This window comes from Gemmatimonadales bacterium, from assembly GCA_035502185.1.
In the GTDB taxonomy this organism is placed as follows: Bacteria; Gemmatimonadota; Gemmatimonadetes; order Gemmatimonadales; family JACORV01; genus Fen-1245.
In genome coordinates, this window is the sequence record DATJUT010000103.1 from 57,672 (window position 1) to 105,971 (window position 48,300).

The following is a 48,300-nucleotide window of genomic DNA, read 5'->3' on the forward strand; positions in this document are numbered from 1 at the left end:
CGCAGGCGGTTCCTGCAGGTGGCGGGTGCGGCCGGCATCGGGGTGGCCGCCGGCTGCTCGCCCGTGTCCGGCGAGCGCATGCTTCCCTACGTCAACGAGTCGGACGAGTTGATCCCCGGGATCCCGGAGTACTACGCCTCCACCTGCCGGGAGTGCCCGGCGGGCTGCGGCATCGTGGTGAAGACGCGCGAGGCCCGGGCCATCAAGGTGGAGGGCAACCCGCTCCACCCGATCGGCCACGGGCACCTGTGCGCCCGCGGCCAGGCGGCGCTCCAGGGGCTGTACGACCCCGACCGCGTGCGGCAGCCCTTGCGCCGCAGCGCGCGGGGTTTCGAGCCGGTGCCGTGGGACGAGGCGATCCAGGCGATCGGGATGGCGCTGGGCGTGGCGGCCACGTCGGGGCCCGAGCGCGTGGCGCTGGTGACCGGCGCCGACAGCGGCACGCTGGACGCGTTCTACGACGAGTGGCTCGCGGCGTTCCGCTCGCGGCGGCGGCTGCGCTACGAGCCGTTCGCCTACGAGCCGCTGAAGGAGGCCAGCCAGCTCACCTTCGGGGTGGCGGCGGTGCCGGAGTTCGACTTCGCGGCGGCGCGGTACGTGCTCTCCTTCGGCGCCGACTTCCTCGAGACCTGGCTCTCGCCGGTCGAGTACGCGCGCCAGTTCGCCGCGGCGCACCGCTGGCAGGACGGCGCGATGGCGAAGTTCGTCGCCGTGGAGCCGCGGCGCGGCCTCACCGGCTTCAACGCCGACGCGTGGATCGCGCCGAAGCCGGGCAGCGAGGGCCTGCTGGCGCTCGGCATCGCCGCGGCCGTGGTGCGGCACGGCAAGTCGGAGCTGTCCGGAGCCGAGGCCGACCGCGTCCGCGGCTTCCTGGCGCGGTTCACGACCCGGAGCGTGTCCAATGCCACGGGCGTGGCCGAGGACGTGATCGAGCGCGTGGCGCGCGAGTTCGCCGCGGCGCGGCCGAGCCTGGCGGTGGCGGGTGGCGTGGCCGGCCAGCACCGCGCCGCGACCCAGACCGCCGCCGCCGTGAACCTCCTCAACTACGTGGCGGGCAACGTCGGTCGCACCGTGCGCTACCACGCGACCTCCCCGTGGGACCGGGTCTCGCGCTACCGCGACGCGGTCGCCTGGGTGGCCGCGATGCGCGCGGGCTCCATCGACGTGGCGATCGTGCAGGGGCCCAACCCGGCCTTCTCGCTGCCCAGGAGCGTTGGGTTCGCCGACGCCTTCAGGAAGGTCGGCCTCAAGGTCGCGCTGGCGAGCCATCTGGACGAGACGGCGGAGCTGTGCGACTACGTGCTCCCGGACCTCACGCCGCTCGAGCAGTGGGGCGTCGTGGAGCCCGCCGCCGGGGTGCGGAGCTTCGTGCAGCCCGCGATGACGCCGGTCTTCGACGGCACCCGCCAGGCCGCCGACGTGCTGCTGGCGATCGCGGCCAGGGCGGGCAAGGCGGTCGGGCGCGGCGCCACGAGCGCGCGCGAGCTGGTGGCCGCCGGGGTGGCGCCGGGCGCGCTGGACCGCGCGCTGCAGCACGGCGGCGAGTTCGCGACCGCGCCGGCCCGGGCGGTGCGGCTGGTGCCCGACTTCGCGCGGCTGTCCTACCAGGCGCCCGCGTTCGACGGCGACGCGGCCGCGGGGCTGGTGCTGGTGGTCTACCCGTCGGCGTCGCTGTTCGACGGGCGCGGCGCCAACAAGGGCTGGCTCCAGGAGCTGCCCGACGCCGCGACCAAGATCGCCTGGCAGACCTGGGTCGAGGTGAACCCGGCCACGGCGGCACGCCTGGGCGTGGCGAACGGCGACGTGGTGACCGTGACCTCGCCGCACGGCAGCGTCGAGGCTCTGGTCTACCTGTATCCCGGCGTGCGCCCCGACGTGGTCGCGATGCCCGTCGGCCAGGGGCACCGCGCCTACGGGCGCACCGCCCGCGGCCGCGGGGCGAACCCGCTCGAGCTGCTGGGGGCCGACGCGACCGACGCCTCGGGGGCGCTCGCCTTCTGCTCCACGCGCGTGACGCTCGCCAAGACCGGGCGGTGGCAGAAGCTCGCCACCACCGAGGGCAGCCCGCGGCAGCTGGGGCGCGGCATCGCGCGCGCGGTGAGCGTGGCGGGCGCCCTCGCCGGCCGCGTCGAGCCGGGACCCGAAGCCACGCTCAGCGACGCGGAGCGCGCGGCCGTCGCCGCCGCGGCCGCATCGCAGCGCGCCCGCGCCGAGATCGGCATCTACGCCAAGCCCAACCCGAAGTGGGAGATGGTCATCGACCTCTCCCGCTGCACCGGGTGCCAGGCCTGCGTCACCGCCTGCTATGCCGAGAACAACATCCCCGTGGTGGGCGAGGAGCAGACCCTCCGCCACCGCGGGATGGCGTGGATGCGGCTGGAGCGCTACTTCGAGGGCGACACCTCGAGCACCGACTTCCAGGTGCGCCAGATCCCGATGCTGTGCCAGCAGTGCGAGCTGGCGCCGTGCGAGCCGGTGTGCCCGGTCTACGCCTCGTACCACACGCCCGACGGCCTCAACGGCCAGGTCTACAACCGCTGCGTCGGCACGCGCTACTGCGCCAACAACTGCCCGTACAAGGTGCGCTACTTCAACTGGTGGGACTACGGGCGCGAGCAGGATCCGTATTTCGCGTTCGCCGAGCCTTTGAACTGGCAGCTCAACCCCGACGTGACGGTGCGGACCAAGGGCGTGATGGAGAAGTGCACCTTCTGCGTCCAGCGCATCCGGTTCGCGCAGAACGACGCCAAGGTCAGGAAGCGCGACCTCGCGGACGGCGACATCACGCCCGCCTGCGCGCAGACCTGCCCGGCGGACGCGATCCTGTTCGGCGACGCGCACGACCCGGCGAGCCGCGTCAGCCGGCGCAAGACGGACGCACGGGGCTACCACGCGCTCGACATGCTGAACGCCAAGCCGGGCATCACGTACCTCGAGCGCGTGATCGCGACCGAGGGGGCCTAGCGCCGTGGGCACCGTGGCCGAGACGCTGTCGGGGGCCGCCGTCGCGGCCGAGCCGTCCTACGCCGACGTCACGCGGGACATCGTGGCGACGCTGCGCCCGCCGGGTCGCAAGTACTACGTCGGCCTGGGGTTGGTGCTCCTCGGCCTGGCGTTCGGCGCCGTCTCGTGGGGCTGGCAGCTCCGCTACGGCCTGGGCGTCACCGGCTACCAGCCGCCGATCTTCTGGGGCACGTACATCGCGTGCTTCGTATTCTGGGTGGGCATCGCGCACTCGGGCACGCTGATCAGCGCGATCCTGCTGCTGTTCCGCTCGACGTGGCGCACCGCCGTCTACCGCTGCGCCGAGATGATGACGGTGTTCGCGGTGATGACGGCGGGGCTGTTCCCGGTCCTCCACCTCGGCCGCGCCTGGTACGCCTACTGGGTCTTCCCGTACCCGAACTTCCGCGGCGTGTGGTCGAACTTCCGCTCGCCGCTGGTGTGGGACGTCTTCGCGATCTCGACCTACCTCACGGTGTCGGCCACGTTCCTGACGATGGGGCTGATCCCCGATTTCGCCGCCGTGCGCGACCAGGCGGCGGGCTGGCGCCAGCGGCTGTACGGGCTGGTGTCGTTCGGGTGGAAGGGGTCGGACCGCGAGTGGCGCCACTGGGGCAAGATGTACCTGTACCTCGCCGGCTTCGCGACGCCGCTGGTGCTGTCGGTTCACAGCGTCGTGTCGTGGGACTTCGCGATGGCCATCGTGCCGGGCTGGCACGCGACGATCTTCGCGCCGTACTTCGTGGCGGGCGCGATCTTCTCGGGCTGCGCCCTGGTGATCACGATCCTCGTGCCGCTGCGGAAGGCGTACCACCTGGAGCGCTACATCCAGGTCCGGCACTTCGACAACCTGGCCAAGGTCTGCCTCTTGACCGGCCTGATCGTGGCGTACGCCTACGGGGTGGAGTTCTTCATCGCCTGGTACAGCGGCAACCCGTTCGAGCGGGCGTCGTTCTACAACCGCGCCTTCGGGGACTACTGGTGGGCGACCTGGATCATGCTGACCTGCAACGTGTTCGTCCCGCAGCTGCTGTGGTTCAGGAAGATCCGGACCAGCCTCTCGGCGCTGTTCGCGATCTCGATCTTCATCAACATCGGGATGTGGTTCGAGCGCTGGGTCATCATCGTGACCGGGCTGTCGCACGAGTACGAGCCGTGGCAGTGGACGTACTACTTCTTCCGCTGGCCCGAGATCGGCATCCTGGTCGGCAGCTTCTGCTGGTTCTCGATGTGGTTCCTGCTGGCCATCAAGTTCCTGCCGGTGGTGGCCGTCTCCGAGCTGAAGGAGGCGGCGGCGCCGCCCCTGCGGGCGGGGGGCGCGCGATGAGCGCCGGGCCCGGGATCGTGGGGGTGTTCGGCCACCTGGACGCGACGGTCGCCGCGATCGAGCAGCTGAAGGCGCGCGGCTACGCCAACTACCGCGTGTACTCGCCCGTGCCCCGGCCCGAGCTGGCCGACGCGCTGAAGCAGAAGGTCAGCGCGGTGCGGGTGTTCACCCTGTTCGGCGCGCTGTTCGGCACCTGTTTCGGCTTCTTCTACGCCATCGCCACCTCGCTCGACTGGCCGCTGATCACCGGCGGCAAGCCCATCATCTCCTGGCCGCCGTTCATCGTGATCGGCTTCGAGACCACGATCCTCCTGGGCTCGCTCATCACGGTGGGCGGGATGTTCCTGCTGGCGGGCCTGCCCAAGCTGGGCCGCGCGCCGGGTTACGACCCGCGCTTCAGCGACGACAAGTTCGGCGTCGTGGCGTTCGGTGGGCCCGCCCAGCTGGCGGAGGCGCGCGAGCTGTTCGCGGCCGCGGGCGCCGAGGAGGTGAAGGATGTCTGAGCCGCGGGTCCAGGGTCGCGCGGCCGCGGCGGCGGCGCTGGCGCTGGCGCTCGGCGCGGCGGGCTGCACCACGCTCGACAACGCCATCGCCAAGGTGCCGTGGTTCACGACCATGCAGCAGCAGGTGGTGGTGCGGCCGTTCGAGGCGGGCGCGCTCGACAGCGGGGCGCAGCGGATGCCGCCGCCGGGCGCCGTGCCGGTCACGGGCGAGGAGGACTCGCTCGACATCCTGACCGATCTCAAGGGGCTCAGGAACCCCGTGCCGCCGACCGCGGCGTCGCTCCAGCGGGGGCAGCTCCTCTACGACAGCTATTGCATCGTGTGCCACGGGCCGGCGGGACATTCCGACGGCACGGTGGTGCCGAAGTTCGTGCCGCCGCCCGACATCACGCATCCGACGACGCAGCAGCGGAGCGACGGCTACATCTACGCGATGATCAAGCAGGGCCGCGGCATCATGCCCAAGTACGGCGACAAGATCCGCGACGCGACCGACCGGTGGAACGTGGTCAACTACGTGCGCAAGCTGCAAGGACTGCTGCCGTGACCAGAGCGCAGGGTTCGAGCGTCGCCGGAGCGCCGGGGCGGCGGGGGACGGCGGCGGCATGACCGACCACTCGCTGCGGGACGCGGTGCTCGCGAAGCTGGGGCGGCCCCTGCCCGGATGGCTCGTGCCGTTCCTGGTCGCGCTGGCGGTGGTCGGCGGGGGCAGCTTCCTGGTTCTGCTCCCGGGTCACGGCTCGGATCGCGCCTGGCACGCCTTCTTCGTGAACTGGCTGTTCTGGACCGGCCTGTCCCAGGCCGGCGTCGTCTTCTCCGCCTCGCAGATCCTGTCCAACGCGCACTGGAGCCACCCGGTCCGGCGCATCGCCGAGGCGTCGGTGGCGTTCCTGCCGGTCGCGCTCCTCCTGTTCGTGGTGCTGTGGTTCGGGCGGGTCCACATCTTCCCGTGGGTGGCGGCGCCCGTGGAGGAGTGGCCGAAGAGCTTCTGGCTCAGGGACTGGTTCGTGTTCCTGCGCGACGGGGCCGCGCTGGTCGTCCTGTTCGCGGTGAGCTTCTGGTACATGTACCACTCGCTGCGCCCCGACGCGGCACTCCTGACGTCGCAGTCTCCCGGGCGCGGGGGCCGGCTGTACGGCTGGCTGGCGCGCGGCTGGACGCCGGGCGCGGCGGACGAGGGCGCGCAGATCGCCCGTTCGCACGAACGGCTGGGGCAGATCGGCGCGGCCGTGGTGATCATCTACATCCTGGTGATGACGCTGGTCGCGTTCGACCTGGTGATGAGCCTCGCGCCGCACTGGCTGTCGAACCTCCTCGGCGGCTACCTCGCGGTGGCGGCGTGGCTCATGGGCCTCATGGTCCTCGCGCTCACCACCATCTTCTGGCGGCGCCACCTCGGCCTGGAGGAGCTGATCCCCTCCCGGACGATGCACGACCTCGGCAAGCTGTGCTTCGCCTTCACGGTCTTCTGGATGTACTTCTTCTTCTCCCAGTTCATCGTGATCTGGTACGGGAACATGCCCGAGGAGACCAGCTTCATGATGATGCGGATCGCCGTCGAGCCGTGGCGGACGATCGGCATCCTCATGGTCTGCCTCGTGTTCGTGATCCCCTTCTGGGGATTGATGGGCGTCAAGCCGAAGCAGACCCCCGAGATCCTCGGCACGTTCGCCGTCATCTCGCTGGTGGGCCTGTGGCTGGACCGCTGGGTGTTCGTGGTCCCGTCCATCGTGCAGTCGGCGTCGCGCGCGCCGCTCGGCTGGACCGAGCTGGCGGTGACGGCGGGCTTCGCCGGCGTATGGGGGCTGAGTCACGCATGGTTCGCCACGAGGTTCCCGATCGTGTCGCCGCGGCTGCTGGAGAGGATGGCGGCGGAGGGCCAGGGCCACCATTGAGGCGGCAGACGACCGGGCATCGGTGGGCAGGGAAGTTGCGAGACGCACCGTTGCGAGTGGCTGCGAGCCGTGAGCGCCGAGGGGTCGGTCCGGCGCTTCTCGGCGTCTCGCAACACCCTCACCACTGACAGCTGCGTTGCTCTTGCTCTCCGCGCGCCAAGTCCTACCTTTGAGCCCCAAATGGCCAAATACGTGATCGTCGGCGGCGGCCTGGCGGCCGCCAGCGCCATCGAGGGGATCCGCGAGCTGGACCACGACGGCGAGATCACCGTCGTCAGCGCCGAGCGCGAGCTTCCCTATCATCGACCGCCGCTGTCCAAGGGCTACCTCGCGGGGCGGGAACAGCTCGAGACCGTCCGCATTCACGACGCGCTGTGGTACCGCGACAACCGGGTCCGCTACCGGCTGGGCGTGGAGGCCAAGTCGGTCCACATGAAGCGGCGGTCGGTGACCCTGACGAGCGGAGAGCGGCTGGAGTACGACCGGTTGCTGCTGGCGACCGGCTCGCACGCCCGGCGGCTCGGCCTGCCGGGGGCGGACACGCCGGGGGTGTCCCTGCTCAGGACCGTGAGCGACAGCACCGCGCTCAAGGCGGCCATCAAGCCGGGGGTCAGGGTCGTGGTCGTGGGCGGCAGCTTCATCGGCATGGAGGTCGCGGCCACGGCGCGCGGCCTCGGTGCCGAGGTGACCGTGCTCGAGATGGGACCGCTGGTGTACGGGCGGTTCGCCGATCCCGCGCTGTCCGACTTCTTCAAGCGGATGCTGGAGAGCCACGGGATCACGATCCGCACCGGCGTCCGGGTGGCCCGCGTGAAGAGCGCCGGCGGCAAGGTGAGCGGGGTCGCGACCGAGACCGACGAGCAGCACGCCGCCGACGTCGTGGTGGCAGGGGTGGGCGCGGAGCCCAACACCGGCTGGCTCGCGAACTCGGGGTTCGGCATCGACCGCGGCGGCCTGGTGGTGAACGTGCGGCTCGAGACCAACGCGGAGCAGGTGTGGGCGGCCGGCGACGTGGCCCGGTTCCCGGATCCCATCACGCGGCAGCCCCGCCGCCTGGAGCACTGGGACAACGCCCTGATGCAGGGCAAGCAGGCCGGGCGCAACATGGCCGGTGCCGGCGAGCCCTACACGCACCTGTCGGCCTTCTTCTCGGACCTGTTCGACGTGACCGTCAACGTGCTCGGCGACACGGACAAGCCGGACGCCGTCCGCCTCGAGGGGAGCACCGACCTCGCGGCGCCCAACTTCACGGCGCTCTACGTGCGCGACCACAAGCTGACCGGCGCGGTGATCGTGAACCTGATGACGGCCAACCGCACCGAGGAGTTCGATCAGCTGCAGAAGAGCATCGCGGCGGGGGAGTTCGTCGAGGGGGCGTGAGGCGCCGCGGCGGGCCGCGCGGGCGGTCCCACGTTTCCCGAGCGCCCGGCGGAGTTCCGCCGGGCGCTCGTCGTGCCGGCGGCTAGCGCACCCGTTCGGCGAGTGCGCGGAGCGTGTCGGCCGGGACGCGCCCGCTCAGCGACAGCCACAAGCCGCCACGATCGAGCCAGCGCGCCCGCCCCCAGCCGTCCGGAGCCACGGTGAGCACGGTGTCGCCCGGGCCCAGCTCGTCCGCCGCCCGCGCCGCACGCTCCCCGGCCGGGGCGCCCGCCACGGCCTCCACGCGCTGTTGGTCGAGCAGCAGCGCCCGGCCCGCCTCGGTGTACGTCACCCGCACCACCTCGCCGGCGCTGTCCGCTCCGGCCACCAGCCGCCCGGGGCCGATCTGCACCCGCTCGATCTCGAGGCCGTCCACCAGCCGGATGGTGCCCCCGAGGCTCGCGACCGCCTCTTCGAGCGTCGCAGTGCGGAAGGCGGTGCCGGGCGCGGCGCCGCGCCGCGCCTCCTCCTGGGCGTGCGCGCCGGTCGCCTCCGGCTCGCGCGGGACCACCGTCAGCACCGAGTCGGCGCCGCCCTCCGCCACCGGCCGGGCGCGGCGATCCTGCGGGGCGTTGCGCTCCGCGGCCGGGGCCGCGGCAGGGGCAGGGGCCGCGGCTGCGACGCCGCCCGCCGCACCGGGAGCGGACGCCGCGTCCAGTGCCTTGGTCGGCTGCGCAGGCGCCTGGAGAGCGAGGTTGGCCGCGGCTCGGCCGGGCGGCTGGAGCCGCTTGTGTCCGAGGCCGGTGGACGTCCGTCCGGCTACCGGCGGCTCACCCTCGCCCGGCGGCGCCTTGGCCGCCGGCGGCCCCTGCGACCCGCGCCTGCCGCCGCTCACTGCCGGCGGCTGCGCCGCAACGTCCCGTGCGCGCGCGGTGGTCGCGGCTCCTCCGGCATTCGAGTCGACCTGCCCCGCGGCCCGCTGCGCGGCGGCCGTCGGGACGATCGCCGTCGCCGGGCCCTGAGTCTCCCGGGCGTGGCGAACCTCGTTGGCGAGGTAGCCGACCCCGATGGCCAGCACGATGATCGCCGCCCAGGCGAGCGACGTGGGATCGAACCGCCGCTCCGGCTTCGGGCGCGGCGGGCGGCGCAGCAGCGGCTCCACCGCCACCGGACGGATCGCCGGGCTCTGCTGCGTCGCCTCGTCCACGTCGAGCGCGGCCTCCTTCGCGGTGCGGGACACCCGCCTCGAGGCCTGAGCGGGGGCCGCGGCCGCGGGCGGCTCCAGCGCCCCCAGGAGGTCCGCGGACTCGGCCAGGAACCGCTTCGCCTCCTCGAACCGCCTGGCGCACTCGGGACAGGCGGCGATATGCGCCTGTACGGTGGCGACGTCCACCGCGTCCAGCTCGCCGTCGAGCAGCGCGTTGAGCCTGCCGTCGTCAATGTGCGACATGTTGCACCCGTCCTTGACCGTGGAACGACTCGACCAGGCGCCGGCGCGCCCGCGCCAGGGTCGTTCCGACCGATCCCTTGGCCAGGCCGAGGGCCGCCGCGATCTCGTCGTAGCTGAACCCCTCGGCCTTGAGTAGCAGCGCGGAGCGGTCCTGCTCGCCCAGCGTTGCCAGAGCGGCCCGCACGGCGGACGCCCGCTCGTCGCTCTCGAGAGCCGCGTCGGCCGCCGGCGCCGTGGTGCCGCCGACTTCGCCCTTCAGCAGCTCGAGCCTCCGACCGCGGCGCGCGGCCCGCCGCCAGTCCTCCCGCGCCAGGTTCAAGGCCACGGCGAACAACCACGGCCGCGGGTTGGCGGGCGGCGTCTCCAGCGCGCGGACGAACACCTCCTGCGCCAGGTCCTCGGCGCTGTCACGATCGCCCGTCCGGCGGTACAGCAGCCGGACGAGCGAGTCGTGATAGCGGTCGTACAGCTCGGCCACGTCGGTCGTGTCGTACCTCCGGTTCCCTCGGCGCGGCTCAGACGCCCCTGAACTCCCGCACCAGCGCTTCCAGCTGGCCCGTCCGCCACGCGGTCAGGCCGGTGGCGGCGATCCTGACGCCGGTGTGGCGTCCCGCCACGAGGACCTGGTCGCCGACGGGGAGACAGCGGGCGATCTCGGGCAGTGCGCGCACCAGCGCGAAGTAGGCGTCGCTGAACGGCGCGACCTCGACGACCTTCAAGCTGTCCCGGTAGGCCGCGTCCGTCCAGACGCCGTCCGACTGCACGAACAGGCGCCCGCCCACGCGGCGCACGGCGCTGCGGCCCGGGGCGGCCGCCGCCAGCTCGAGGGCGCGCGCACCGGCCACGTGGTCCGCGGCGTCGAGCGTCGAGACGCCGCCCAGGGCGGCGCTGGCCTTGGCGTTGGCGAAGGCGTCGCGCCCGGTCTGCTGCGCGGCCCCCGCCGCACCGCCCCGCAGCACCGCGGAGGCGGGCATCGGCGCCGGCTGGTTCCAGGCGGTCGTCGGCTCCTGGACCAGGTACGACGTGTACTCGGTCAGGATGCCGTAGCGCAGCCCCAGGGCGCGCACTTCCTCGACCAGGCTGGGCGTGGCGCCCTCGATCCGGATCTGGCGCGTAAGGTCCCCGATCCGGCGCGACGCCCACAGCCGGGGAACGAAGTCGTTCCCGGCGGCCGTCGCCGGGAAGGACGCATCGGCGGTGAAGCGCTCGATCCGGCCGTTGCGCTCCCCGGTCACGACCACGGGGCCCGATCCGGTGCCCCGGTAGCGGCCGAACACCACGAGCTCCTCTCCGTAGAACAAGTCGGGGAGGCTGGCCGGGTACGTCTGCTCGAAGGCCACCGGGCTCCCCGCCAGGCGCAGGTTCACCAGCGCGGGGTGCTGGATCTTCGCCAGCACAGCACTCATCGCGGTCTCGATGTCGGCCCCGGGCGGCACGTACTCGGCGCTGCCCTTGCCCTCGACGGCGAGCCGGTCGAGCAGGTAGGTGTTGACGTCGGTCCCGACGCCCACGGTGAAGATGCGCGCGTGACCGATGCGGCCGCCGGCGAGCGAGGCGATGCGCTCGGGCGACTGCTCGCCCACGGTCGGAATGCCGTCGGTGACGAAGACCACGATGGCCAGCCGCTCGGCCGGGGTGTCGGCGCCGAGCACGGCGTCGAGCGCGCCGGCGATGTTGGTGCCGCCGTCGGCCGCGAGACCGTCGAGGAAGGCGCGGGCGGCCTGGAGGTTGTCCTCCGTGGCCGGGACGAAGCCGTCGCGGAAGTTCACGACCCGGGTGGAGAAGGCGACCAGGCGGAAGCGGTCGACGGGCCGCAGCGTGGTGATGGCCTGCCGGAGCGCCGCCTTGGCCTGATCGATCTTCTCGCCGGACATCGAGCCCGAGACGTCGAGCACCAGCGTGAGGTCGCGCGGGATGGCCGGCCCGTCTTCGGCCGTCGGCGGGGACACGAGCAGCATGAAGTACCCGTCCTCGCCCCCGGGCGCGTTGGTCACCACGCTGGTGCCCACCAGGCCGCGCCGCAGGGGGATGAAGATCTCGACGTCGCCCGCGGCGTCCGGATCGAGCGTGATCTCCATCCCGGTGCCGGTGCGCCGCGTCGTCACCCGGTGGGTGGGCGAGTACGGCGTGCCGTAGGCGTCGGCATCCGGCACGCTCACGGTGTAGCGGAACGCGTCCGTGGGGGTCGGCGCCGGCTGGTCCAGGTAGCCGCGGCCGGCCGTGGTCGGCCGGTCGCCGATGGAATAGCGGAGCCGCAGCGCGTCTCCGGCGCGCTCGAGCACCTGGGTGTAGCGCATCACCACCTTGCGGGTCTCGCCGGGGTGGAGCGGGAAGATGCGCGCACGGACGAGACCGTGGCCCTCCAGGGTCAGCAGGGCGGGGTCGCGCAGGCGCCGCACGATGTCCTCGTAAATGCCCCGGGCCTGGTCCGCGCCCATCACCTCGCCGCGCACCTGGTCCTCGCCCATCCACAGGGAGAAGTCGGTGAACACCGCCTCGCCGGGGAGGGGATAGAGGTAGCTGCCCTCCGCGAGGCCGCCGCCCGCGTTCCGGAACTGCTCTTCGACCTCGACCCGGGCCACGCGGCCCTCGATGGTGGTGCGGACCGCGGAGCTGACCCGGACCACCTGGGACGGCAGTCCGGGTGGGAGCGGGCGCTGGATTTCGATCCAGCCCTGGGCCTCGAGCGCGCCCGCGGTGAGCGCGACCAGACCTGCAGCGACGGCGAGACGTCTCAACATGGGTGCTCCCGGTTGGGGTTCTGACCGGGAGACGGGTGGGGGAGAAGAACTTGCACAGCGGGTGAAGCGTGAGAGCTGAGAGGTGAGGCGTGAGAGGTTCAGGTGAGAGGTGAGAGGCAAGGACGTGAGAGGTGAGAGGCAAAGACGTGAGAGGTGAAGGAGAGAGGTGAAAGACGAGAGAGGTGAGGGGATTCCCCTCACCTCTCACGGAACCTCTCACTTCTCACTTCACCTTCTCACCTCTCACCTCTCACCTCTCACGCTTCAGTAGGTGAGACTGATCGTCCCCACATCCTTGTTCTTCCGCGCCGGCGCCAGCTGGAACACGCCGGGGTCGTTCTTGACCACCAGCGACGTCAGCTGCGCGACGCCCACGCCCTCGGGCGACAGCAGGGCGAGCTGGTAGAAGCCGTCCCGCAGGCCGCCGAAGCTGAACCGCCCGTCGGCTCCGACATCGGCCGCCGTCACCATGGACGACAGCACGGAGCCCTCGGACCGCGGCGCCTGCATGGTCGGATCGCTGCCCGACCCGGGCTCGTCGGCGATCAGCAGGGCGATCCGCCAGCCGGCGCCGCTGGCCGCGATCCGGCCGCTCACCACGCCGTCGACGTACGCCGGCCGCGCCGGCATCGAGGCCATCTCCTGCGGCGTCGCGGGCGAGAGGGAGCGCTGCCGCCAGGCCGCCTCGGCCGCGGTGTCGCCGGCCAGCCGGGCGAGGTTGACGAACCGCTTGGGCGCCTCGGCGCCGTACGCGAACCGCGCGGTGTCGGCCAGCGACGCCAGCATCCGCCGCAGGAACGCGGGCCGCGGGGTGCTGACGCCCGACATCGCGTACAGATAGGTGAGCGCGCCGACGCGCTCCGGGTGCCGGGACAGGAAGATGCCGGCCCGCGCCGAGTCCGGCTCCCACAGCAGGGCCTGCAGCGCCGCGCGGCAGCTCGCCACGCGCACCGCCGTTCCGTTCACCACGTCCTGATGCGTGTCCAGCCAGGCGGTGAGCCGGCGGACGTTGCTCGCGGTCCGCGCCGGCAGGTCGCGGCCCTCGCCGCCCGGGTGCATGCAGTCGTCCGCGGTGGTCGTGGGCTGGATCAGGGGCCGGGCCACGAGGCGCCGCGCCGCCGCGAGATTCTGGCCGGTGAGCAGCACCGGCGTGCGCGACGGCGCCGTCCGGTCGAGCTGCAGCGTGCTGGTCACGTTGACGTTGACCTCGCGCGCCCGGGCCTGCGTCGTGCTCCAGGTGGTGGCCGCGACGACGATCAGGAACAGCGCCACGACCCCCGACACGATCGCGCTGCCGCGCCGGTTGCCGGGGCCCAGGGACTGCGGCGCGGTGACGATGAGCAGCGCGCCGGCCAGAGCCATCGCGGTCGCGGCGGTCAGCACGTCGGAGGCGACGGCCCAGCCGGCCGTGGCGCCCGGCGTCCCGTTCGCGGCGTCCACCGTCAGCAGCGTGTAGAACGTGTCGAGGGTGCTGGACAGGAACCCGCGCGCCTGGCTCGACAGCAGGGTCGCGAGGGCCACGGCCCCCCACACGGCGAGGCCGCCGAGGGCCCCGTGCGAGATCCGCAGCGGGATGCGCCGGCCGAAGTCCTTCGGGCCGATGAACGACCAGATGCCGCCGAACACGATCGCGGCGAGGGCGCCCAGGCCGACCAGCACCCGCCGCGCCTTGTCGGGATTGGTGGCGAGGGTGTCGAAGGAGAAGACCCCGTCCACGGCGATCACCAGGCGGTACATCAGGAAGGCCATGACGAACGCCACGACGACGGTCGTGATGCGCCGCGCGGGCGACACGTACTGCGGCCCCTGGCGCACCAGGATGTCCGGGTGCATCACCACGATCAGGGCGATGGCCATGATGACCGTGGCCGTGACCGCCAGGAACGTCTCGGCGTTGGCCAGGCTGGTGGGCCAACGGGCCGCGCCCGACCACATCGAGACCGCGAGGCCCCAGCCGCGCGGATAGGCGAACCCGAACACGTCGCCGGTCGAGGCCGAGAGGTCCGGCGGCGCCGCGGCCGCGGCGCGCGCCAGCGCGTACAGCGCCCCGAAAGCGGCGAACAGGAGAGCAACCAGCACCGCGCGCCTGGCCTCACGACCGGGCGTCGATGGGTTGAGAACGGGCAGATCGGCGAGCGTCATGGTGACTCCGGAGCCTTCCCAGACGGCGTGAACGGTGGAAACGACGCGCGGAAAGAATGGGGTTTGCCGGGCCGGGCGTCAACCGTATAGCTTGTGCCCGGACCCGCGGGAGCACGGATGAACAGGGTGACCGAAGCGGACCGGCAGCTCGCCGAAGTCCGGCGCCGGCTGACGACCGCCGGGATCGCGGTGCTGGCGGTGTTCGCCGTCGGCGTCGTGGGCTACACCATCATCGGGCACGGGCCGCACCGCCTTCTCGACAGCCTCTACATGACGGTGATCACGCTGACCACGGTCGGCTACGGCGAGATCATCCCGATGGAGGGCAACCCGGCCGGGCGCATCTTCACGATGGTGCTGATCCTGTTCGGGATGGGCATCCTGGTGTACTTCGCGTCGACCATCACCGCGTTCTTCGTCGAGGGCCAGCTCGAACACGTGTTCTGGAGGAAGCGTATGCGGCGGGCGATCGCGGAGCTCGGCAACCACGTGATCGTGTGCGGCGCCGGGGTCGTGGCGGGCCACTTCATCGACGAGATGCTCAGCTCCCGGCGTCCGGTCGTGGCCGTCGTCCCGCAGGCGACCACGCTGCCGCCCCTGTCCACCGACCAGGAGCTGCTCTACGTCGCGGGCGACGCCTCGGACGAGGAGGTGCTCGCGGAGGCCGGCATCGCCCGCGCCGCCGGCCTCGTGGCCGCGCTCGAATCCGACCGGGACAACGTGCTGGTCACGCTGACGGCCCGCCAGGCCAACCCGTCGCTGCGCATCGTCGCGATGCTGGTCGACGACCGCAACGAATCGAAGCTCCGCCGCGCCGGCGCCGATGCGGTCGTGTCGCCGTTCCGGATCGGCGGCATGCGGATGGCCTCCGAGATGATCCGGCCGATGGTCGTGACCTTCCTCGACAAGATGCTGCGCGACCGCGACCGCAATCTCCGCGTGGAGGAGCTGCGCGTCGGTCGCGGCTCTCCGGCGATCGGCAAGTCCCTGGGGGACCTCGACGTCAACGCGATGCCGGGCCTGCTGCTGCTCGCGCTGCTCGAGCCCGGCACCGCCGCCTGGGCCTTCAAGCCGGATCCGCGCTCCCGCATCGCCGAGGGGGCGACCCTGATCGTCATGGGCGACCCGAGCGGCGTCGGGGAGCTCAGGGCCCGCTACGGCGGCGAGGCCTACGGCGCCGCCGCGACCTGACGGCCGGCCGGACGCCGCGCCAGCCATGTCCTGAGCGGGTCGGCGAGCGCGAAGCAGGCCACCGCCACGGCCGCACCCGCCAGCGCGTCCACCGCGTAGTGGAACTGCCCGTACACGGTGCCGGCCGCGAGCCCGAGGGCCACCGGCGCCAGGACGGCCGCGAGCCACGGCGCGTGGCGCCGCGCCATCAGCACGGCGCACCAGGACGCCGCGACGTGGGAGGACGGGAACGCCGTCCCCCACGAGGAGCCGCTCTCCAGCACGCCGCGGACCAGCCGGTCGAGGAACAGGTTCTCCATCGGGCCCGTCGGCGCCGGCAGCGCGTAGTACGGGCCGGCCACCGGAAAGACGGCGAAGCACAGGTAGCAGACGTAGAACGCGAGGGTGATGCCGAACAGCGCCCGCGCGCACGCCTCGCGCCCCGAGCGCAGGAACAGCCACACCGGCACGCCGATGATGATGGCGTAGTGGGCGAGGTAACAGGCGTGCAGCACCGAGGAGAGCAGCGGACTGGCGGAGGCCTGGTGCCACGTGACGCTGACCTGCCCGCCGAAGATCGCCGCCTCCCAGCGCTGCACCAGCGGGTCCCGCGCCTGCGCCCCGAGGCTGAGGACGCCCAGCTGCCAGTAGTAGGCGGGGATCAGGAGGTAGGGGTACCACAGGGAGATGGCGGCGCCGACGCGGCCCGCCGCCGGCGCGCGCGCCACGAGCTCGACCAGGGCCAGGGCGAGCACGTCGGCCGCCAGCAGCCACGGCCAGGCGGCGACCCTGCCCGACGCCGCCACGGTGGCCGCGGCCATCGCCAGGACGAAGCCGCGGCTGAGAACCTCCACGGGCCCCGCGCCGCGCCGCTCGCCTAGGCCAGCAGCCGTTCGGTCCGGTACCATGCCGCCGTCTCCGCCAGGCCGCGGTCGAGGTCGTGCGGCGGGTGCCATCCCAGCGCGCGCTGGGCCTTCGCGACCGAGGTCCCCCACGCCGGCGCCAGGAACTCCGCCATCTTGTCCGCCGAGACGACCGTGCGCCGCCCGGCGGCCGCGGCGGCCCGCCCGATCGCCCACACGATCGGAACGGCCAGCGCGCCGGGCACGGGCAGGATGAACGGTGCCCTCCCGCCCCGGGCGGCCCGCCCCACCTCGCGCGCCAGCCGCCGGGCGGTGACGATCTCGGGGTGGGCGAGATGGTAGGTCTCGCCCGGAGCCGCCGGCTCCAGGCCGGCTCGCGCGATCCCCTCCGCCAGGTCCGACGCGTACACCAGCGACAGCTCCTGCCGGCCCAGGCCGAACACCGGCGCGAATCCACGGCGCGCGATCCGGAACAGCCGCAGCAGCTCCCGGTCCCGCGGACCGTACACGACCGGCGGCCGGACGATGGTCCAGCGCAGCGCCGGGGCGGCGCGCACCACCTGCTCCCCGGCCAGCTTGCTGCGGCCGTACGCCGTGACCGGGCGGCAGGGCGAGTCCTCGGTGAGCAGGGTGCCGCGGCCGGTCGGGCCCACGGCGGCGAGGCTCGAGACGTGCACCAGCCGCACCAGGCTGGGCGCGGCGGCCCGCACGGCCTCGAGCAGACGGGCGGTCCCTCCCTGGTTCACCTCGAGGAACTCCCGCTCCGAGGCGGCCGCGGTGAGTCCGGCGAGGTGGTAGACCACCTCCACCCCGCGGAGCGCCGCCTTCAGGCTGTCGAGATCCTCCAGGGCTCCGGGGGCGGGGCGTGCGCCGAGGGAGGTGATGAGCGCGGCCTGCTGCGGCCGGCGCGCGAGGCAGACGACGTCGTCACCGCGCCTCACCAGTGTGGCAGCCAGGTGGCCGCCCACGAAACCAGTGGCGCCGGTGACCAGGGCCTTCACACGGCCCGGTCGTACACCCGGTAGGTCTTGTAGACGGTGAAGCCCATCCGCTCGAGCCCGTTGCGCATCGCGGCGTTGGTCTCGAGGATCCAGCTCGACTCGCCCTGCGGCATCCCGCGCGCGTGAGCGGTGCGCCACAGCCACTCGTACATGAGCGCGTCGGCCCCCGTCCGCCGGTACTCCGGGAGCACGCCCAGCGTGATGACGCGGGCGCGGTTGATCTTCCGCTGGTTCCACAGGATGCGGAACAGCCCGAACGGAAACAGGCGGCCCGAGCGGTTGGTGCGCAGGGCCATGTTGAAGTCCGGAAGCGCGATGGCGAAGCCGATCAGCCGCTCGCCGATCGACGCGAACACCACCAGGTCGGGGACGACCACCGGCTTGAGCTGCTTGGCCAGGTGGTTCATCTCCGCGTCGGTCATGGGGATGAAGCCCCAGTTCTTCTCCCACGCCCGGTTGTACAGGTCCTTGACCAGGGCCACGTCGCTCCAGAACCGCTTCTTGTCGAGCGGGCGAAGCGAGATGTTGTAGCGCTTGGCGAGCTTGGGTCCGGCCGCCCGCAGGCGCTCGGGCACGGACTCGCGCCCGCCGAAGTACGCCAGCAGGTCCATCGCCTTCGTGAACCCCGCCCGCTCGAGCAGCGCCTGGTAGGAGCGCGGGTTGTGCGGCATCATCACCACCGGCGGCGTCGTGAAGCCGTCCACCAGCAGGCCGCAGTCGTCGTTGGTGGAGAGGTTCATCGGGCCGCGCATCACCGTCAGCCGCCGCTCCCGCAGCCACGCCGCCGCGGCCGCGAACAGCGCGTCCGCCACCGCCTGGTCGTCCACCGACTCGAACATGCCGAAGAAGCCGACCCCGGCCTCCTCGGGATGGACCCGGCCGTGGGCGTCGTTCTTGATGGCGGCGATCCGGCCGACGAGCCGTCCCCCCGGGCGCTCGGCCAGGAAGCAGGCCATCTCGGCGTGCTCGAAGAAGGGATTGCGGGTGCGGGACAGGAGAGTGGCGATGTCCCGGCGCAGCGGCGGGACCCACAGCGGGTCGTCGCGGTAGTGCCGGTAGGGAAAGTCGATGAACGCCCGGAGGTCGGCCGCCGAAGCGACCGACCTCACGGTCACTGCTTCAGCGGTCAGTGGATGACCCCGAGTTGCCTGCCGACGGCCGCAAACGCATCGAGCGCGAACTGGATCTGGTCGGCCGTGTGCGTCGCCATCACGCTGGCGCGCAACCGGCACTGCGACGCCGGCACCGCCGGCGGCACGACCGGGTTGGTGAACACGCCTACGTCGAACAGCTTGCGCCAGAACAGGAACGTGCGCTCCAGCTCGCCGACCAGCACCGGGATGATCGGCGTCTCGCTCTGGCCGAGGTTGTACCCCAGCGAGCGCAGGCCGTCGGACAGCAGCTTGCTGTTCGCCCACAGGGCCGCACGCCGCTCCGGCTCCGCCTGCAGGATGTCCAGCGCCGCGAGCACGCCCGCCGTATTGGACGGCGGCAGGGCCGCCGAGAAGATGAGCGGCCGCGCGTGGTGCTTCAGGTAGTGGATCACGTACTCCTGGCCGGCCACGAAGCCGCCGATGGACGCCAGGGACTTCGAGAAGGTCCCGACGATCAGGTCCACCTCGTCCACGATCCCGAAATGCTCGGCCGTGCCGGCGCCGGTCGCGCCCAGCACGCCCACCGAATGCGCGTCGTCCACCGCCAGCGCCGCCCCGTAGCGGTGCGCCAGCTGCGCGAGCTTCGGCAGGTCCGCGATGTCGCCTTCCATGGAATAGATGCCGTCCACGATGATCATCGCGCCCTTGGGCCGGTTGTCGCGGCCCAGCAAGCGCTCCAGCCCTTCCAGATCCCCGTGGTTGAACCGCACCACGTCGCCGAACGACAGCTTCGCGCCGTCCACGATCGAGGCGTGGTCCAGCTTGTCGAGGTACACGATCTCGCCGCGCCCGACCAGACCCGACACCAGGCCCAGGTTCGCCTGGTAGCCGGTCGAAAGGACCAGCGCCGCCTCCTTGCCCACGAACTGCGCCAGTCGCAGCTCGAGCGTCACGTGCAGATCGAGCGTGCCGTTGAGGAACCGGCTCCCCGTGCAGCCCGAGCCGTAACGCTCCAGCGCCTGACGGGCGGCCTCGAGGACCTTGGGGTGGTGGGTGAGGCCGAGGTAGTTGTTCGACCCCATCATCACCTTGCTCTTGCCCCCGATCTTCACCACCGTATCCTCGGACTCCGAGATCGGGGTGAAGTAGGGGTACAGCCCGGCTGCTTGGACTTCGCGCGCCTGCGTGAAGTTCTTGCACTTCTCGAAGAGCGCTATGTGTTGCGCGATTTGGGTTGTTGCCACCGACCCCCCTGTAAGACACGAAGCTGGCATTGTACCGTGGAGCCGGGCAGGAGGCAAGTTGCGGCGCGCCTTGACATTCGCTCTCATGTTGGTGACGGCGCTGGCGGGCCGCGGCGCGGCCCAACCATCGTCAGCCCTCCGTTTCAAGGTCTCGCCGTGGCCCGACGCGGCCGTGCTGGGAGCCGCCGTCGGCGCCGCGCTCGTCCCGGTCGTCTGGCCGTCGGCGCTCCCGTCCGCCACCTGCGCTCCGTGCAATCCCGCGCACCTGTGGGCCGTGGACCGGTCCGTCGTCGGTCCGGTCCGGAAACTGCCCGACGTCCTCAGCGCGACGACGCTCGGCGCCGAGGCGGCGCTCGGCATCGTGTTCCTGGCGTCGTCGCGGCGGGGGGAGGGAACGGCCGCCTTCGCGGAGGACGCCACCGTGATCGCCGAGGCCGCAGCGCTCACGTCGGCTGCCACCGAATGGACGAAGGTCCTCTTCCATCGCCCGCGGCCGTTCCTCTACCTGCCGACCTCGACCGGACCCGCGACGGCCGACGACGGCCGCTCGTTCCCGTCCAGCCACACCAGCCTGGCCTTCGCCGCCGCCGCCGCGTACGCCTCGGTTCTCCACCGCCGCGGCCTCGCGGGCCGGAACAAGCTGCAGATCGTCGCGCTGTTCACCGCTGCGACCGCGACCGGCATTCTCCGGGTCGTCGCGCACCGCCACTTCCCGACCGACGTCGTGGCCGGAGCCGCGCTCGGCTTCGCCATCGGCTGGGCCGTCCCGGCCGTCCACGCCGCCCTGCCGTAGCCTCAACCGGCGGAGTCGTAGGACCAACTGACGGGCAAATGGGGCAGTTTGTCCTCGGGATGCGGACGACGGGGCGTGCGCCGCCACCGGGCCGAGGCACGCGGCGTGCAGCGGCTGAGACTGGAATTCAGTCGGGAGGCCCGTGAGCACAGCCCTACGCCCCGAAGCGTGCGAGACGAACGCCGGCCTGGTGCGCCTGGTGCTCGTGGGGGCGCCGAACGTCGGCAAGAGCGCCTTGTTCGGGCGGCTGACGGGCATCTACGCCGTGGTGTCCAACTACCCCGGGACGTCGGTCGAGATCACGCGCGGCCGGTTCACGGCCGGCGGCCGCGACGTGGAGGTGCTCGACACGCCGGGGATGTACGGCTTCCTCGCCGTGTCGGAGGAGGAGCGGGTCGCGCGACGCGCGGTGCTCGCCGCGGGGAAGCGGACCATCGTGCACGTGGTGGAGGCGGCCCATCTCGAGCGCTCGCTCCCGCTCACGCTGCAGCTGCTGTCGCTCGGCGCGCCGGTCGTGGTCGCCTGCAACCTGCTGGACGAGGCGCGGCGCGAGGGTCGCGCTCCCGACCTCGCGCTGCTCTCGGCGCGGCTCGGCGTCTCGGTGGTGGGCACGGTCGCCACCACGGGCGAGGGGCTGCCCGAGCTGCTCGACGCCGCGCTCGCCGCGCCGCCGCCGGTGGACGGCTGGTCGCTGCCCGAGCCGTTCCGCGCGCCGGTCGTGCGCCTGGCGGGGGAGGAGGGCGTCGTCCGCCTCGCGGCCGAGCTCGCGCTCTCCGGCGACGAGTCGGCCGCAGCCGACTTCGGGGCGGAGCCGGCGCTGTGGCGCGCGGTGGTGGCCGAGCGCGACGAGCGATGGTCGGGGGCCGAGGGCTACGCGGTGGCCGTAGCCACGGCGCGCCGCCGCATGGCGCTCGCGCTGCTCGACGGCGTGGTGCCCGACGGCGACGGGGCGTCGGACGGTCGCAGCAGGCTGCTCGACCGGCTGGCGCTGTCGCCGTGGACCGGACTGCCGATCGTCGCGCTGGTCCTCTACGTCGGCTTCTACAAGTTCGTCGGGGGCTTCGGCGCCCAGACGGCGGTGGACTGGCTCGACCACGTGGTGTTCACGCGCTGGATCGCGCCGCTGGCCGCCGCGGTGACGGGGCTCGTCCCGTGGCAACCCCTGCGCGACCTGGTCAACGGCCCCTACGGGCTCATCAACCTCGGCGTGCGCTACGCCTTCGCCATCGTGCTCCCCATCGTGACGTCGTTCTTCCTCGTCTTCGCCCTGCTCGAGGACTCCGGGTACCTGCCGCGGCTGGCGCTGCTGCTGGACCGTGCCCTGAAGAAGGTCGGGCTCTCGGGCCGCGCAGTGATCCCGCTGGTGCTCGGCTTCGGCTGCGCCACGATGGCGACGCTGGTGACGCGCACCCTGGAGACCCGGCGCGAGCGCGTCATCGCGACGCTGCTGCTGGCGCTCGCCATCCCGTGCTCCGCCCAGCTGGGCGTGGTGCTCGGCATTCTGAGCGCGTGGCCCGGGGCCGTGGTGGTGTGGGGGATGGTGCTGGTGGCGGTGTTCCTCGCGGTCGGCCGGCTGGCGGCGCTGTTCCTGCCGGGCGAGCCGCCGAGCTTCTACCTCGAGCTGCCGCGCCTCCGGGCCCCGAAGGTGGGCAACGTGCTCCGCAAGACGGGCGCCCGGGTGCGCTGGTACTTCGCCGAGATCCTGCCGCTGTTCCTGCTGGCGAGCGTGCTGCTGTGGGCGGGCGACCTCACCGGCGCGCTGGCGCGGGCGACCGGAGCGCTGGTGCCGCTGGTGCGGCTCATCGGTCTTCCCGCCGAGGCCGCCCCCGCGTTCCTGTACGGGTTCTTCCGCCGCGACTTCGGCGCCGCCGGGCTGTACGACCTGGCGCACCGCGGTCTCCTCTCGCCGGCCGCGCTGACCACGGCGGCCGTCACCATCACCTTGTTCGTGCCGTGCATCGCGCAGTTCCTGGTGATGAAGAAGGAGCGCGGGCTCAAGGTGGCCGTCGGGGTGCTGGTGGTGGCGACGACGATCGCCTTCACCGTCGGCGGGCTGGTGGGCTGGCTGCTGCGCACGCTCGGAGGCTGGGCATGAAGTGCACGATGTGTGGCGCGGCGCCGACCGCGTGCGAGGGCTGCCCGATCGGCTCGAACTTCTTCGTCTCCCAGCGGCTCGCGTCCCTCGGCCCGGGCCAGCGGGCCACGGTTCGCCGCCTCGCCGCCGACAGTCCTGCGGACCTGAGGAAGCTCCTGGCCCTGGGGCTGCTGCCCGGGGTGGAGGTCGAGGTCGAGCGGCGCTGGCCCGCGATGGTCCTCAGGCTGGACTGCGCCACGGTGGCGCTGGACGCGGTGCTGGCCGGCGCCGTCCTGGTCGCCCTGGCGGCGTGACGCGGGCCGGGTCCGTCCGGAAGGCCTACCGATCGGAAGTGGCGGGCGGTTAGCTTGCACCGATCCCTGCGCACGGAGTGCGGACGGGTGAGCTTGCGCGCCGACGTTGCGGGCGTGGTCATGGCGGTCGCCGGCATCCTGGCGGCCGCGCCGGCCGCGAGGGCCCAGGTCGGCGGGGCCGACGTGATCCGGCGGGGCCTCGCGCACGGCGGCGCCCGGCCTCCCGCGGGGTTCTACCAGACGCTGGCGGCGCACCCGGGCGCCTTCGAGTTCACTCACGGGTGGCTCGAGAAGGCGCGCCGCGTGCGGCTGGCACGCCAGGCCCTCCGCGCCCGGGGCGCCTGGCGGCAGCTCAATGCGCCCGCGGCGGCCGCGCTGCGGGCCGCGTCGGCCACGGTCGTCGGCGGCGCGCTGCGCTACCCGACCTTCCTGCCGCTGTTCTCGAACACCAGCGCCGCCGATGCCGCGATCATGGACACCGCCGCGGTCGCGCGGCGCTTCTGGGGCACGCTGCCGGCTCCGGCCAATCCGTACTCGGTCACCACCTACTACCAGGAAGTGTCCGGGGGCCGACTGACGGTCACCGGCACCGTGATCGACACCATCCGCCTGTCCCAGACGGACGCGTTCTACGAGGGCGGGTTCGGCTGCCAGGGCCTGTGCGGCTCGTCCGGCGTGCCGGCGCTGATCCGCGAGCTCCTGCTGCACGCCGACTCGACCGTGGACTTCGCCGCGTTCGCCGATTCGACGAACGGCATCGTGCCGGCGATCGTGGTCCTCGATCCGCAGGTGGGCGGCGAGTGCCTCCTGATCTACCAGCCGGCCAGCCAGAGCATCTGGGCGCACCGGTTCTCGCTGTCGGGCTGGGGTGCAGGGCCGTACACGACCAACGATACGGTCAACGGGCACCCGGTCGTGATCGACGACTACATCATCCAGGGCGCCCAGGGCGGGCAGACCGGGTGCACGCCGGGTCAGCTCGCGCCCATCGGGACCGTCACGCACGAGACCGGCCACCTGTTCGGACTGCCGGACCTCTACGACGTGAGCGGCGAGACCGAGGGCATCGGCCGCTGGGACCTGATGTCGTCGGGGAACGAGCAGCAGCCGTTCCGGCCCGCGCACATGAGCGCGTGGACGCTGGCGACGCTGGGCTGGGTGGCGGAAGTCCCGCTCACCACCTCGCAGTCGGTCGCGGTGGGTCCCATCGAGACCGGCGACACGGCCTTCGCCGTTCCGCTCGCCGGCACCAACGAGTTCTTCCTGCTCGAGAACCGGCAGCCGATCGGCTCGGATTCGATGATGTACGGGCCCGGGCTGATGATCTATCATCTCGACACGCTGCTGATGAGCACGCGGCTCTTGAACAACTCGGTGAACGCCGCGCTCCCACACGCCCTGGCGGTCGAGGAGGCGGCGGGCGACACCGGGCTCGACTGCACCTATCCCGCCGCGTGCAACGACCGCGGCGATGCCGGGGACCCGTTCCCGGGCAGCAGCGGCAACGCCAGCTTCGGCCCGGGAACCCGGCCGTCCGCGCGCACCAACGCCGGCGCGGCCGCCGGCCTCAGGCTCGACTCGATCCGGCAGGTCGCGCCGTTCGGCGCGGTGAGCTTCCGGATCACGTTCGGCGGCGTCACCACCGTGGCGGCCTCGGACACGGCGGCGAGCGTGCAGGTGGATGGGGTGCGGACGCCGGTGTTCCGCGACCTGCTCGCCGACGGGTCCACGCACACGGTCGCGATCGACAGCACGCAGCTCTCGCCGTCGGGCCGGGTGAGCTACGCGTTCCGGTCGTGGTCGGATGGCAAGGCGGCGCAACACACGATCACCGGCTCGGTGGCGGGCGCGACCTACACGGCGCTGGTCGCCCGCCGCTACCTGATGTCCGTATCCATCATCGGCGCGGGCTCGGTGAGTGCCACGCGGACCATCGACCCGGTCTCCGGCAGCTTCCTGGCCGAAGGCGACAGCGTCACGCTGACGCCGGTGCCGGACACGGGCTCGTCGTTCGTCGGGTGGAGCGTGGACACCGTGACCGGCGCGAGCGTGTTGGCGCTCCGGGCCGTGCGGCCCTACGCGCTGGTGGCGACCTTCGCCGGCGTGGCGGACGTGCTCACCCAGCTGCTCACCGGCCGCAGTGCGCTCGCCGGCGGACAGCTGCTGGTGCTGGATGGCCTGGGGAACGACAACGGGCGGTTCGACGTCGGCGACTTCGTGGCCTGGCTCGACCGGAACCCCGGCGCGCTCGCTGCCCGGGCCGGCGTCCGGTCGGGGGCGCGGCCGTGACGCGCCTCCTCGTGCTCGCCGCCGCGGCGGCGTTCGCCGCGGGGTGCCGGAGCGACCAGGGGCCGGTGTCCGGCGAGTTGTCGGTGCGGCTCACCACGCCCCGCGCCACCGATCGGGGCATCCTGTTCGCGGTGGTCGGCCCGACGAGTGCGGTGACGGCGCCGGCCGGCTCCGGCTATCGCGTGTTCTCGCAGGCGGCGGGCGGCGACACGACGCGCGTCGTGGTCGTCGCGCCGGTCGGCGCCGGCCTGGCGGCCGGCGACCTGGCGCATCTCGCGGTGAGCGACACGCGCCAGTTCAGGAGCTACGCGGCCCGGGTGATCGCCCTGGCGGCTCCGAGCTACGCGCTCGCCGACACGACGGGCGTTTCGCTCTCGGTCGTGCGGCCCTAGCCTCGGTCGCGGCCGCCGGCGCGCGGCCGGCGGTACGCGTTTTGCTTGAGCGGGCCTTTCGGCCTTGGTACATTGCGGCGGCACGGCGGGGCGGTAGCTCAGTTGGGAGAGCGCGTGGTTTGCAACCACGAGGTCGAGGGTTCGATCCCCTTCCGCTCCATCCTGTTGCGTGCGCCGTCTTGCCGCCGTCGTTCCCCGATTCGTAGGGAGACATGGACCCTTCGACGATCCACGAATACCGGTTCGTCCTGGCCTTCCTGGCCCTGGGGCTGGTCTTCGGGATGATCGCCGTCGCGGTGCCGCACTTCATCGCGCCGCGCGGCCGCGGCGAGGACACCTTCAAGACCTACGAGAGCGGCATCGTCCCCGAGCGCGGGGCGTGGCGCCAGTTCTCGCTCGCCTACTACCTCTACGCCCTGTTGTACCTCGCCGTGGCGGTGGACGTGATCTACCTGCTGCCGGTGGCGCTCGTCTTCCGCACCGTGCACACCTGGCAGGTCCTGGTCGAGGTCGTGGTGTTCGTCGCGATCCTCGCGGTGGCCGTCGTGTACTCGTGGCGCACCGGAGTCTTCCGGTGGGATTGACGACCCCGGACGATCGCGAGCTGGAGCGGCTGGCCGTGGAGGCGTCGCCGTGGGTGCGGCTCGCGATGGTCGAGGACGTGCTCAACCTGGCCCGGGCCAACTCGCTGTGGCCGCTGACCTTCGGGCTGGCCTGCTGCGCGATCGAGATGATGGCCGCCGGGGCGGCGCGCTACGACCTCGACCGGTTCGGCGTGGGCCTGTTCCGGCCCTCGCCGCGGCAGGCCGACTTGATGATCCTGGCGGGCACCATCTCCCGGAAGATGGCCCCGGTCATCCGGACGCTGTGGGACCAGATGCCCGGGCCCAAGTGGGCGATCGCGATGGGCGGGTGCACGATTTCCGGGGGCCCGTTCAAGTACCCCGGCGAATACGCGATCTCCGAGGGCGCGGAGAAGTTCATGCCCATCGACGTGCACGTGCCGGGCTGCCCGCCGCGGCCCGAGGCGCTGATCGCGGGGATCCTCAAGCTCCAGGACAAGATCAAGCAGGGACGGCGGCTTGACCGCGCCGGCTGATCTGGCGCGGGCGGCCGAGGCGCTGGGCGCGACCGTGCCGGCGCCCGTCGAGCACCCGTTCGCCGGCGCCGTGGAGGTCCGGTGGATCGCACCCGGGCGCCTGCCCGACGCGTGTCGCCTGGTGCGCGACGCCGGCTACTTCTTCGAGTCGCTCAGCTGCGTGGACCGACTCGACCCCCACGGCTGCTTCGAGTTGATCTACACCTTCAACACCTTCGCCGCCGCCCCGTCCGGCCGCCTCGTCTGGCGGGTGTGGGCGCCCCGGGAGGCGCCGGTCCCGACGGTGAGCCACATCTTCGGCGCCGCCGCCTGGAACGAGCGGGAAGCGTGGGAGCTCTACGGCGTGGGGTTCGCGGGACATCCCAACCTCACCTGGCTGCTGCTGCCCGAGGGGACCGCGTGGCGCCCGCTGCTGAGGAGCTTCACGGCCCCGCCGCCCTCCGACTACGACGACAGCCGGCGCGCGGCGCCCGCGGCCGCCAGCGATGACCAGCCCGCACGCCACTGACGCGCTCGACACCTACACCCTGAACATGGGGCCGCAGCACCCGTCCACCCACGGCGTGCTGCGGATGAAGCTCACGCTGCGGGGCGAGGAGATCGTGGCGGCGGAGCCGATCATCGGCTATTCGCACCGGGCGCACGAGAAGATGGCGGAGAACCGCAGCTACGCGCAGTTCCTGCCCAATACGTCGCGACAGGACTACCTGTCCGGGATGATCTACAACTTCGCGTGGGTCGAGGCGGTCGAGCAGCTGGCCGGCATCGCGGTGCCGGAGCGCGCGCTGGTGGCGCGGGTGATCCTCGCGGAGTTCAACCGCATCGCGTCACACCTGTTGTGGATCGGCGCGTTCCTGCTGGACCTGGGCGCGGCGACGCCGTTCCTCTATGCGTGGGACGACCGGGAGGCGATTCTCTTCCTGCTCGAGTCGGTCACGGGGTCGCGGCTCACCTACTGCACCGGCCGGTTCGGCGGGCTGAGCCGGGACCTCGACGCCGGCTTCCCGGACCGCGCGCGCGAGGTGCTCGCGAAGCTCAAGGGTCGCTGGGACGAGTACGCCCGCCTGATCGAGGACAACGTCATCTTCGTCAATCGCACCAAGGGCGTCGGGGTGCTGTCCCGCGACCTGTGTCTCTCCTACGGCGTGACCGGCCCCACGCTGCGCGGCTCGGGCGTGCCGTACGACGTGCGCAAGGCCGAGCCCTACGGCGCCTACCCGCGGTTCGAGTTCGAGGTGCCGACCCGCGAGGAGGGCGACGTGTTCGCGCGCTACATGGTGCGGGTGCTCGAGATGCAGCAGAGCGTCCGCATCATCGAGCAGGCGCTGCAACAGCTGCCGGGCGGGCCGATCCTGAACCCCGACTCCATCGGGGTGAAGAAGCGGCTCAAGCCGCCGGTCGGGACGCAGTATTACGCGGTCGAGAGCGCCCGCGGGCACTACGGGATCCTGATCGTCTCGGAGGGGGGCGCGGAGCCCTATCGCGCCAAGTTCCGCACGCCCTCGTATCCCAACCTCGCGGTCCTGACCGAGGTGATGCCCGGCAACATGGTCGCGGACGCGGTGGCGATCCTGGGCAGCGTGGACCTGGTGATGCCGGAGGTGGACCGGTGAGGCGGCGGGAGCCGGCCGGCGCGGAGCCGCGGGCATGCTGAGCGCGCTGCACGACCTGCTCGCCCGCCTGCTCGGCGACTTCGGCGCGACCCTGGTCCTGGGCGCCGGCCTGATCCTCGGCTTCCTCACCTTCAACGTGCTGTTCCTGATCTGGCTGGAGCGCAAGGTGTCGGCCCACGCGCAGCGACGCCTCGGCCCCATGGAGGTCGGCTTCCACGGCTCGCTGCAGACCATCGCCGACATGCTGAAGCTGCTCTCCAAGCAGCTGGTGACGCCGCTCGCGACCGACCACTTCACGTTCCTGTTCGCGCCGATCCTGATCTTCATCCCGACCATCTGCCTCACGTCGCTGGTGCCGCTGGGCGACGCGCAGGCCTTCGCGGAAATGCCCAACGGGCTCGTGGTGGTCGTCGTGCTCTCGGGCGTGACCGTGATCGCCATCTTCATGGCCGGCTGGTCGTCCAACAACAAGTACGCGGTCCTGGGCGGGATGCGGTCCGTGGCGCAGGTGGTGGCGTACGAGATCCCGGTGCTCCTGTCCGCGCTGTCCGTGGTGCTGATCGCCCAGTCGCTCAACCTGCACCAGATCGTGGCCGGCCAGACGGTGCCCTACGCGCTCTACGAGCCGGTCGCGGCGCTGATCTTCTTCATCGGCATCACCGCCGAGACCAACCGGGCGCCGTTCGACATCCCGGAGGCCGAGTCGGAGCTGGTCGGCGGGTTCCACACCGAGTACACCGGGATGCGGTTCGCGCTGTTCTTCTTCGCCGAGTACACCAACATGCTGGTGCTGGGCGCGGTGGGCGCCACGCTGTTCCTGGGCGGGTGGAAGGGCCCCTGGGTGGCGGACCACCAGTGGCTGGGACCGCTGTACCTCCTCCTCAAGGGCTATGGCGTCGTGTTCCTGATGATGTGGGCGCGCTGGACCTTCCCGCGCCTGCGCTTCGACCAGCTGATGAACTTCGCCTGGAAGCTGCTGATCCCGGTCGCGCTGGTGAACCTGCTCCTCACCGCGATCGTGCTCGAGGCGCTGCCGCTGTGACGAGCCCGGTGCGGCGGGTCTTCACGGGGCTCAAGAGCCTGCTGGTGGGCCTGGGGATCACGGGCCGGCACATGGTGCGGCCGGTGGTGACCCTCCAGTACCCGCACCAGCGACCCGACGCGACGCACTGGGGCGGTCCCATCGAGCTGGTGACGTTCCCCGAGACCGGGACCCACGACTGCATCGCCTGCAACGCGTGCACGCGAATCTGTCCCTCCGACTGCTTCGACATCGAGGGCGTGCGGGCGCCGGGCCTGAAGAAGATGCGGGCGACCAAGTTCCTGCTCGACTTCTCGACCTGCAGCCTGTGCGGGCTGTGCATCGACGTGTGCCCCACCAATACGCTGAAGTACTCGGATCGTTACGACGACGTGGCCTATCGGCGCGACCTGACGGTCAACGACCTGCTGGCGCCGTTCGGCGACGACCCCTCCCTCGCCGGGACACAGCCGTGAACTGGAACGGGTTCCTGTTCGGCGCGTCGGCCGCGCTGGCCCTGATCGGTGCCCTGTTCGCCGTGGGGCTCAAGAACATCTTCCACAACATCCTCGGCTTCGCGCTCGCGCTGGTGGGCGTGGCGGGGCTGTTCCTCACGCTCGGCAGCGACTTCCTCGCCATCGTGCTGCTGCTGGTGTACGTCGGGGCCCTCGGCATCGCGATGGTGTACGCGGTGATGCTCTCCCAGCCGCTCGACGCTCCGCGCGCGCGGCGCAGCCGGGCCAAGATCGCCGGCGCGGCCCTGCTGGCGGCGGCGGTCGCGGCCGCGCTGTGGCTGGCGCTGCGGGGCGCGCGGTTCCCGCCACCGGCCGGGAGCCTCGAGGTCACCCCGCAGATGACCGGATACCGGCTGCTGACGGACTACGTGCTGGCGTTCGAGCTGATCTCCGTGCTGCTGGTGGTGGCGATGATCGGCGCGGTGATGGTGGCGCGGAAGGACCGCGGCGCCGCCCGCCGGCCGGGGGGCGCCCCATGAGCTGGCTGCACTGGTACCTGGTGGTGGCGGTGCTGCTGTTCTGCATCGGTCTGTACGGGCTGGTGCAGCGGCGCTCCCTGATCGGGATGCTGATCGCCCTCGAGCTGATGCTGGCGGCCGTCTCGCTCAACGTGGTGGCCATCACGTCGCTGAGCGGCGGCCAGTCGTCGGTGGGCCAGGTGGTGGCCATCATCCTGATCGGCGTCGCGGCGGCCGAGGGCGCCGTCGCGCTGTCGCTGTTCGTGGCGATCCAGCGCGAGGTTCAGAGCATCAACGTCGAGAATCTCTCGGAGCTGAAGGGATGACCGGCGCCACCCTGGCCGCGCTGCTGGTCCAGGGCGCGCCCCTCCTGGCATGCGCGGTCGTGCTGCTCGGGCTCCGGGGGCGGCCGCGGGCCGCCGCGGCGCTCGGCATCGCCGCGATGGTCGCGTCGGTCCTCGCCAGCGGCTGGCTGGTCGCGACGGTCGCCGTGCCGGGGCGGACGCTGCTCGCCCAGACGGTCTTCCTGCCGGTGGACGCCACCCGGAGTCTGGCGTTCGGCGTGCTGCTCGACCCGCTCTCCACCACGATGGCCCTGGTCGTCGCCGCGGTCACGCTGGCGGTGATGGTCTACTCCACGGGTTACATGGCCGGGGATCCGGGGTTCGCGCGCTACTACGGGTTCCTGGCGCTGTTCGGGTGGGCGATGCAGGGCCTGGTGCTCGCCGCGAACCTGCTGCAGACGCTGGTCTTCTGGGAGCTGGTGGGCCTCGCGTCGTTCCTCCTGATCGGATTCTGGTTCGACCGGCCCGCCCCGGCCGCGGCGGCGCGCAAGGCGTTCATCATGACCCGGGTGGGCGACGTGGGCTTCCTGCTCGGGGTGCTGCTGCTGATCCGCACGCTGGGACTCGCGACGATCCCCGACGTGATCGCCGCGGCGGCGCCCGGCGGCGCGCTCGCGCCCCGCACGGTCACGATCGCGGCGGCCCTGCTCCTGATGGGCGTCATCGGGAAGAGCGCCCAGGGCCCGTTGTTCACCTGGCTGCCGGACGCGATGGAGGGACCGACCCCGGTCTCCGCGCTGCTGCACTCGGCCACGATGGTGGCGGCCGGCGTGTACCTCGTGGCCCGCCTCCACCCGTTGTTCCTCGCCGCTCCGGCGGTGATGCGGGCGCTGCTCTGGCTCGCCGTGGCGACGGCCCTGGCCACGGCGACCATGGCGATGGTGGCCGGCGACATCAAGCGGGTGCTGGCCTATTCCACCATCTCGCAGCTGGCGTACATGCTGATGGGCCTCGCGGCCGGAAGCACCGCGGCCGGGTTCTTCCACCTGACCACGCACGCGGGCTTCAAGGCGCTGCTGTTCCTGTCGGCGGGGATCTTCATCCACCATGCCCATTCCAACGACATGCGCGAGATCGCCGCGCGGGACCCGCGCTCCCAACGCGCCGGCGTGCTCGGCCTGGTGGCCGGGAGCGCGGCGCTCGCGGGCGTGATCCCGTTCGCCGGGTACTTCAGCAAGGAAGCGATCCTCGCCGCGCTCGGGAACGGAGCGCCGAGGCCGGCGCTGGTGCTCGCCTATCTCGGCGCCGGGCTCACGGCCTACTACGCGTTCCGGATGGTGTTCCTCACGCTGGTGCCCGCCGGCGCCGGGACGGCGGCGGGCGGCGGCACCGAACGCGGCACCCACGGGCCATCGCCCGCGCCGGCGCACCGGACCACGGGCGGCGAGCGGGCGATGGGGGGCACCGTGCTGTTCCTCGCGGCGCTGACGCTGGTGCTGGGCTACCTCGGTCCGTGGCTCGGCGCGCGGCTCGGCGGGGCGGGGGCGGGGGCGGCGGGCGGCCCGCTGGAGCTGGGTACGGGCCCGCTGGTCGCGCTGGCGCTGGTGGCGGCCGGCATCGCGGTCGCCTGGGTCGAGTTCGGGCGCGCGGGCGCGCCGCGCATCGGGTTCGTGGAGCGCGTGCCGCCCCTGGCCCGCTTCTTCGCCGACAACTGGTACCTCGACCGGCTATACCGCGCGACGGTGATCCGCTGGGCCACGGCGCTCGCGCGCGCCGCGCACTGGAACGACCGCACGATCGTGGACGGCGCCACGGACGGCGTCGCCAACGGCACGATCGGCGGGGGCCGGCTGCTCGCCCTGGTACAGAGCGGCTACGTGCAGGCCTACGTCGCCGTCGCGGTGGCCCTGGTCGCGGCGCTCGCCTACCTGCTCGGGCCGGCGGGCGCGCGGTGAGCCAGCTGCCGCTCCTTACCATCCTGCTCGCGTGCCCGGTGCTCGGCCTGGCGGGCATCCTGGCCACGCCGGCCCGCTACCCCGGCGCCATCCGGCGGATCGCCGCGGCGAGCGGCGTGGCGGCGGCGGCCGTGGTCGCGGTCCTGTGGCTGCGGTTCGATCCGGCGGCCCCGGGCTACCAGTTCGTGGAGCGGGTGCCGTGGGTGCCTTCGCTGGGCATCGAGTGGCACCACGGGGTGGACGGGCTGAACCTGCCGCTCCTGGCGCTGACGGCCATCGTGTTCCTCACCGGCGTGCTGGTGATGTGGGAGCTCGCCGAGCGCGTGAAGGAGTACTTCGCCTTCATGACGCTGCTGGTGATCGGCGTGTACGGCGTGTTCATGACGCTGGACCTGTTCTTCTTCGTGTTCTACTACGAAGTCGCGGTGCTGCCCATGTACCTGCTGATCGCGGTGTGGGGCAGCACGCGGAAGGAATACGGCGCCATGAAGCTCACCCTGTACCTGCTGGTGGGCACCGCGCTGGTGGTGCCGGCCGCGCTGGCGGTGTACTGGGGGGCGGGTGCGGGCAGCTTCGACCTCACGCGCCTGGCGGCGGCGCACTACGGACGCGGCTTCCAGCTGGTGGTCTATCCCTTCCTGTTCGTGGGCTTCGGCATCCTGGCCGGCATGTGGCCGCTGCACACCTGGTCGCCGGTGGGCCACGTGGCGGCGCCGACCGCCGTGTCGATGCTGCACGCCGGGGTGCTGATGAAGCTGGGCGCCTACGGGATCCTGCGGGTCGCGATGCCGCTGCTGCCGGAGGGCGCGCACTACTGGGCGCAGGCGACGGCGGTCCTGGCGACGGTGAACATCGTGTACGGCGCGTTCGTGGCGCTGGCGCAGACCGACCTGAAGTTCGTCATCGGGTACTCGTCGGTCTCGCACATGGGCATCGTGCTGCTGGGCCTCTCGACGCTGTCGGAGGCCGGCGTCAACGGCGCGGTGTTCCAGATGTTCAGCCACGGCGTCATGACGGCCCTGTTCTTCGCCGCGGTGGGCTACCTCTACGACCGGCTGCACACCCGCGACATCGGCAAGCTGGGCGGCCTGTCGCGGACCCTGCCGGTGGCGTCCGCGTTCTTCATCATCGCGGCGCTCACCGGGGCCGGGGTGCCGGGCTTCTCCTCGTTCTGGGCCGAGCTGCTGGTGTTCCTCGCCACGCTCCGGACCTTCCCGGTGCTGGCGGTGATCGTGGTCGCGGCGCTGACCGTCACGCTCGCGTACTCGATCCGGGTCATCGTGCTCGCCTTCTTCGGCGAGCCGCGGGAGGCGCATCCGGGCGTGGCGGACATCTCGGCGTTCCTGGCACTGCCGCGGGCCATCCTGGTCGGGTTCCTGCTGCTGTTCGGCTTCGCGCCGAGCCTGATCCTGAACGTCATCGCGCCCGCGACGCGGGCCTTCGTGCGGGCGGTCCAGTGACCCGCTACGTGGCCCTGCTGCCCGAGGCGTCGCTGGCCGCGACGGCGCTGCTGATCTTCGCCGCGCTGATGACCGAGCGAAACCGGACGGCGCGCGCGCGCCGAGCGGCCTACGTCGGCGGCGTGCTGGTGCTCGCGGCGAGCGTGCTCACGCTGGGGCGGAGCGAGGAGTTCTTCTGGGGTGCCTACCGGGTGGACGCGTTCTCGCAGCTGGTGAAGGCGGCGGTGGCCGCGGGCTTCCTGATCGGCGCCGCGATCGCCGGCGAGGGCCGGGGGCAGCGCGAGGACGTGCGCGGCGAGGTGTTCTTCTTCCTCCTCACCTCCGCGATCGGGCTGGTGGCGTTGGCCAGCGCCGTCGAGCTGCTCGCGCTCTACCTGGCGATGGAGATCGCGTCGTTCTCGCTGTTCGTCCTGGTGCCGATGTGCGACCGCTGCGAGATGGGCCGCGAAGCCGCGCTCAAGTTCATCGTGATCGGCCTGGCCGCCTCCGCGATCACGCTGTTCGGGCTGTCGCTGCTGGTCGGCTTCACGGGCGCCACCGGGGTCGACCAGATCGCCGCGCAGCTCCCGCAGCTGGCGGGCGAGCCGGCCGTGATGCTGGGGATGGCGCTGTTCCTGGCCGGCCTGCTGTTCAAGCTGGCAGTGTTCCCCTTCCACTTCTGGGCGCCCGACGTGTATCAGGCGGCGTCGCACGGTGTGGCGGCGTTCGTCGCCACGGCCTCGAAGGTCGGGGCCATCGCGGTGCTGGCGCGGCTGGTGGCGCTCGCGGGCCTCGGGGGCACCCGGCTGGTGACGGCGCTGGCCCTGATCGCCGCGGTCTCGATGACCCTGGGCAACCTGGTGGCCATCGTGCAGCGCGACGTGAAGCGGATGCTGGCCTACTCCGCGGTCGCGCAGGCCGGCTACGTGGTGGTGGGGCTGGTCGCCTTCACGCGCGCCGGCCTCGCCGCCGCGCTGTTCTACGGGCTGCTCTACCTGCTGATGAACGCGGCGGCCTTCCTGGTGGTCGCGCGCGTCGGGGCCGACGGCAGCAACCCGCAGCTCGAGGACCTCCGGGGCCTCCACCGGCGCTCGCCCCTGCTGGCGGCCACCCTGCTGCTCGCGCTGTTCGCGCTGGCCGGCGTGCCGCCGACCGCGGGCTTCGCCGGCAAGTGGTTCCTGTTCTCCGCCGCGATGGGGCAGGGCTGGTGGCTGCTGGTCCTGCTCGCGGCCGTCAACAGCACGGTCTCGGTCTACTACTATCTCGTGGCGGTCAGGTACGCCTACCTGCTGCCGGACGACCAGAACCGCGGACCCCTCCCGCTGTCGTTCGGCGACCGGACGCTGTGCTACGCGCTCTCGACGGCGGTCGTGGTCCTGGGCGTCTTTCCCACCGCGCTGTACCGCCTCGCCGAGCGCGCGGCGCAGCTCCTGCCGTAGCCCGACCGTCGCTTGCCTCCGGGCGCGCCGCCGCTGTAAGCTCAGAGCGTTTCCGACCCGGAGACAGCCATGGCGCCGGTCGTGGGAGAGCCCGCCCCGGAGTTCACCCTGCCGTCCACGTCGGGGACGGACGTGTCGCTCGCCCAGTACCGCGGGAAGTCCACCGTGGTCCTGGCATTCTTCCCCCTCGCCTTCACCTCGACATGCACCGCCGAGATGAGCGCGTTCAGCGAGGACTTCGCGCGGTTCGCGGACGCCGGCGCCACCGTGCTCCCGATCAGCGTGGACTCCATCCCGACGCTGCGGGAGTTCAAGGCCAAGGAGAAGATGACGGTGGAGCTGCTGTCCGACTTCAAGCGCGAGGTGTGCCGGGTCTACGGCACGCTGCTCGAGGACAAGTTCTTCTCGCGGCGCGCGTATTTCCTGGTCGACAGGCAGGGGATCCTGCGCTGGTCGCATGTGGAGGCCGAGCTCGGCCACCGACGTGACGACGACGAGCTGTTGGCGCAGATCGCCGCCCTGTAGCGGCGCCGGGGGCCGAGCGCGCCGGGCCGCGCGCCGGATCGGCGACGCCCGGGGAGGGCCGGCGTGAGCGACCCGCTCGAGCTGCTCGCGCGGTCCGACAAGTGGCAGCTCGCGGCGGGCGAGGGCCTGGTGTTCGCGCCGCCGTTCCCCATCTGGCTCGACGTGCCGGGCTTCTGGGACGAGGCCCACCTGTTCGAGTACCCCCTCCAGCCGCTGTTCACCGTCACCTTCCTCGACGAGGCGGGCGCGGAGCTGCGCCTGGTGCCTGGAGCGCGCCGCTGGTCGCCCGCCGCCCTCGAGGTGCCCTACCAGCCGGCCGGAACGATCGAGGCGGTCGAGACCCGGATGGTGCTGCCCGGCTTCGTGGTCGGCAGCGAGTGGGCGCTGCGCAACACGGGCACCGAGCGGGCGCTGATCCACGCGGTGGCGTGGACCACCGCCCCGGGCGACGAGGTGCCCGCCGAGGCCGTCGGGTGGTCGTCGGTGGAGCTGTCGTGGCCGCGCCGGGTGATCGACCGCAAGGGCCACCCGCTCGACCTGGTGCTGAAGCTGGCGCTTGCCCGTGGCACGGACACCTGGGGCGCGGTCCGCGCCGAGCCCACCGCGAACCTGCCTCGGTTCTCGCTCACCCCGTTCTGGGACCGGTGGGATCCCCGCCGCGGCGGTCTGGCCTGCCGCAGCGATCTCGGGGGCATCTCGGACGCCGGCCTCGTCTACCTCGGCCTGCACCGGGCGCTGGAGATCCCCGCCGGCGGGGTGGCCCGCCTGGCCGTGGCCCTGCAGGTGGAGCCCGATCTGCCCCGGCGCGCCCCGCCGGAGCCGCGCGTGGATCCCGCGACGCCGCGCAAGGCGTCGTCGTTCTCCGCGGCGAGCCGCGCGTCGTGGGAGGATTTCCTCGTCGGCGTGCCCTCGTTCCGGTGCTCCGACCCGTACTTCGAGCGCTACTGGGCGTACCGCTGGTTCGGCCTGCGGCTCAACGGCGTGAGCAGCGGGTGGGGCAACTACGCCGCGCCGACGGTGTGCGAGGGCATCGGCTACTTCCACCAGCCGGTGGCGTTCAGCGCCCCGTGCCACATCCGGGAGCTGCGCTGGGGCCACGACCCCGAGCTGGCGCGCGGCGTGCTCCGGACCTTCGTCGCTGCGCAGGGGATGGACGGCGCGTTTCCCGGGCGGGTGTACGCGAACCACCTGGAGGGGGCGGACTTCTACCACGCGGACTGGGGCGGCGCCCTGCTGGCGCTCGACGCCGTCCACCCCAGCGACGCGTTCCTGCGCGAAGTGCTGCCGGCGCTCGAACGCTACGCCGAGTGGCTGGTCGCCACGCGGGACGCGCAGGGCCTGCACCTCTACGACGTCGTGGACCAGTACGAGACCGGTCAGGAGTACATGTCCCGCTACCTGGCCGTGGACCCCGATGCGGACCTCTACGGGTGGGAGAACCGCATCCGGCTCAAGGGCGTGGACGTCACGGTCTACGCCTACGCGCTGTTCCGGGCGCTGGCGCTGCTGGCGCCGCGCGGCGGCATCGAGGGCGACAGGTGGCGGGTGCAGGCGGAGGCCACGGCGCAGGCGGTGCGCAAGCGGATGTGGGATCCGGGCTCGGGCATGTTCAGCGACGTGAACCCGGCCACCGGGCGCCGCACCCGGGTCAAGGCGGCCGTGTGCTTCTACCCGTACGCCACGGACCTCGTCGGCGCGGAGCACCTGCCGGGGTTCGCCCAGAACCTGTTCGACGCACGCTCGTTCTGGACGCCGTTCCCGGTGCCGTCGTCCAGCCTCCAGGACCCGCTGTTCGACGCCGACGCGGCGTGGAAGGGCAAGCGCCACAACTGTCCGTGGAACGGCCGGGTGTGGCCGATGGCCAACAGCCACGTGGCGGAGGCCATAGCCGCCGTCGCGCTCGGTCACGTTCCGGCCCTGCGGGCACACCTCGCCGAGTTCGTCACCAAGTTCGTCCGGATGCTGTTCTGGAACGGCGACGCCTCGCTGCCGAACAGCTTCGAGCACTATCACCCGGTCACCGGACGCCCCAGCGTCTACCGGGGCATCGACGACTACCAGCACTCGTGGGTGAACGACCTCATCGTGCAGTACGTGGTGGGTCTCCGCCCGGCGGGCGACGGCCGGTTCGTGGTCGATCCGATGCCGTGCGTGCTCGACGGCCTGGAGGCGCGCGGGCTGCCGATGCAGGGCCGCAGCGTGGACGTGCGGCGTGACGGCGAGCGGCTGGCGGTGCTGGTGGACGGGCGCGAAGCGGGACGCGGCCGCGTGGGAACGGCGATCGAAGTGATTCTGTGAGCCTCAGGGTCGGGCTCGCCGCCGAGACTGGGCCCGAGGGGGATGCGGCGCAGGCGTGGCTCACGACCCTCGCCGACGTGCAGGCACGCCGCTACGAGCCGGGCCGCCTCGAAGCCGCGATCAGTGAATCCGACGTCGTGTGGATCCACGGCGCCGCGGCGCCGGACCGACTGCCGGCCGATGCGCTGCGCGGCTTCGTCACGCAGGGGGGCGGGCTCCTGCTCACGCTGCAGGCGGCGGCGCTGGTGGCCCCGCTCGGCATCGAGGCGGTGCCGCCGAACGACTGCCGCGAGCTGACCTGGAGCCACCACCGCGACGAGTGGTGGTCGGAGGAGCTGCGCGCGATGCCGGCGCAGCTGCACCTGCGCGGCATCGCCACCTACGGACCCCACCCGCTGGTCGAGGGCCTGCACGCCGGCGCCGACTGCTGGGCGCCGTCGGAAGGCGAGTCCTACGCCTGGGCGTGCTACTCCGGCGGCGCCTGGCCGGCCGACGGCCGGGTCGTGGCGGTCGAGCGCGGCTTTCGCGTCCAGAATCCCGAGCGCGTCGTGGCGTGGGAGTACGCCGTCGGGCGCGGCCGGGTGCTCTGCCTGGGGGCGTTCACGCACTTCGCCGCGCCCGACGGGCGGCTCCGGCCCCGGCTCGAGCGGCTGCTGGGCAACGCCCTGCGGGCCGCGGCCTCGGGCGCGGAGCCGCGCACCTGGTGGCCGTCGCCCGGCACCGTGGCATCCGCCTCCGAGGCGCTGGCCCTTCCAGAGCCGCTGGACCTCGAGGGTGCGCCGCTCGTGGCCGCCGAGGACCCGCTGCTCATCGCCGCTCCGGCGCAGGCCGAGGTGCCGTACGACCTGGCCGGCCGCCGCCTCGTGCTGGTCGGCGACGAAGTCGCCGGCGTGCGCGAGCTGTGGGCGCATCCGCATCGCGCCGTGGCGTCGTGGACCGTCAGGGCGGACGGGGAGGCCTTGCAGGGCGTTCACGCGGACGTGACGCCCGACCTCGTCGTCCGCACGCTCCAGACCCCGGTGCGCCGGCTGCTCGAGACCTCGTTCGTCGCGCTCGAGCAGCCGGTGGCGATCGTCGAGTACCGGCCCGGACGCAAGCGGCGCGAATCGGTCGGTCGCGGACCCGCGGACTTCGAGATCGAGCTGGTGACGGACTTGCGGCGGGTGTGGCCGTTCGCGGCCGGCTGCGGCGGCAACCTCGTGTACCGGAGCCGCAGCGACGGCCGCGTCGCGGTGGTGGCGTCGGAGAGCGACGACGGGGTCGTGGCGCTGTTCGTGAGCCGGGCCGCGACGGTCGAGATGGCGCCGGTCGCGGGCGGCGCGCCGGCCGTGCGCTGCCGCCTGCGCACTCCGCTGGGCTCGCCCCTGGTGGTGGCGGTCGCGGGCGGAGCGAGCCAGGCGGAGCTGCAGCGCACGCTCCGCGGCGTGCGGCGGCTCGGCGTGGCCGGCCTGGTGCGCCAGCGCATCCAGCGCTCGTCGGTCGTCGCCGAGGCCCGCCTCCGCGTGCGCTCGGGCGATGCCGCCTTCGACCGCGCCTTCGGGTGGGCGAAGCGCCGGCTCGACGGCTTCCTCGGCGACGCGCCCGGCGTCGGGCGCTCGCTTCTGGCCGGCTACGCCGCGTCGCGTCCCGGCCGCAACGACGGCCGGCCCGGCGAGGCGTGGTTCGTCACCCCGGACGCGTGCTGGGCCGCGTTCGCGCTGCTGGCGGTCGGCGAGTTCTCGCTGGCCCGCCAGGTGATCCGCTTCCTGGGCGACCGTCAGGACGTCACGGGCCAGGTGCTGCACCAGGCGACCACGTCGGGCCAGTTCCTGTTCGACGCCGCGGACGCGACGCCGCTGTACCTGCTGCTCGTGGCGCGCTACTTGGCGTGGAGCGGTGATCGCGACTTCGTCGCGTCGGTGTGGCCACACGTCGAGCGCGCGCTGGCGTTCGGCCTGGCGCTGGACGCGGACGGCGACGGGCTGATCGAGCACGCCTGCCCCGGCGACCCGGGAGGCACGGGAGCGGACGCGGGCGGCGCCACGGAGGTGTCGCTGTACCTGTCGGCGCTGTGGCAGGCGGCCTTGCGCGGCCTCGCCCGCGCCGCGGAAGCCGTCGGCCACACCAGGCTCGCGGCGGACTGCTGGGCCCGCGCAGCCAGAGCCACGGCCGCGATCGAGGACCGCTTCTACGATGCGGAGCGCGGCGGCTACGCGGGCGCGCTGCGGCCGGGCGGCGGCCGGGTGTGGACCCAGACCGCCGCGCACGCCGTCCCCGTGCTCCTGGGATCGGTGAACCCCGTGCACGCGAAGCCCTTCCTCGAGGCCCTGGGGAGCGACGGCTTCAGCGCGCGCTGGGGCGTGCGCTCGCACCCGACGGGCGGTTCATCGGCCGGCGGACGCGGGAACTGCGTGCGGCCCCTGTTCACCGGGTGGGCGGCGCTCGCGGAGTATCGCGCCGGCCTGGGCGCGGCCGCCTTCCGGCACCTGCGGGCCAACGCCGAGCTGGCGTACGGCCGCCAGCGGGGCGCCTTCGACGAGGCGCTGAGCGCCCAGGAGCCGATGGCCGCCGACGGCTGCCCCGACCGGGCGGCGTCCGCCGCCATGGTGGTGCTCCCGGTCGTGGAGGGCCTGCTGGGCGCGGATCCCGACGCGGCGGCAGGCCGCATCACCCTCGCCCCGCAGCTTCCCGCGAGCTGGGCCCGGCTCGAGGTACGGGGCGTGCGCTGCGGCGACAGCGTCTACGACCTGCGGTTCCGACGTGGCGGCGCGGCGCTCGTCGTCGAGACGCGCCGGACGCTGGGCCCGGGGCTCGCGATCACCCTGGCCCCGTACCTGGAGGGACTGCCCAGGGCAGTGGAGGTCGATGGCCGGGGGGTCGCGCCGGAGGTGACGGGGTGGGGCGCGGGCCTCCGGTGCTCGGTCAGCCTCCCGGCCGCGGACCAGCACGAAGTCCGGTTCAGTCTGTAGTGAGCGGAGGGCGGATGTCGGTGGGCAGGACAGCTCCTCGACGGCGAGTGGCGAATGGTCGGCAGACTCGAATGGTGAGGGGCCAGTCCAGTCGTCAGTACCGACATCTGGTCTGGCCCCTCACCACTTCCATCTGGTGACCACTGCCCCCTTGCCGTCTGGCAACTGCCCTGATCACGACCTCCTGACCATCTGCCTCACGGTGGCGATCGTCCGGTCCACATCGTCCATGAGCGTGTACACGTGGCAGCACTGGCGCACGCCCAGCGGATCGCCCATCGAGCGGCAGCGGATCTTCGCCCGCTCCCACAGTCCGTCCATCAGGTCGCCCGCCGCGTAGCCGGCCAGGCTCCACACCGTGGTTCCGCTCACCAGCTCGGGATGGACGGGCGAGTGGATGGTGACCTGCGGTATCTGCTGCAGCCCCGCGCGCAGCCGGTTGGCGAGCGCCATGATCCGCGCTTCGACCCGCGCCGGCCCGATCCGGTTGTGGAACTCGATCGCCGCCGCGTAGCCCTTGAGCAGGGAGCGGTTCCCGGTGCCGATCTGCATCAGGCGGTAGGCTCCCGCCTTGTAGTCGTCCCAGGTCGCCGACGCCAGCGTCGCCCACACGCCGGGCAGCTTGTCCGCGGTGACGTAGAGGAACCCGCTGCCCGCCGGCGCCAGCAGCCACTTGTGCGGCGACGAGTAGTACGCGTCGCACCCGAGCTTCTTGACGTCGAGCTGGAAGTGGCCGGAGCACTGCGCCCCGTCGATGACGGTGAAGATCCCGCGCTGCCGGGCGATGGCGCACATCTGCTCGACCGGGAAGCGGATCGCCTGGCCGCTGGTGAGGTGCGGGATGCTCCACACCCGGGTCTGGGGGGTGGTCGCGCTCACGTACAGGTCGATGAGCTGCTGCGGGTTCTCGGGCGGCACCGGCACCGTCACCTGCTTGACGTAGATCCCGTAGCGCTTCGACTTCAGCTCCCAGCCCATGCGGCCGCCGGGATGCTCGAGGTTGGTGAGGATGATCTCGTGCCCCGGCTCGAGCGGCAGCCCGTTGGCGACGTAGTTCATGCCCAGGGTCGCATTCTGCGTGATCGCGACCTCGTCGGGCGACGCGCCGATCAGGGTCGCGAGCGCGGTCCTGAGGTCGGTCTCGGGGTTGTAGCCGCTGATGTAGTCGGGCGTGCCGGCCTTGTAGTTCCAGTGCGCCACGGTGCCCGCGACCAGGTTCAGGTCGTCCGCCACCGCCTGCACCACCACCTTCGGCATGCTGCCGAGCGTCCCCGTGTTGAAGAACGCCTCGTCGGCGGGGATCAGGAACTCCCGGCGGAGGGTACGCCAGTAGGTCTCGTCGTCCTGGAAGACCGGCGGCGGCCAGGCCGGCTTGGCGTCGGGCGCCGGGACGGCGCGGGTGCGGCGGCCGGCCCGCGCCAGCACCGCGACCGAGGCGAAGGAGCCGAGAAAGGAGCGGCGGTCGAGCATGGGACTCTCGGGAAGGGGATCGGCGCGAATATGCGGCGCGCCGCGAGCGGCCGCCAGGCTGCTTGCCCGCGCCCGGCCGCCCGGTGACATTGGGTGATGCGCCGTGCGGGTGTCGCTTCCCTCACCCTGCTTTGCGCGCTCGCCGGCGCGTCGTGCCGCGTCGAGCGCGCGCCCTCCGGCCGCCCGGGCGGCTCGGCCGCCGTCCCCGACTCCGTCGCCTCGGCCGAAGTGTTCGCCGCGCTGCGGACCTATTACGCGCGGCTCACCTCCCGCGATTGGCCGGTGCTGGCACTGAGCTTCTGGCCGCGGGCCACCATCACGACGATCATGCGTCCGGCCGCGGACAGCGGCGACACGGTCGTCACCGTGCCGATCGAGGAATTCGTGGACCTCGCCACGCGGAAGAAGCGCGGCGTCCGGGACTGCCCGGCGAGCTTCTCCGACGAGATGGCGCGCGCCAACGTCGTGACCTACGGCCCGCTGGCCGACGCCTGGGTGACCTACCGCGCGCGCTGCGGGGTCACCCGCGACTCGACCGCGATCCACTACGGCATGGACGCGTTCCACCTGATGAAGTACCGGGGCGAATGGCGCGTGGCCGGGCTCACCTTCACGATGGAAGTGCCGGGCGTGCCCCTGGGCCGCGCCCCGTGACCGGCGGCCCGCGCCGGTGGCACCGGGGCGCCCGTGTCGGGGTATGCAAGGACGCGAGGGTCGACGCATGAAGCGATGGGTGTTCCTGCTGCTGTTCGCGCCGTCCGCGCTCGTCGCCCAGGGGGAACCGGGCGAGGGGCCGCACCGGCACCCCGGCCTGTTCGAGCAGGATACCACGCTGCCGGCCGCCAGCCGCGCCTACAGCCTGGGGATCTTGTCCTACACCGGCGGCTCGTGGCAGCCCTCGGGCGTCGAGGCGGCGCTGCTGTGGCGCCTCGGCCACTCGGCCGCCGCGGTGGGCGCCACGCTCGCGCTCGGCAGCTTCGTGCAGGACCAGGCGGTGTTGCTGGGCCAGTCGCAGGGGTTCTTCGTCACGCTTGGCGCGACGCTCCGCCAGCCGATCGTGGACATCGCGTCGGTGGGCTCGGAGCGGAATCCGGCGTCCGTCAAGCTGGAGGCGTCGTTCGACGTCGCGGGGACGGCCGACATTCATTCGCCGCTGCCGCAGGGGCCGTGGGGGGCGCGCGCCTCGGCCATGCTCGGCCTCGCCTTCGGCAGCGCCGACGCGCTGGGCCAGTCGGTCGGCCTGTTCTTCGGCCCCGCGGTGCTCGTCGGCCGCCGCACGACCTCGCACGGCGAGATCGCCTTCCGGATGCGCATGCCGGTGATGCGGCACTGACCGCCGCCGCCCGCTAGAACATCACCGTCCAGTCCAGCTCCGCCGCCGGCGGCTTCGCGATCCGGAGCCGCGCGGCGCGCCGGTCTACGGCATCCACGGTGACCTCGGCGCTCGGGTCGCAGGTGGCCCCCGCGGGATGGAAGCCGGGCGGGAGCGCGATGGTCAGCTCGTAGGGCCGATCGTCGAGCAGCACCGCGTGGCCAGACAGCGTCCGCTGCTCCCCGTCCCAGGTCTCGTCCTCGAGGTCCATGATGCCCTGCACCACGTGGCGGTTGGCCCCGAGCACGGAGGGCACGCGGCGCGGGCGGCGCAAGGACAGCACGGCGCATCCGTGCGCGGGCAGATCCAGGCTCAGCCGACCGTCGACGTCCTCGAGCCTCGCGCCTTCCCACACGTCGAAGGCCGCGAGGGGTCCGCGGATGCCGTGCTCGGCGAGCGAAAGCGCCAGGCGCCTGGGCGCGTCGTCCCAGTTCATGGCCGCCAGCATCCACCAGTCGTCCGATACGGGGGCGAGCAGCCACGCGGGAGCGGCGTCCGCCAGAAACCCGGCCCACGCGGGATCGGCGATGTCCAGCGCGCGCCCGCGGACCGGCGCCACGGGCATGATGCGGCGGAGGATGTCGAGCCGGCCGTCCGGCAGCCGGTCGAGCGCGTCGGACGCGAACGCGGTGCCGCCGGTCAGCGCGACGAGCGACGCCCAGGTGCGCGCCTCCACGTCGGTGAGCGCGTCGCCCACCAGGACGGCGTCGGCGTCGTTGGTCCAGGCGGCGCCGTTGAAGTGCGCGCGCAGGAGCGAAGCGCGCGCGGCCGGCACGAGGCTCCCGAAGCCGGGCGTGAGGTCGGGGACGACGCGCATCGCGTCCACCAGGCCGGCCGACGGCTGGAGCGGCGCGTCGCACGCCAGCACGAACGCCGCGCCCGCGCCTTCCCGCAGGGCGCGCAGGCCCGCCCGGTAGCCTTCCGCCGCGCCGGCGCGCGCGGGCGGGGCGTCCGTGAGCGCGAGGTCGAGCGCGCCGAGCTTGAGCAGGTCGTAACCCCAGGCGTTCACGACGTGACGAGCCAGCTCGCGCAGGTAGTCCTGCACCACCGGCGCGCCGCCGTCGAGCGCGTAGAGGCGCCCGCCCCAGTCCTCCCGCTCGGCGACGACCCGGAGGTCGCCCCGCGGCGTCCGGAGCAGCCACTCCGGGTGGGCGACTTGAATCCCGGAGCGCTCCGCCACGACGAACGGCGCGAGCCACAGTCCCGCCTGGAACCCGGCCTCGTGAATGCGGTCGGTGAGCCAGCGATGACCGTGCGGGAACCGGTCGTTGGTTTCCCAGTCGCCCACCGACCGCTGGAATCCGTCGTCGAGCAGGATGACGCGGAGGGATTCCGGGTCCGCGTGGCGCCGCGCGGCCTCGACGGCGTCCAGCAGTCCGGCCTCGGAGACGGCGGCGCCCAGCGCGTGCCCGGAGGCCCAGCCGGCCGGCGTCTTGCGGGCGGGCAGGGCGGCGGCCAGGCCGCCGAGCGCGTCGAGCGGATCGGCGCCCGGCACGATGACGAGGGTCGCGGACGCCGGCGGCAGGGCCATGCCCACGAGGCGGCGCCCGAGCCACGAGGTGGCCACGACCGTCTCGCCGACCGCGAAGCGCCCGACGCCCGCGTCGTCGGCACCGAAGGAGAGCGCCAGCCCGCGCGCCGCGGCGCCCGTCGCGCCGGGAGGCAGGACCGCGAGCTGCCAATGGCTGGTGGCCTCCACCGTGCCGTCGCAGGGCACCACCAGGCACTCGTCCGACGACCCGGCGCCGTTGATCCACAGGCGGGAGCCGGCGCGGTCGTCGAGGGCCGGCACGCGCGCCGTCGCCGTATCGAAGAAGCGGATCTCGGCCAGCTCCTGCTCCGCCGCGAGTCCGCGGGCCCGCACGGTGATCGCGGGCGGCGACCCGTCGAGGAACTCCGCGGTGATCTCCACGCCGTCCACCACGCCCACCACCTGCCAGCCGCGGCCGCCGCCCCCCGGGGGCGCGAGCGCGAAGCGGCGCACCCGCTCCAGCGCGCCGAGCGGCGTCCAGCCGCCCGCGCCGAGCCGCACGGCGATCTCGGCGCCCGCGACGACGGCGGGCCCCTCGCGCGGCACCAGGCTCCAGCGCTGCGCACCGTCGAGCTGAAACTGCCACGGGTCGCGCCGGCGGCGCGCCCGCCGCAACGCGGGCCGCCACAGCGCGAGCGCGGCCAGGGCGCGCAGCAGATCGCGGCGCTTCACGCGTGAATCCGGGGTGGTCGTCGGCAGCGCATGCTTGAAGTCTCCGCTACGGGCCTCTAGGTTCGGCACTCATGGCGCATCCTCCGTCCCCGCACGCGCCGCAGTCTGGGCAGTCGTCCTCGGTCCCCTCGCACCCCGGCCTGCGCATCCTCGCCGAAGTGAGCGCCGCCCTGTCGGCCGGCGTCTTCTCCGAGGCGGCCATGGCGTCGGTGGTCGTCACGCTGCGCCGGGGCTTCGACGCGCTGCTGTGCCGCCTGTGGGTGCGCGAGGAGGACGGCGTGTCCTTCCGCGCCATCGCCACCACCGGCGACGAGCCGTCGGCCGAGGAGGCGGCGCGGATCGCCGACGCCATCCGCACCGGCCCGCTCACCCCCGCCGACACGTGGGACGCCCTCGACCTCAGCGTGCCGCTGGTGCACCAGGAGGAGCGCCTCGGCCTGCTCCAGGTGCGGGTGCCGCGGGACGGCCGCGAGGCGATGGAGCGCGACGTCCTCACGGTGGTGGCGAGCGTGCTCTCGCCGCTGCTGGCGTCCAAGGAGCTGTCGCAGGATCTCGCCTTCGAGATCGCGCGCCGCGCCCGGGAGATCGACGACCAGCGCCGCTTCACCGCCAAGGTGATCGACGCGCTGCCGGTCGGGCTCTACGTGATCGACCGCGACTACCGGATCCAGGCGTGGAACCGCAAGCGCGAGACCGGCACCCAGGGCGTGCCCCGGGAAGAGGCGATCGGCCGGCCCATCTTCGAGGTGCTCTTCCGCCAGCCGCGCGACCTGCTGCGGCGCGAGTTCGACGAGGTGCTCGCCTCCGGCAAGATGCAGGTCATCGAGCAGGAGTCCCAGGCTTCGGGCGAGGCGCGTCACTACCGCATCACCAAGATCCCGCTGCGGCTCAACGACGACGAAGTCACGCACGTCATCACCACCGGTGAGGACATCACGGAGTGGAAGAGCGTGCAGCGGCAGATCGCGCAGTCGGAGAAGCTGGCCGCCATCGGCCAGCTCGCCGCCGGCGTGATGCACGAGATCAACAACCCCCTGGCCACCATCGGCGCCTGCTGCGAGGCGGTCAGCGCCGTGGCCGAGGACGCCGCTCCCGAGGTGCAGGCCGGCATCGCCGAGTACGTGAAGATCATGGACACGGAGGTGCAACGGTGCAAGCGCATCGTCGAAGGGCTGCTCGACGTGAGCCGCCCGCGCACGGGCGCCCGGGGCCCCACCGACGTCAACAAGGTGGTGGATGACACGCTGTTCCTCCTCAAGCATCACGAGCGGTTCAAGCGGGTCAACCTGCAGCGCGACCTGGCGCCGGGCCTCAAGCCGGTCCAGGCCAACAGCGAGCAGCTGATCCAGGTGTTCATGGCGTTGATGCTCAACGCCATGGACGCGATGGACGCGCGGGGCACCCTCACCATCCAGACCAGCGTAAACCCCGACCGGGCCGACGAAGTCGTCGTCGCGTTCTCCGACACGGGGACGGGCATTGCCGGCCACGACATCCAGAAGATCTTCGAGCCGTTCTACACGACCAAGCCCCAGGGACGCGGCACGGGCCTCGGGCTCTCCATCTGCTACGGCATCGTCGCGGACCACCGGGGCCGGATCGAGGTGGACTCCGAGATGGGCCGCGGCTCCACGTTCCGCGTCATCCTGCCCGTCGGTGAAGATCCTCGTCATTGAAGACGACCGGACCGTGGGGCAGTACGTGACCCGCGGCCTGACGGAGCACCACTACACGGCGGAGCTGGTGACCGACGGCCGCGCCGGCCTCGAGTCGGCCCGCGCGGGGCACTGGGACCTGATCGTGCTGGACCTCCGGCTCCCCGGCCTGAGCGGGCTCGAGGTGCTCCACAACCTGCGCGACGGCGGCATCGGCACGCCCATCCTCGTGCTCACCGCGCAGGACACGGTCGAGGGGAAGGTGGACGCGCTGCGGGCGGGCGCCGACGACTACGTCACCAAGCCGTTCGCGATGGAGGAGCTGATCGCGCGAGTGGAGGCGATCAGCCGT

At 72.7% G+C, this 48,300-nt stretch carries 40 protein-coding genes and 1 tRNA gene (1 of these 41 cut by a window edge); 31 read left to right on the top strand and 10 right to left on the bottom strand.

Translation table 11 applies throughout. From position 1 onward, the window contains the following. The 6 genes from VMF70_13915 to VMF70_13940 form a co-directional block, all read left to right on the top strand. Positions 1 to 2,964, top strand: partial view of a molybdopterin-dependent oxidoreductase gene (locus tag VMF70_13915; GenBank protein HTT69115.1) — the 3' portion only. It extends 6 nt beyond the left edge of the window; only the last 2,964 of its 2,970 coding nucleotides appear in the window; its start codon lies off the left edge, out of view; its stop codon occupies positions 2,962 to 2,964. Between the two features lie 13 nt (positions 2,965 to 2,977). After that, on the top strand, positions 2,978 to 4,330 hold the full coding sequence (gene nrfD / locus VMF70_13920) for an NrfD/PsrC family molybdoenzyme membrane anchor subunit (GenBank protein ID HTT69116.1): 1,353 nt from the start codon (positions 2,978 to 2,980) through the stop codon (positions 4,328 to 4,330). Beyond that, entirely contained in the window at positions 4,327 to 4,833 is a 507-nt protein-coding gene (locus tag VMF70_13925; GenBank protein HTT69117.1) for a DUF3341 domain-containing protein, read from the top strand. Before nrfD ends, VMF70_13925 begins: the two co-directional genes overlap by 4 nt. After that, complete coding sequence (locus VMF70_13930) at positions 4,826 to 5,380, top strand: cytochrome c (protein HTT69118.1); 555 nt, start codon at positions 4,826 to 4,828, stop codon at positions 5,378 to 5,380. The genes VMF70_13925 and VMF70_13930 overlap by 8 nt, the downstream gene beginning before the upstream one ends. Positions 5,381 to 5,438: 58 nt before the next feature. Then, positions 5,439 to 6,728 (top strand): hypothetical protein, encoded by a 1,290-nt coding sequence (locus VMF70_13935; GenBank protein ID HTT69119.1) that lies wholly within the window; start codon positions 5,439 to 5,441, stop codon positions 6,726 to 6,728. A gap of 180 nt (positions 6,729 to 6,908) precedes the next feature. Beyond that, positions 6,909 to 8,108 (top strand): FAD-dependent oxidoreductase, encoded by a 1,200-nt coding sequence (locus VMF70_13940; GenBank protein HTT69120.1) that lies wholly within the window; start codon positions 6,909 to 6,911, stop codon positions 8,106 to 8,108. A gap of 82 nt (positions 8,109 to 8,190) precedes the next feature. Here VMF70_13940 and VMF70_13945 read toward each other — a convergent pair whose 3' ends face one another. The 4 genes from VMF70_13945 to VMF70_13960 all read right to left on the bottom strand — a co-directional run bounded on the left by VMF70_13945 (position 8,191) and on the right by VMF70_13960 (position 14,420). Then, the gene (locus VMF70_13945; protein HTT69121.1) at positions 8,191 to 9,537 is read right to left on the bottom strand and encodes a zf-HC2 domain-containing protein; all 1,347 of its coding nucleotides are present in this window, start codon (positions 9,535 to 9,537) and stop codon (positions 8,191 to 8,193) included. Next, positions 9,524 to 10,015 carry a sigma-70 family RNA polymerase sigma factor gene (locus VMF70_13950; protein ID HTT69122.1) on the bottom strand — a complete coding sequence of 164 codons (492 nt, stop codon included), beginning with the start codon at positions 10,013 to 10,015 and terminating at the stop codon, positions 9,524 to 9,526. The genes VMF70_13945 and VMF70_13950 overlap by 14 nt, the downstream gene beginning before the upstream one ends. A gap of 37 nt (positions 10,016 to 10,052) precedes the next feature. Then, on the bottom strand, positions 10,053 to 12,278 hold the full coding sequence (locus tag VMF70_13955; GenBank protein ID HTT69123.1) for a VIT domain-containing protein: 2,226 nt from the start codon (positions 12,276 to 12,278) through the stop codon (positions 10,053 to 10,055). 264 nt (positions 12,279 to 12,542) lie between these two features. Next, positions 12,543 to 14,420: a hypothetical protein gene (locus VMF70_13960; GenBank protein HTT69124.1), complete on the bottom strand. Its 1,878-nt coding sequence runs from the start codon at positions 14,418 to 14,420 to the stop codon at positions 12,543 to 12,545. Positions 14,421 to 14,546: 126 nt separating this feature from the next. Here VMF70_13960 and VMF70_13965 point away from each other — a divergent pair, with 126 nt between their 5' ends. Further along, on the top strand, positions 14,547 to 15,611 hold the full coding sequence (locus VMF70_13965; protein ID HTT69125.1) for an NAD-binding protein: 1,065 nt from the start codon (positions 14,547 to 14,549) through the stop codon (positions 15,609 to 15,611). Here the strand turns inward: VMF70_13965 and VMF70_13970 are convergent. Genes VMF70_13970 through VMF70_13985 form a run of 4 tightly spaced genes read right to left on the bottom strand, consistent with a single transcriptional unit; the run spans position 15,590 to position 19,792 of the window. After that, complete coding sequence (locus VMF70_13970) at positions 15,590 to 16,444, bottom strand: phosphatase PAP2 family protein (protein ID HTT69126.1); 855 nt, start codon at positions 16,442 to 16,444, stop codon at positions 15,590 to 15,592. The two genes, VMF70_13965 and VMF70_13970, sit on opposite strands and share 22 nt — an antisense overlap. 23 nt (positions 16,445 to 16,467) lie before the next feature. Continuing rightward, positions 16,468 to 17,454: an NAD-dependent epimerase/dehydratase family protein gene (locus VMF70_13975; protein ID HTT69127.1), complete on the bottom strand. Its 987-nt coding sequence runs from the start codon at positions 17,452 to 17,454 to the stop codon at positions 16,468 to 16,470. After that, positions 17,451 to 18,563, bottom strand: coding sequence for a hypothetical protein (locus VMF70_13980; GenBank protein HTT69128.1), 1,113 nt, complete (start codon positions 18,561 to 18,563; stop codon positions 17,451 to 17,453). Before VMF70_13980 ends, VMF70_13975 begins: the two co-directional genes overlap by 4 nt. A gap of 17 nt (positions 18,564 to 18,580) precedes the next feature. Next, entirely contained in the window at positions 18,581 to 19,792 is a 1,212-nt protein-coding gene (locus VMF70_13985; GenBank protein ID HTT69129.1) for a pyridoxal phosphate-dependent aminotransferase family protein, read from the bottom strand. A gap of 85 nt (positions 19,793 to 19,877) precedes the next feature. On the opposite strand from VMF70_13985, the gene VMF70_13990 reads away from it, so the two are divergent. The 20 genes from VMF70_13990 to VMF70_14085 all read left to right on the top strand — a co-directional run bounded on the left by VMF70_13990 (position 19,878) and on the right by VMF70_14085 (position 41,248). Continuing rightward, positions 19,878 to 20,585, top strand: a complete 708-nt coding sequence (locus tag VMF70_13990) for a phosphatase PAP2 family protein (protein HTT69130.1) — start codon at positions 19,878 to 19,880, stop codon at positions 20,583 to 20,585. Between the two features lie 142 nt (positions 20,586 to 20,727). Further along, entirely contained in the window at positions 20,728 to 22,680 is a 1,953-nt protein-coding gene (feoB, locus tag VMF70_13995) for a ferrous iron transport protein B (protein HTT69131.1), read from the top strand. Then, positions 22,677 to 22,973: a FeoA domain-containing protein gene (locus VMF70_14000; protein HTT69132.1), complete on the top strand. Its 297-nt coding sequence runs from the start codon at positions 22,677 to 22,679 to the stop codon at positions 22,971 to 22,973. The genes feoB and VMF70_14000 overlap by 4 nt, the downstream gene beginning before the upstream one ends. Positions 22,974 to 23,060: 87 nt before the next feature. After that, entirely contained in the window at positions 23,061 to 25,262 is a 2,202-nt protein-coding gene (locus VMF70_14005; GenBank protein ID HTT69133.1) for a M6 family metalloprotease domain-containing protein, read from the top strand. Beyond that, positions 25,259 to 25,654, top strand: a complete 396-nt coding sequence (locus tag VMF70_14010; GenBank protein HTT69134.1) for a hypothetical protein — start codon at positions 25,259 to 25,261, stop codon at positions 25,652 to 25,654. Before VMF70_14005 ends, VMF70_14010 begins: the two co-directional genes overlap by 4 nt. Before the next feature lie 87 nt (positions 25,655 to 25,741). Next, positions 25,742 to 25,814 (top strand) — tRNA-Ala (locus tag VMF70_14015). A gap of 52 nt (positions 25,815 to 25,866) precedes the next feature. Beyond that, a complete protein-coding gene (gene ndhC, locus VMF70_14020; protein ID HTT69135.1) occupies positions 25,867 to 26,238 on the top strand; it encodes an NADH-quinone oxidoreductase subunit A in 372 nt (123 codons plus the stop codon). Next, positions 26,229 to 26,753 carry an NADH-quinone oxidoreductase subunit NuoB gene (gene nuoB, locus VMF70_14025; protein ID HTT69136.1) on the top strand — a complete coding sequence of 175 codons (525 nt, stop codon included), beginning with the start codon at positions 26,229 to 26,231 and terminating at the stop codon, positions 26,751 to 26,753. Before ndhC ends, nuoB begins: the two co-directional genes overlap by 10 nt. After that, a complete protein-coding gene (locus VMF70_14030; GenBank protein HTT69137.1) occupies positions 26,737 to 27,261 on the top strand; it encodes an NADH-quinone oxidoreductase subunit C in 525 nt (174 codons plus the stop codon). Before nuoB ends, VMF70_14030 begins: the two co-directional genes overlap by 17 nt. Continuing rightward, complete coding sequence (locus VMF70_14035) at positions 27,239 to 28,366, top strand: NADH-quinone oxidoreductase subunit D (GenBank protein HTT69138.1); 1,128 nt, start codon at positions 27,239 to 27,241, stop codon at positions 28,364 to 28,366. The genes VMF70_14030 and VMF70_14035 overlap by 23 nt, the downstream gene beginning before the upstream one ends. Positions 28,367 to 28,400: 34 nt before the next feature. After that, positions 28,401 to 29,408 carry an NADH-quinone oxidoreductase subunit NuoH gene (gene nuoH / locus VMF70_14040; GenBank protein ID HTT69139.1) on the top strand — a complete coding sequence of 336 codons (1,008 nt, stop codon included), beginning with the start codon at positions 28,401 to 28,403 and terminating at the stop codon, positions 29,406 to 29,408. Next, positions 29,405 to 29,863 (top strand): 4Fe-4S binding protein, encoded by a 459-nt coding sequence (locus tag VMF70_14045; protein HTT69140.1) that lies wholly within the window; start codon positions 29,405 to 29,407, stop codon positions 29,861 to 29,863. The genes nuoH and VMF70_14045 overlap by 4 nt, the downstream gene beginning before the upstream one ends. Further along, complete coding sequence (locus tag VMF70_14050; protein ID HTT69141.1) at positions 29,860 to 30,381, top strand: NADH-quinone oxidoreductase subunit J; 522 nt, start codon at positions 29,860 to 29,862, stop codon at positions 30,379 to 30,381. Before VMF70_14045 ends, VMF70_14050 begins: the two co-directional genes overlap by 4 nt. After that, positions 30,378 to 30,686, top strand: coding sequence for an NADH-quinone oxidoreductase subunit NuoK (gene nuoK, locus VMF70_14055; protein HTT69142.1), 309 nt, complete (start codon positions 30,378 to 30,380; stop codon positions 30,684 to 30,686). The genes VMF70_14050 and nuoK overlap by 4 nt, the downstream gene beginning before the upstream one ends. Beyond that, on the top strand, positions 30,683 to 32,599 hold the full coding sequence (locus tag VMF70_14060) for an NADH-quinone oxidoreductase subunit L (GenBank protein HTT69143.1): 1,917 nt from the start codon (positions 30,683 to 30,685) through the stop codon (positions 32,597 to 32,599). Before nuoK ends, VMF70_14060 begins: the two co-directional genes overlap by 4 nt. After that, positions 32,596 to 34,059, top strand: a complete 1,464-nt coding sequence (locus VMF70_14065; protein ID HTT69144.1) for an NADH-quinone oxidoreductase subunit M — start codon at positions 32,596 to 32,598, stop codon at positions 34,057 to 34,059. Before VMF70_14060 ends, VMF70_14065 begins: the two co-directional genes overlap by 4 nt. After that, entirely contained in the window at positions 34,056 to 35,477 is a 1,422-nt protein-coding gene (locus VMF70_14070; GenBank protein HTT69145.1) for an NADH-quinone oxidoreductase subunit N, read from the top strand. The genes VMF70_14065 and VMF70_14070 overlap by 4 nt, the downstream gene beginning before the upstream one ends. A 69-nt stretch (positions 35,478 to 35,546) precedes the next feature. Next, positions 35,547 to 36,002, top strand: coding sequence for a redoxin domain-containing protein (locus tag VMF70_14075; protein ID HTT69146.1), 456 nt, complete (start codon positions 35,547 to 35,549; stop codon positions 36,000 to 36,002). 63 nt (positions 36,003 to 36,065) lie between these two features. Further along, positions 36,066 to 38,300 (top strand): hypothetical protein, encoded by a 2,235-nt coding sequence (locus VMF70_14080; protein ID HTT69147.1) that lies wholly within the window; start codon positions 36,066 to 36,068, stop codon positions 38,298 to 38,300. Next, complete coding sequence (locus tag VMF70_14085) at positions 38,297 to 41,248, top strand: GH116 family glycosyl hydrolase (protein HTT69148.1); 2,952 nt, start codon at positions 38,297 to 38,299, stop codon at positions 41,246 to 41,248. Before VMF70_14080 ends, VMF70_14085 begins: the two co-directional genes overlap by 4 nt. Before the next feature lie 174 nt (positions 41,249 to 41,422). On the opposite strand, the gene VMF70_14090 is transcribed toward VMF70_14085, so the two are convergent. Next, complete coding sequence (locus tag VMF70_14090; protein HTT69149.1) at positions 41,423 to 42,718, bottom strand: aminotransferase class V-fold PLP-dependent enzyme; 1,296 nt, start codon at positions 42,716 to 42,718, stop codon at positions 41,423 to 41,425. A 96-nt stretch (positions 42,719 to 42,814) separates the two neighbouring features. Here VMF70_14090 and VMF70_14095 point away from each other — a divergent pair, with 96 nt between their 5' ends. Continuing rightward, positions 42,815 to 43,372, top strand: a complete 558-nt coding sequence (locus VMF70_14095) for a hypothetical protein (GenBank protein ID HTT69150.1) — start codon at positions 42,815 to 42,817, stop codon at positions 43,370 to 43,372. 67 nt (positions 43,373 to 43,439) lie between these two features. Then, the gene (locus VMF70_14100) at positions 43,440 to 44,051 is read left to right on the top strand and encodes a hypothetical protein (GenBank protein ID HTT69151.1); all 612 of its coding nucleotides are present in this window, start codon (positions 43,440 to 43,442) and stop codon (positions 44,049 to 44,051) included. Between the two features lie 13 nt (positions 44,052 to 44,064). Here VMF70_14100 and VMF70_14105 read toward each other — a convergent pair whose 3' ends face one another. Further along, complete coding sequence (locus tag VMF70_14105) at positions 44,065 to 46,293, bottom strand: glycoside hydrolase family 36 protein (GenBank protein HTT69152.1); 2,229 nt, start codon at positions 46,291 to 46,293, stop codon at positions 44,065 to 44,067. Positions 46,294 to 46,364: 71 nt separating this feature from the next. Between VMF70_14105 and VMF70_14110 the strand changes: the two genes are divergently transcribed. Both VMF70_14110 and VMF70_14115 read left to right on the top strand, forming a co-directional pair. Continuing rightward, on the top strand, positions 46,365 to 47,969 hold the full coding sequence (locus VMF70_14110) for an ATP-binding protein (GenBank protein HTT69153.1): 1,605 nt from the start codon (positions 46,365 to 46,367) through the stop codon (positions 47,967 to 47,969). Continuing rightward, positions 47,950 to 48,300: response regulator (locus VMF70_14115; GenBank protein HTT69154.1), on the top strand; the 351-nt coding region annotated here is incomplete at its 3' end. The genes VMF70_14110 and VMF70_14115, both read left to right, overlap by 20 nt.

Coding starts and splice junctions, on each gene's coding strand:
- ndhC (HTT69135.1), top strand. CDS start 25,867: ATGGACCCTTCGACGATCCACGAATACCGGTTCGTCCTGGCCTTCCTG.
- VMF70_14075 (HTT69146.1), top strand. CDS start 35,547: ATGGCGCCGGTCGTGGGAGAGCCCGCCCCGGAGTTCACCCTGCCGTCC.
- VMF70_14095 (HTT69150.1), top strand. CDS start 42,815: ATGCGCCGTGCGGGTGTCGCTTCCCTCACCCTGCTTTGCGCGCTCGCC.
- VMF70_14035 (HTT69138.1), top strand. CDS start 27,239: ATGACCAGCCCGCACGCCACTGACGCGCTCGACACCTACACCCTGAAC.
- VMF70_14000 (HTT69132.1), top strand. CDS start 22,677: ATGAAGTGCACGATGTGTGGCGCGGCGCCGACCGCGTGCGAGGGCTGC.
- VMF70_13940 (HTT69120.1), top strand. CDS start 6,909: ATGGCCAAATACGTGATCGTCGGCGGCGGCCTGGCGGCCGCCAGCGCC.
- VMF70_13990 (HTT69130.1), top strand. CDS start 19,878: ATGTTGGTGACGGCGCTGGCGGGCCGCGGCGCGGCCCAACCATCGTCA.
- VMF70_14060 (HTT69143.1), top strand. CDS start 30,683: ATGACCGGCGCCACCCTGGCCGCGCTGCTGGTCCAGGGCGCGCCCCTC.
- VMF70_14090 (HTT69149.1), bottom strand. CDS start 42,718: ATGCTCGACCGCCGCTCCTTTCTCGGCTCCTTCGCCTCGGTCGCGGTG.
- VMF70_13935 (HTT69119.1), top strand. CDS start 5,439: ATGACCGACCACTCGCTGCGGGACGCGGTGCTCGCGAAGCTGGGGCGG.
- VMF70_14100 (HTT69151.1), top strand. CDS start 43,440: ATGAAGCGATGGGTGTTCCTGCTGCTGTTCGCGCCGTCCGCGCTCGTC.
- VMF70_13945 (HTT69121.1), bottom strand. CDS start 9,537: ATGTCGCACATTGACGACGGCAGGCTCAACGCGCTGCTCGACGGCGAG.
- nuoH (HTT69139.1), top strand. CDS start 28,401: ATGCTGAGCGCGCTGCACGACCTGCTCGCCCGCCTGCTCGGCGACTTC.
- VMF70_13930 (HTT69118.1), top strand. CDS start 4,826: ATGTCTGAGCCGCGGGTCCAGGGTCGCGCGGCCGCGGCGGCGGCGCTG.
- VMF70_14110 (HTT69153.1), top strand. CDS start 46,365: ATGGCGCATCCTCCGTCCCCGCACGCGCCGCAGTCTGGGCAGTCGTCC.
- VMF70_13925 (HTT69117.1), top strand. CDS start 4,327: ATGAGCGCCGGGCCCGGGATCGTGGGGGTGTTCGGCCACCTGGACGCG.
- VMF70_13955 (HTT69123.1), bottom strand. CDS start 12,278: ATGTTGAGACGTCTCGCCGTCGCTGCAGGTCTGGTCGCGCTCACCGCG.
- VMF70_13960 (HTT69124.1), bottom strand. CDS start 14,420: ATGACGCTCGCCGATCTGCCCGTTCTCAACCCATCGACGCCCGGTCGT.
- nuoK (HTT69142.1), top strand. CDS start 30,378: ATGAGCTGGCTGCACTGGTACCTGGTGGTGGCGGTGCTGCTGTTCTGC.